Source organism: Rhizobium laguerreae, assembly GCF_002008165.1.
GTDB lineage: Bacteria > Pseudomonadota > Alphaproteobacteria > Rhizobiales > Rhizobiaceae > Rhizobium > Rhizobium laguerreae.
In genome coordinates, this window is the sequence record NZ_MRDM01000031.1 from 1 (window position 1) to 56612 (window position 56612).

At 61.3% G+C, this 56612-nt stretch carries 50 protein-coding genes and 7 pseudogenes (1 of these 57 running past the window's edge); 33 read left to right on the forward strand and 24 right to left on the reverse strand.

Annotation, left to right across the window (positions count from 1 at the left end; translation table 11 throughout):
* Positions 1-63: 63 nt before the first annotated feature.
* Positions 64-149 (reverse strand): annotated as a pseudogene (locus BS630_RS36910) (integrase core domain-containing protein); the annotation flags it as partial.
* Between the two features lie 235 nt (positions 150-384).
* On the opposite strand from BS630_RS36910, the gene BS630_RS32540 reads away from it, so the two are divergent.
* Complete coding sequence (locus tag BS630_RS32540) at positions 385-2346, forward strand: elongation factor G (RefSeq protein ID WP_077980758.1); 1962 nt, start codon at positions 385-387, stop codon at positions 2344-2346.
* A gap of 449 nt (positions 2347-2795) precedes the next feature.
* Here the strand turns inward: BS630_RS32540 and BS630_RS32550 are convergent, their stop codons facing one another.
* From BS630_RS32550 to BS630_RS32565, 4 genes are all read right to left on the reverse strand, one after another.
* Entirely contained in the window at positions 2796-4355 is a 1560-nt protein-coding gene (locus BS630_RS32550; RefSeq protein ID WP_077980760.1) for a gamma-glutamyltransferase family protein, read from the reverse strand.
* 72 nt (positions 4356-4427) lie between these two features.
* Entirely contained in the window at positions 4428-5909 is a 1482-nt protein-coding gene (locus BS630_RS32555) for an FGGY-family carbohydrate kinase (RefSeq protein ID WP_077980761.1), read from the reverse strand.
* A gap of 15 nt (positions 5910-5924) precedes the next feature.
* Positions 5925-6725, reverse strand: a complete 801-nt coding sequence (locus BS630_RS32560; RefSeq protein WP_077980762.1) for a BtpA/SgcQ family protein — start codon at positions 6723-6725, stop codon at positions 5925-5927.
* A 70-nt stretch (positions 6726-6795) separates the two neighbouring features.
* Positions 6796-7647, reverse strand: a complete 852-nt coding sequence (locus BS630_RS32565; protein ID WP_018071845.1) for a DeoR/GlpR family DNA-binding transcription regulator — start codon at positions 7645-7647, stop codon at positions 6796-6798.
* A 164-nt stretch (positions 7648-7811) separates the two neighbouring features.
* On the opposite strand from BS630_RS32565, the gene BS630_RS32570 reads away from it, so the two are divergent.
* Both BS630_RS32570 and BS630_RS32575 read left to right on the forward strand, forming a co-directional pair.
* The gene (locus tag BS630_RS32570; protein WP_077980763.1) at positions 7812-8597 is read left to right on the forward strand and encodes an SDR family NAD(P)-dependent oxidoreductase; all 786 of its coding nucleotides are present in this window, start codon (positions 7812-7814) and stop codon (positions 8595-8597) included.
* A 46-nt stretch (positions 8598-8643) separates the two neighbouring features.
* A complete protein-coding gene (locus BS630_RS32575; protein WP_077980764.1) occupies positions 8644-9792 on the forward strand; it encodes an ABC transporter ATP-binding protein in 1149 nt (382 codons plus the stop codon).
* A gap of 12 nt (positions 9793-9804) precedes the next feature.
* Here BS630_RS32575 and BS630_RS32580 read toward each other — a convergent pair whose 3' ends face one another.
* The 3 genes from BS630_RS32580 to BS630_RS32590 form a co-directional block, all read right to left on the reverse strand.
* A complete protein-coding gene (locus tag BS630_RS32580) occupies positions 9805-10623 on the reverse strand; it encodes a carbohydrate ABC transporter permease (protein WP_077980765.1) in 819 nt (272 codons plus the stop codon).
* Positions 10620-11561 carry a carbohydrate ABC transporter permease gene (locus tag BS630_RS32585; protein ID WP_077980766.1) on the reverse strand — a complete coding sequence of 314 codons (942 nt, stop codon included), beginning with the start codon at positions 11559-11561 and terminating at the stop codon, positions 10620-10622. The genes BS630_RS32580 and BS630_RS32585 overlap by 4 nt, the downstream gene beginning before the upstream one ends.
* A gap of 148 nt (positions 11562-11709) precedes the next feature.
* Positions 11710-12996: an ABC transporter substrate-binding protein gene (locus BS630_RS32590; RefSeq protein WP_077980767.1), complete on the reverse strand. Its 1287-nt coding sequence runs from the start codon at positions 12994-12996 to the stop codon at positions 11710-11712.
* A gap of 218 nt (positions 12997-13214) precedes the next feature.
* Between BS630_RS32590 and BS630_RS32595 the strand changes: the two genes are divergently transcribed.
* Genes BS630_RS32595 through BS630_RS32615 form a run of 5 tightly spaced genes read left to right on the forward strand, consistent with a single transcriptional unit; the run spans position 13215 to position 19544 of the window.
* Positions 13215-14666 carry an NAD(P)-binding domain-containing protein gene (locus BS630_RS32595; RefSeq protein WP_077980768.1) on the forward strand — a complete coding sequence of 484 codons (1452 nt, stop codon included), beginning with the start codon at positions 13215-13217 and terminating at the stop codon, positions 14664-14666.
* The gene (locus BS630_RS32600; protein WP_077980769.1) at positions 14663-15700 is read left to right on the forward strand and encodes a questin oxidase family protein; all 1038 of its coding nucleotides are present in this window, start codon (positions 14663-14665) and stop codon (positions 15698-15700) included. Before BS630_RS32595 ends, BS630_RS32600 begins: the two co-directional genes overlap by 4 nt.
* Before the next feature lie 18 nt (positions 15701-15718).
* Positions 15719-16915, forward strand: coding sequence for an amidohydrolase (locus BS630_RS32605; RefSeq protein ID WP_077980770.1), 1197 nt, complete (start codon positions 15719-15721; stop codon positions 16913-16915).
* Between the two features lie 37 nt (positions 16916-16952).
* Positions 16953-18302: an 8-oxoguanine deaminase gene (locus BS630_RS32610; protein WP_077980771.1), complete on the forward strand. Its 1350-nt coding sequence runs from the start codon at positions 16953-16955 to the stop codon at positions 18300-18302.
* Positions 18303-18311: 9 nt separating this feature from the next.
* Positions 18312-19544 carry an amidohydrolase family protein gene (locus tag BS630_RS32615; RefSeq protein WP_077980772.1) on the forward strand — a complete coding sequence of 411 codons (1233 nt, stop codon included), beginning with the start codon at positions 18312-18314 and terminating at the stop codon, positions 19542-19544.
* Positions 19545-20033: 489 nt separating this feature from the next.
* Here BS630_RS32615 and BS630_RS32620 read toward each other — a convergent pair whose 3' ends face one another.
* The 6 genes and pseudogenes from BS630_RS32620 to BS630_RS37725 all read right to left on the reverse strand — a co-directional run bounded on the left by BS630_RS32620 (position 20034) and on the right by BS630_RS37725 (position 23487).
* Positions 20034-20399 carry a GtrA family protein gene (locus BS630_RS32620; RefSeq protein ID WP_077980773.1) on the reverse strand — a complete coding sequence of 122 codons (366 nt, stop codon included), beginning with the start codon at positions 20397-20399 and terminating at the stop codon, positions 20034-20036.
* On the reverse strand, positions 20396-21100 hold the full coding sequence (locus tag BS630_RS32625) for an HAD family hydrolase (RefSeq protein WP_077980774.1): 705 nt from the start codon (positions 21098-21100) through the stop codon (positions 20396-20398). Before BS630_RS32625 ends, BS630_RS32620 begins: the two co-directional genes overlap by 4 nt.
* Positions 21097-22083 (reverse strand): UbiA family prenyltransferase, encoded by a 987-nt coding sequence (locus BS630_RS32630; protein WP_077980965.1) that lies wholly within the window; start codon positions 22081-22083, stop codon positions 21097-21099. Before BS630_RS32630 ends, BS630_RS32625 begins: the two co-directional genes overlap by 4 nt.
* Before the next feature lie 29 nt (positions 22084-22112).
* Positions 22113-22298: a hypothetical protein gene (locus tag BS630_RS32635; RefSeq protein WP_231285909.1), complete on the reverse strand. Its 186-nt coding sequence runs from the start codon at positions 22296-22298 to the stop codon at positions 22113-22115.
* A 65-nt stretch (positions 22299-22363) separates the two neighbouring features.
* Positions 22364-22507, reverse strand: a pseudogene (locus BS630_RS32640) (DUF1173 family protein); the annotation flags it as partial.
* Positions 22508-23112: 605 nt separating this feature from the next.
* Positions 23113-23487 carry a hypothetical protein gene (locus BS630_RS37725; RefSeq protein ID WP_183594596.1) on the reverse strand — a complete coding sequence of 125 codons (375 nt, stop codon included), beginning with the start codon at positions 23485-23487 and terminating at the stop codon, positions 23113-23115.
* Positions 23488-23748: 261 nt separating this feature from the next.
* Between BS630_RS37725 and BS630_RS32655 the strand changes: the two genes are divergently transcribed.
* From BS630_RS32655 to BS630_RS32670, 4 genes and pseudogenes are all read left to right on the forward strand, one after another.
* Positions 23749-24786, forward strand: coding sequence for a DUF7146 domain-containing protein (locus BS630_RS32655; RefSeq protein WP_077980776.1), 1038 nt, complete (start codon positions 23749-23751; stop codon positions 24784-24786).
* Positions 24787-25108: 322 nt separating this feature from the next.
* Positions 25109-26048: pseudogene (locus tag BS630_RS32660) on the forward strand (DUF2493 domain-containing protein).
* Between the two features lie 126 nt (positions 26049-26174).
* Positions 26175-26441, forward strand: coding sequence for a type II toxin-antitoxin system Phd/YefM family antitoxin (locus BS630_RS32665; protein WP_077980777.1), 267 nt, complete (start codon positions 26175-26177; stop codon positions 26439-26441).
* A complete protein-coding gene (locus tag BS630_RS32670; protein ID WP_077980778.1) occupies positions 26438-26854 on the forward strand; it encodes a type II toxin-antitoxin system VapC family toxin in 417 nt (138 codons plus the stop codon). Before BS630_RS32665 ends, BS630_RS32670 begins: the two co-directional genes overlap by 4 nt.
* 77 nt (positions 26855-26931) lie before the next feature.
* Here BS630_RS32670 and BS630_RS32675 read toward each other — a convergent pair whose 3' ends face one another.
* Positions 26932-27207: a WGR domain-containing protein gene (locus tag BS630_RS32675; RefSeq protein ID WP_077980779.1), complete on the reverse strand. Its 276-nt coding sequence runs from the start codon at positions 27205-27207 to the stop codon at positions 26932-26934.
* 624 nt (positions 27208-27831) lie between these two features.
* Here BS630_RS32675 and BS630_RS32680 point away from each other — a divergent pair.
* From BS630_RS32680 to BS630_RS32700, 5 genes and pseudogenes are all read left to right on the forward strand, one after another.
* Entirely contained in the window at positions 27832-28155 is a 324-nt protein-coding gene (locus tag BS630_RS32680; RefSeq protein ID WP_017958412.1) for a DUF736 domain-containing protein, read from the forward strand.
* Between the two features lie 408 nt (positions 28156-28563).
* Positions 28564-28731 carry a hypothetical protein gene (locus BS630_RS37555; protein WP_167383850.1) on the forward strand — a complete coding sequence of 56 codons (168 nt, stop codon included), beginning with the start codon at positions 28564-28566 and terminating at the stop codon, positions 28729-28731.
* A gap of 324 nt (positions 28732-29055) precedes the next feature.
* Positions 29056-29532, forward strand: coding sequence for a hypothetical protein (locus BS630_RS32690; RefSeq protein ID WP_077980780.1), 477 nt, complete (start codon positions 29056-29058; stop codon positions 29530-29532).
* Positions 29533-29670: 138 nt separating this feature from the next.
* The gene (locus BS630_RS32695) at positions 29671-29940 is read left to right on the forward strand and encodes a type II toxin-antitoxin system prevent-host-death family antitoxin (protein WP_017958416.1); all 270 of its coding nucleotides are present in this window, start codon (positions 29671-29673) and stop codon (positions 29938-29940) included.
* Positions 29941-29956: 16 nt separating this feature from the next.
* Positions 29957-30249: pseudogene (locus tag BS630_RS32700) on the forward strand (hypothetical protein).
* 203 nt (positions 30250-30452) lie between these two features.
* Here the strand turns inward: BS630_RS32700 and BS630_RS32705 are convergent.
* Positions 30453-31376, reverse strand: a pseudogene (locus BS630_RS32705) (type IV secretory system conjugative DNA transfer family protein); the annotation flags it as partial.
* A 21-nt stretch (positions 31377-31397) separates the two neighbouring features.
* On the reverse strand, positions 31398-31685 hold the full coding sequence (locus tag BS630_RS32710) for a TraC family protein (protein WP_077980781.1): 288 nt from the start codon (positions 31683-31685) through the stop codon (positions 31398-31400).
* A gap of 213 nt (positions 31686-31898) precedes the next feature.
* Between BS630_RS32710 and traA the strand changes: the two genes are divergently transcribed.
* The 6 genes and pseudogenes from traA to BS630_RS32740 all read left to right on the forward strand — a co-directional run bounded on the left by traA (position 31899) and on the right by BS630_RS32740 (position 40226).
* The gene (gene traA, locus BS630_RS32715) at positions 31899-36530 is read left to right on the forward strand and encodes a Ti-type conjugative transfer relaxase TraA (protein ID WP_077980782.1); all 4632 of its coding nucleotides are present in this window, start codon (positions 31899-31901) and stop codon (positions 36528-36530) included.
* Positions 36531-36661: 131 nt separating this feature from the next.
* A pseudogene (locus BS630_RS32720) lies at positions 36662-37060 on the forward strand (4-hydroxythreonine-4-phosphate dehydrogenase PdxA); the annotation flags it as partial.
* Positions 37059-37316, forward strand: a pseudogene (locus BS630_RS32725) (thiamine pyrophosphate-dependent enzyme); the annotation flags it as partial. The pseudogenes BS630_RS32720 and BS630_RS32725, both read left to right, overlap by 2 nt.
* Positions 37313-38089: a 3-oxoacyl-ACP reductase FabG gene (fabG, locus tag BS630_RS32730; RefSeq protein ID WP_077980783.1), complete on the forward strand. Its 777-nt coding sequence runs from the start codon at positions 37313-37315 to the stop codon at positions 38087-38089. The pseudogene BS630_RS32725 and the gene fabG, both read left to right, overlap by 4 nt.
* A 34-nt stretch (positions 38090-38123) precedes the next feature.
* A complete protein-coding gene (locus BS630_RS32735; RefSeq protein WP_077980784.1) occupies positions 38124-38795 on the forward strand; it encodes a winged helix-turn-helix transcriptional regulator in 672 nt (223 codons plus the stop codon).
* 561 nt (positions 38796-39356) lie between these two features.
* Positions 39357-40226, forward strand: a complete 870-nt coding sequence (locus tag BS630_RS32740; protein WP_077980785.1) for an alpha/beta hydrolase — start codon at positions 39357-39359, stop codon at positions 40224-40226.
* A 141-nt stretch (positions 40227-40367) separates the two neighbouring features.
* On the opposite strand, the gene fhuB is transcribed toward BS630_RS32740, so the two are convergent.
* From fhuB to BS630_RS32775, 7 genes are all read right to left on the reverse strand, one after another.
* Positions 40368-42338, reverse strand: a complete 1971-nt coding sequence (gene fhuB, locus BS630_RS32745) for a Fe(3+)-hydroxamate ABC transporter permease FhuB (protein WP_077980786.1) — start codon at positions 42336-42338, stop codon at positions 40368-40370.
* Positions 42338-43216, reverse strand: coding sequence for an iron-siderophore ABC transporter substrate-binding protein (locus BS630_RS32750; RefSeq protein ID WP_077980787.1), 879 nt, complete (start codon positions 43214-43216; stop codon positions 42338-42340). Before BS630_RS32750 ends, fhuB begins: the two co-directional genes overlap by 1 nt.
* Positions 43217-43229: 13 nt before the next feature.
* The gene (locus BS630_RS32755) at positions 43230-44024 is read right to left on the reverse strand and encodes an ABC transporter ATP-binding protein (protein WP_077980788.1); all 795 of its coding nucleotides are present in this window, start codon (positions 44022-44024) and stop codon (positions 43230-43232) included.
* Between the two features lie 496 nt (positions 44025-44520).
* Positions 44521-44814, reverse strand: coding sequence for a type II toxin-antitoxin system RelE/ParE family toxin (locus BS630_RS32760; RefSeq protein WP_077980789.1), 294 nt, complete (start codon positions 44812-44814; stop codon positions 44521-44523).
* Complete coding sequence (locus tag BS630_RS32765) at positions 44811-45053, reverse strand: type II toxin-antitoxin system ParD family antitoxin (RefSeq protein ID WP_183594594.1); 243 nt, start codon at positions 45051-45053, stop codon at positions 44811-44813. The genes BS630_RS32760 and BS630_RS32765 overlap by 4 nt, the downstream gene beginning before the upstream one ends.
* A gap of 165 nt (positions 45054-45218) precedes the next feature.
* Entirely contained in the window at positions 45219-46121 is a 903-nt protein-coding gene (locus tag BS630_RS32770; protein WP_077980791.1) for an MBL fold metallo-hydrolase, read from the reverse strand.
* Between the two features lie 104 nt (positions 46122-46225).
* Positions 46226-46858: a DsbA family protein gene (locus tag BS630_RS32775; RefSeq protein WP_077980792.1), complete on the reverse strand. Its 633-nt coding sequence runs from the start codon at positions 46856-46858 to the stop codon at positions 46226-46228.
* A gap of 114 nt (positions 46859-46972) precedes the next feature.
* Between BS630_RS32775 and BS630_RS32780 the strand changes: the two genes are divergently transcribed.
* The 10 genes from BS630_RS32780 to BS630_RS32825 all read left to right on the forward strand — a co-directional run.
* Complete coding sequence (locus BS630_RS32780; RefSeq protein WP_077980793.1) at positions 46973-47866, forward strand: LysR family transcriptional regulator; 894 nt, start codon at positions 46973-46975, stop codon at positions 47864-47866.
* Between the two features lie 171 nt (positions 47867-48037).
* Positions 48038-48304, forward strand: a complete 267-nt coding sequence (locus BS630_RS32785; RefSeq protein ID WP_027668792.1) for an acylphosphatase — start codon at positions 48038-48040, stop codon at positions 48302-48304.
* A gap of 155 nt (positions 48305-48459) precedes the next feature.
* The gene (locus BS630_RS32790) at positions 48460-49113 is read left to right on the forward strand and encodes a Rieske 2Fe-2S domain-containing protein (RefSeq protein WP_077980794.1); all 654 of its coding nucleotides are present in this window, start codon (positions 48460-48462) and stop codon (positions 49111-49113) included.
* Complete coding sequence (locus tag BS630_RS32795; protein WP_077980795.1) at positions 49110-49955, forward strand: aromatic ring-hydroxylating oxygenase subunit alpha; 846 nt, start codon at positions 49110-49112, stop codon at positions 49953-49955. Before BS630_RS32790 ends, BS630_RS32795 begins: the two co-directional genes overlap by 4 nt.
* Positions 49952-50611, forward strand: a complete 660-nt coding sequence (locus BS630_RS32800) for a glutathione S-transferase family protein (RefSeq protein ID WP_077980796.1) — start codon at positions 49952-49954, stop codon at positions 50609-50611. The genes BS630_RS32795 and BS630_RS32800 overlap by 4 nt, the downstream gene beginning before the upstream one ends.
* 1 nt (position 50612) lies before the next feature.
* Positions 50613-51992 carry an amidohydrolase gene (locus BS630_RS32805; RefSeq protein WP_077980797.1) on the forward strand — a complete coding sequence of 460 codons (1380 nt, stop codon included), beginning with the start codon at positions 50613-50615 and terminating at the stop codon, positions 51990-51992.
* 26 nt (positions 51993-52018) lie between these two features.
* Positions 52019-53116 carry a BMP family ABC transporter substrate-binding protein gene (locus BS630_RS32810; protein ID WP_017958144.1) on the forward strand — a complete coding sequence of 366 codons (1098 nt, stop codon included), beginning with the start codon at positions 52019-52021 and terminating at the stop codon, positions 53114-53116.
* A 3-nt stretch (positions 53117-53119) separates the two neighbouring features.
* Entirely contained in the window at positions 53120-54643 is a 1524-nt protein-coding gene (locus BS630_RS32815) for an ABC transporter ATP-binding protein (protein WP_077980798.1), read from the forward strand.
* The gene (locus BS630_RS32820; protein WP_077980799.1) at positions 54640-55740 is read left to right on the forward strand and encodes an ABC transporter permease; all 1101 of its coding nucleotides are present in this window, start codon (positions 54640-54642) and stop codon (positions 55738-55740) included. The genes BS630_RS32815 and BS630_RS32820 overlap by 4 nt, the downstream gene beginning before the upstream one ends.
* Positions 55737-56612, forward strand: the 5' portion of a protein-coding gene (locus BS630_RS32825) for an ABC transporter permease (protein WP_077980800.1). Its footprint extends 36 nt past the window's final position; only the first 876 of its 912 coding nucleotides appear in the window; it begins with the start codon at positions 55737-55739; its stop codon lies off the right edge, out of view. The genes BS630_RS32820 and BS630_RS32825 overlap by 4 nt, the downstream gene beginning before the upstream one ends.

Sequence of the window (56612 nt, forward strand, 5' to 3'; positions counted from 1 at the left end):
AGGATCGCATCCAGATCAGGAAAACTTATTCCCTTCAACAACATAGAAAGATGGGCGTTATGAAACAGGATTGTAGTCTCTACGCCAATCCTCCCTCTTTTGCGGGCATCCGCAAGGGTCAGGAACCAGTGCTGGTTCAGGCATTCGGCTCCTGCTGCTTGGCGATCGCCCGTTCGGCCGCGGCTGCAAACAATGGCAGTGGTTCGTCGCGCATAGACGTCGATATCGCAAATTCGTCAATGCGTTCTCTGCACCTGAATGGACCAGCCTCAAATGCAAGTCCAGATCAAGCGTTGTGACACTGAACACCTCTGGCGCCTTGCAGCAGTTCAGGGCATCCTATGATGGCTGAAAATTGTGTTTATGGCAGTTGGAGGAAGGCTGATGCGCTGCTTCACCGTGCTTGGACCCTCGCAGACCGGAAAATCGACAATCGTGGAAAAGCTCGGCTCCCTGGAGGGAACGCCGAGAAAATCCAGCTCACCTTATGGATTGAACCTCACAGAATTCACCTTCGGAAACGAGGCGTGGTGTGCACTGGATGCGCCAGGACCCAACGAAGCGTTGGCGCATGCGCAGCACGCGCTTCTTGCCAGCGACGCCTGCATACTGTGCGTTTCATCGGCACCCGCGGAGGCTGTGCTCGCCGCGCCCTATCTGCGGATAGTCGAAGCCTCGGGGACGCCTTGCATCCTCTTCGTCAACCGGATGGACGAACCGCGAGGGCGGTTGAGGGACGTGATCGCCGCGCTTCAAGACTACGCCAACCACACGCTTTTGCTTCGCCAGATCCCGATCCGCGAGGGGGACAGGGTCATTGGCAGTTGCGATCTGATTTCGGAACGGGCGTGGCGATACCGGGAAGGCCAGACTTCGGCGCTGATCGCAATCCCCGAAAGCGCCGCCGAACGCGAGCACGAAGCGCGCAGCGAGCTCCTGGAACACCTGTCCGAATTCGATGACTGGCTTCTCGAGGAACTGATCGAAGATCGCGAGCCACCCAGTGATGCCCTCTATGCCATTTCATCACGGGTTCTAAGAGAAAACAGAATTATCCCGGTCCTGATCGGTGCTGCAATTCACGGCAACGGCATGACGAGGCTGATGAAGGCGCTACGCCACGAGGCGCCGCCGGTAGGGGTTCTTCGGCAGCGTCTCGCTCACACGGGAACTGTCGATGAAGTCAAGCTGGTGGCCTTGAGCTTCCATGCCTATCATCGCCAGAATGTCGGCAAGACGGTGCTCGTGCGCGCACTTGGCGAGGGACTGCGGCAAGGCGCATCACTTGGTGGCTCCAGCCTCGGCGCCGTACAAAATCTCGCAAACGGGCGGTCTAATTTGGCGGTTCTGCCTGCGCCGGGGGATGTCTTCGCGACGGTCAAGTCCGACCATCTGCCCGTCCCTTCGCTGTTGACCTCCGGCGCGGTGGTCGCCCCGCCTGAGTGGACGGAACCACCCACGCCGATGCTTGAAAGGATCCTAATTCCGGGCAGTGAGCGCGATGAAAACAAACTTTCCGAAACGCTGGCGAAACTTTCCGAGACGGATCGCGGTCTGGAAGTCTTGCAGGAGGAAGGCACGGGCGCTCAACTCGTCCGCGCCCAGGGGCCGGTACATCTGCGTGATCTCTGCCGAACGCTGTCCGATGTCTTTCATATCTCCGTGACAGACCGAACGCCCAGCCCAGTCTACCGCGAGACGATCACGAAACCATTGGAGGTTCATTACCGCCATCGCAAACAGACCGGCGGTGCCGGGCAATTCGCGGATGTGAAGTTGAGCATTCACCCCAACGAGCGCGGCCAGGGCTTCACCTTTGGCGAAACCATCAAAGGCGGCGCCGTTCCGCGCAATTACATCCCTGCCGTCGAAGCGGGCGCGCGCGAAGCGATGGAGAAAGGACCGCTAGGCTTCGAAGTCATCGATGTCGGCGTAACGCTGTTGGATGGTCAGCACCATACCGTCGACAGTTCGGAACACGCCTTCCGGACAGCGTCGAAAATGGGGGTGCGACAGGCGCTTTCCGAAGGATCGACGGTGTTGATGCAGCCGGTCTTCCGCGGCGAGTTCCACATCCCGGCGGTCTTTTCAGGCAGCCTTGTCCAGATCGTCTCCGCTCTCAACGGTCAGGTTCTCGGCTTCGACCGTGATGAAACCGCCAAGGGATGGGACATCTTCCGGGCGCTCGTTCCGGGTGGCGCACTTAACGATCTGGCACGGGCGCTGCGCTCGGCGACGCAGGGCATCGGTTATTTTTCCAAGACCTTCGATCACTTCGAGGAACTATACGGCAAGGAAGCGGACGCCATTGTGAGGGCAAACGAGAAACCAGGCACCGCACACTGAAAACGTTCGCGCCACTTCATGCTCGTTCACAGAGCCGGGCTCACGCCGCCCTTACGTGCCTGGAACGTTTGCAGTTGTAGTAGCACAGGCCCGCGGTTGGGGCTTGCTTCGGGGATGAGCGAGGTCGATTGTGCCGAGATCACAACGGCGGTGGCCGACAACATATTCGGACCGTCTATCCAGTGACCACCGGCGTCTCTCACGAAGATCGCCTGCAAGTACCCGGATATCCCCCAGCGGTCCATTCCCCCTGAAGCGCTAAGGCCTCCCACTGGAATCCTCGGCGACTTTCGAATCCGCAGCGGAATGATACCCAGTGCGGAGAACGTCGCCGATCTGCTGGGAGCACGATGCTCGGGAACTGTCATCAGCGGTCCGTCTGATCAATTAATAGCTTTTTCCCGCTTCCTTGCGTTTGAACGCGTCTCGCCGACGCATAACCCCATAACTCATGCCGCCGGAGGAGACCCGATCGCCAATCCGTCGCCACGTGGATCATGCGCGCCGGTCGCCATGCCGTCCTCGTCGATAGCGATCACACCTGCCTGCCCTGCAAGCGGGCTCTGCGCCTCGATCGGTGACAGTGCGTGGCCTCGTGCGGCCAGTTCGGCAAACACCGCTTCGCCGGCATCGCTTTCCAGCTTGAGGCTGTCACGGCTGTCGGAAAAGGTCTTGCCGAGAAGAAAGCGTGGACCGGCCAGCGCTGCTGCTGGTTCCTCGTCGAAGTCGATCAGCCGGGTCAGCAATATTGCCAGCGTCTGCGGCTGGCCGTCGGCGCCCTGCGTGCCGTAGAGCAGCGCAGGCTTGCCGTTGCGCAGGCCGAGGCCGGGATTCAAAGTATAGAAAGGCCGTTTGCCGGGTGCGATGGCATTGACTTGCTTGGGATCGGACGAAAAGGCCGCCCCGCGGTTCTGCCAGAGAATACCCGTATCGCCGACCACTACGCCGCTGCCCCAGTCGAAATAAGTGCTCTGCAAGACGCTGACGCTGCCGCCCTCTGCGTCGGTTGCTGCGAAGAACACGGTGTCGCCGCTGCGAAAGGGCGCCGGCCATTCGAGCGCTCGTGCTGGATCAATGGAGGCTGCCGCCTGCGCAAGATGCTGCGTGCTCAGCCATTCCTCCACCGGCTGCGGCACGACATCGGGATCAGCAATGCCGCCGCGGTCGAGGAAGGCGCGTTTGACGGCTTCGACGCAGAGATGGAGATGATCGGCGCTGCCGGCCTTTTGGGCGGCAAGATTGAAATGGGCGAGAATGCCCATGATCGCCAGCGTCGACAGACCCTGTGTCGGCGGCGGTGGCGCAAGCAGTTCGAAGCCGCGATAGGAGAGGCTGATCGGCGCGACCTCGCGCGTTCGGGTCGCCTTGAGATCGTCGGCAGTCAGCGGAGAACCCGCCGCCTGCAGGCCCGCAGCAATCCTCGTGCCGAGTTCGCCCTCGTAGAATGAACGCGGCCCGTCACGGGCAATCAGCGAAAGCGATAGCGCCAAATTCTCCTGTCGAAACAGACTGCCTGTTTCCGGCGCCGCGCCATCCGGCATGAAGAGCGCGGCAAAACCCGGCCAGCCGGCCGCCTCCGCCTGCCGGAAGGCAAGCCAGAAGCTCTGCGAGCGCGTAATAGGAAAGCCCTCTTCCGCGTGGCGGATCGCATTGGCAAGCAAGACGGAAAAATCGATCTTTCCGCCCCAGTGCCGCGCGGAATAGTCATGAGCGTGCCGCCACGCATCGACGGCGCAGGCCGAGGTCAGCGCCGAAAGCGGCCCGCGCAGCGGAATGCTGCCGCCGAAATCCGGCAATTTCCGCGCCGCCTGGCCGATGCCAAGAAAACATGTTTTCCGCCCGCTGCGATCAGCAACGATCCAGACGGAATCGCCGCCAAGCCCGCAGAAATGCGGGTAGACGACGGCAACGGTGCTGCCGATGGCGATCGCAGCCTCAAGCGCATTGCCGCCGGCTCGCAGGATCGCCGCGCCTGCCTCGCTCGCCAGCGTATGCGGGCTTGTTACCATGCCGCCGCGCCCGGCTGCCTGTCTCGTGGAATCCCGGTCTGCCGGTGTCGTCACGCTCAAATCTCGCTGGGTCTATGGCCTGTAAAGCGCACGATAGGTCCGATAACCTCGATCATAAACCGCTGCATTGTCGGGATTGGGGACGATTCTGTCACCTTGGCCGACAAAGGCGGTCACACCGGACCAATCCTCGGTCAGTCCGGCACCGATCGCCGCGGCCCAGGCGACACCGAGGCAGGAGCCGGGATGGCCAGTGAGACCCTGCAGTGGCTGCTGCAGCACGTCGGAAACGATCTGCATCCAGATACGGCTCTGCGATCCTCCGTCGGAAACGATGAAACGCGTCGTCGGATGGCCGATGTCGTTCAGCACGTCGCTATGATGGCGCAGCGCATAGGCGTAGGCTTCCAGCATCGCCCGCCAGAGATGGCCGATATGATGCGACAGCGTCAGCCCGTCAATCAGGCCGCGCGCACCGGCATCATGGATCGGCGTCTTCTCGCCGAGGAAGTAAGGCAGGATCGTCAGCCCGTCCGCGCCGGGCGCGCATGCCGCCGCCAGCCGATCGAGATAGTGGTGCACGGAAATTCCCTCGGTCTTTGCCGCGATCTGCTCGCGTCCGGCGAAGGTGCTGATGAACCAGTTGAGCCCCGAGCCGCCGGTCGACATGCAGCCGTTCGGCATATAGAGCCCCGGAACCAGATGATAATCGAGAAACATGCGCGGATCGGGCCGCACGACATCCGTTGCCGTCAGGATATCGACGGCACCCCCGAATTTCAGCAGCACGTCGCCCGCCTTGTTGATCCCCGCGCCGAAGGCCGAGGCGATCATGTCGGCTGCTCCGCCGATAACAGGCGTTCCGGGTGCGAGCCCCGTCGCCTTGGACGCCTCATCGGTCACATGGCCAAGCACCTCATGCGAAGCGGCCTTCCTCGGAATAGCGTCCCGCCGGACCCTCGCAAGCTCGATCAGTTCGTCGTCGAGCCTGTCGGTGTTGATATCGACGAAGCCAGCTTCCAGCGCCCAGTTCTGCTCGATCGCCTTTTCTCCGGTCAGTTTCCAGTTGATGAAATCATAGGAACCCATGACCGTGGCAATGCGCTGGAAGACCGCGGGCTCATGCCGGGCGATCCAGCGCAGCTTCGCCGTCACCAGCTGCTGGTTGATGCCGTTTCCCGCCTTCGCGAGAAAATCCGCCTCATTCCACTCGGCCCTAAGTTCCTCGACCTGCTCACCGCAGCGCCCGTCGCTCTGCTGGATGCTCGGCCTCAGCACGTAGCCGGCGTCATCGAGCAACACGACGGCCGGCAGCATGCCGGTTACGCCGACGGCCGAGATTTGCCTAGCCTCGATCCCGCTCGTTGCAATCAGTTCCCTGGTGATCTCACAGACATTCGCCCACCATTCCGCCGGGTCTTCCTCGGCCCAGCCGTGCTGCGGCGAATGAAGCGTCGACGGTCGTGAGGTGAGCCCGAGCACGCGGTTCGGCAGCTCGATCAAGATACCGATGGTGGAGGTGGTGCCGATATCGAGGCCGAGCGTGATGGACATGGCGGTTCCTCTCGTTCAGCGCAGCGCCTCGACGATCTCCATGAAGCGCTTTACCCGGTCGCCGTCGACTGGGTTCCAGGTATTGCCGTCCACCTTGAAATGCGTGCCGATGATGACGCCGCTGGCAACGCTCAATATGTCGCGCACATTGTCCTTGTTGACGCCGGTATTAGCAAAGACAGGGACATCCTTGACCGTCTCGCAGACACGCCTGAGGTCCGATTGATCGACCGCCTGTCCGGTCAGTGGTCCCGACACCAGGATGGCATCGGCGAGCGACGAGAACACGGCACTCTTCGCCCTGAGTTCAATCGATCGCTGGTCCAGCGAATGGGCAAATTCCGCGTTAATGTTGAAGAGCATCTTCATCTCGTCGCGGCCGAGGCTATGTCGCAGCCGTGCCGCCTTGGCGCAATCCGGCTGCCAGATGCCCATGTCGGAAGCGAAGACGCCGGTGAAGATCTCGCGAACGAAGCTCGCGCCCGTCACTGCGCCGATAGCAACGCTTGCCGAGGGATCCCAGAGATAGTTGACGCCGAACGGCACGGTCAATTGCGGTTTCACCCGCTCGACGATCGCGGTCATCGCCGCCAGCCCTTCCGGCGGCGCCTGGAAGACGTAAGGCCGGTCGTTCTCGTTGCCGAACATGATGGCGTCGACGCCGCCTGCCTGCAGCTTCTCGATGTCGGAAAGCACGTCGTCGACGAGCTTGTTCACACCGGCGGCGGCGTCATAGGCGGGCGAGCCGGGCAGGGCTCCGATATGCGCCATCGCGATGACCGCCTTCTTCTTGACGCCAAAAAAGTCGAAGACCATGCGGGAACTCCCTGAAGCGAAATCGAGTGGAACAGTCATCCGCCGGGGGACGGATGCGGGAACGGGCAAATCAAAGCAGCGGCTGCTCCTCGGGCGCGATGCGCACATCGACCCCAGCGGCGGCGAGCGCATCGGCAAGATCGGCCGGCGGCATGGCATCGGTGATCAGCATGTCGAATTGCTGCAGCGGCGCGATATGCACCAGCGACATACGCTTGAACTTGGTGGAATCGCAAAGCACCACCTTCTGCGTGGCGCGGCGCAGATAGACCCGCTTCATGTCGGTGTCCTCGAAGGAATAGTCGTAAATTCCCTGCGCCGTAATCCCGGACACGCCGACGAAGGCGATGTCGAACCAGAGTTCCTCGAATTGCGAAACGGCCGATTGGCTGCTAATCGCCATTTCCTCGCCACGCATGCGCCCGCCAGGCAGGTAGACCTCGCCAAAGCCGGTGCCGAGTTGCATGGCGTTGCGCACGCCGTTGGTGAAGATCTTCGTATGCGGCTGGTTGAGCAGCAGACCGGACAGCAGATAGGTCGTGGTGCCGACGTCGAGTGCCAGGGTGCGTGCTCCGGCGGCAACGCCTGCCGCAGCCATCGCAATGGTCCGCTTCGCGGCGGCATTGCGCGTCAGCCGGGATTCGAAAGTCGGCTCCTCGCGGTCGACAGCCTCATTGGCGATCGGCTCGAAGGCCTTGCCGCTGCGCACCGCGCCGCCATGGGTGCGCACCAGTCTGCCATCCTTTTCGAGTTCGATCAGGTCGCGGCGGACGGTCATTTCGGAAACGGCAAGCTGGGAGGCGACATCGCTGACGGAAACCGCGCCTTTGCGGGCCAGTGTCTCCAGGATGCGCGCATGCCGCACCTGGGCCAGAACCTTCGGTTTTTCCGCTGCGGCGACCATCTGCTGTTCCGCGTCCATGATACCGTTCTCATCCTCCCGCCGTCGCAACTCGTGGCTACGATTGTCTGATTGTTGCTCCCTATGTATCGAATGACTCGAACAAATTCAAACATAAATTTTTCTTGTTGTGTATGATTTTGTTGTTATATGATCGGTGATGTTTCCAGTCGATGAGGGCGAACATGCAGTCTCCGAGCTTTCCAGAACTATCCGGTAAGCGTGCGATCGTAACCGGCGGGGCGACTGGGATAGGGCGCGCGATCGCGACCGCGCTCTCCCGCCAGTCGATCCAGGTGGCGATCTGCGACATCAACCTGGCCGCCGCCGAACAGACGGCGGCCGAGATCGGCAACGGCGCCACTGCCTATGCGATCGACGTTCGCAAGCGCACCTCCGTCGAGGCGACCTTTTCCGAGGTGGTCGAGAGGATAGGCGGTTACGAGATCCTCTGCGCCAATGCTGGTGTCTCCACGATGCAGCATGCGCTGGAACTGACCGACGAGGAGTGGGACTATAATTTCGACGTCAACATTCGCGGCATCTTCCTGACCAACCAGATTGCCGCCCGGCGCTTTACGAGCACCGGCACCGGCGTCATCGTCAACACCGCCTCGCTTGCCGCAAAGATCGGCGCACCGTTGCTGGCCCATTATTCTGCCAGCAAGTTTGCCGTGCTCGGCTGGACACAGGCGCTCGCCCGCGAGCTCGCAGCTTCAGGCGTTCGCGTCAACGCCGTCTGCCCCGGTTTCGTCAAGACCGGCATGCAGGAGCGCGAGATCGCCTGGGAGGCGAGCCTGCGCGGCGTCACGCCCGAACGCGTCGTTGCGGACTATATCGCCCAGACGCCGCTCGGCCGGCTGGAAACGCCTGAAGACGTGGCCGATGTCGTCGTTTTCCTCTGCTCGAATTCGGCCCGCTTCATGACCGGGCAGGGCGTCAACGTCACCGGCGGCGTCTACACGACCTGACCCGTCCAGGACCTGCAACAGGCCTCCCGTTCAGCAAGGAAAGAGCATGGCTGAAATCGTCTTCGACCAGATCAGCAAGAGCTATGGCGATGGCTATGCGGCGATCCGCAACCTGGACATGACCATCCGCGACGGCGAATTCCTGGTCCTTGTCGGCCCCTCCGGCTGCGGCAAGTCGACGGCGTTGCGTATGATCGCCGGCCTTGAGGAGATCACCGATGGCCGCCTGACGATCAACGGCGCCATCGTCAACGACCTTGCCCCGCGCGATCGCGATATTGCCATGGTCTTCCAGTCCTACGCGCTTTACCCACATCTGACGGTGGCCGAGAATATCGGCTTCGGCCTTCGTGTCCGTGGCCTCGACAAGGCCGACATCGCCCGCAAGGTGCAGGAGACGGCAAAGCTCCTGGAGCTCGAGGACTATCTCGCCCGCAAGCCCGCCCAACTCTCCGGCGGCCAGCGCCAGCGCGTGGCCATGGGCCGGGCGCTCGCCCGCAGCCCTCAGGCCTTCCTGATGGACGAGCCGCTTTCCAACCTCGATGCTCGCCTGCGCGGCCAGATGCGCGCCGAAATCGCCCGCATGCAGAAGATGTCGGGCATTACTACGGTCTATGTCACCCACGATCAGGTCGAAGCCATGACCATGGGCGATCGCGTCGCCGTCATGAAAAGCGGCGTCCTGCAGCAGCTCGGCACGCCGCGCAACCTTTATGATCAGCCGGCCAATCTGTTCGTCGCGAGCTTCATCGGCTCGCCGGCGATGAACCTACTGGCGGCCGATCTCTTCGCGACGGAGAACGGCCCAGAGGCCCGCTTCGGCCAGGCCTCCATCCTTTTTTCGGGCGAGGTGCTCGCCGAGCGGCCGCGCATCGCCTCCGCCGTCGGTCGCGCCGTCGTGCTCGGCATCCGACCGGAAGCATTCCAGCCGGTCGACGCAGGCGGTCTCACTGGAGCCGTTGCGTTCGTCGAGGATCTCGGCGCCAACCTGCTCGTCCACGTCGATGTCGAAGCTGCCGACCGGTTGAAGTCGCTCTCGGCCGAAGAGGACGATGTGGCGCTGTCCGCCCCGCGCCTGCGCGTCATCATTGACGCTACCCGCCGCGTCAAGATCGGCGAGCGCCTGTCGCTTGCCGCCGACCCCGCCCGCGTCCACGTCTTCGATGCCGTGACCGAAGCGGCGATCCGCGCCTGAGGTGGTGTCTCTTTAGTGAATGCCTTTTGTCAGGCCCTGCACGAAATAACGGTTGAGGAAGAGCACGATCAGTACGATCGGGATCGTCGAAAAATGCGCCAGTGCGCCGAGCGTGCCCCAGGTGATGTCCTTCGTGCCGTAGGCTGAAAGCAGCGCCACTGAGATCGGCTTGGAATCGAGCCGGGTGAGGAACATCGGATAAAGGAAGTCGTTCCAGGAAAACATCAAGCAGAACAGCGTGGAGGCGACGACGCCTGAGCGCACCGCCGGCAGCGCCACGCGCCAGAAGGAGCCGAACAGCGTACAGCCATCCGTTAGCGCCGCCTCCTCCAGTTCCTTCGGCAGGCTGCGGAAATAGGAAAACATCATCCAGGTGACGAAGGCCGAATTCAGCATCGCGTTGATGAGCACGACGGCGACCCAGCTGCCGAGCAGCCCGACATCGCGCATCATCAGATAGAAGGGGATCAGCGCCGCCACTGCCGGCACCATGCGGATCGCCATGAAGAAATAGGCAACGGCAATGGCATAGCGGCTGGTCGAGCGTGCCAGCGCATAGCCTGCCGGTACGCCGAGAAGCAGCGACAGGATCACCGAACCGCCGGCGATCAGCAGGCTCGACGATACGAGGCTCCAGACGTCGAACAGGCGGAAGACCGTCGCGAACTGCTCGAGGGTCGGTGTAAAAGTCAGTTTTGGTGGGATCGAGAAGATGTCGCGCGACGGCTTGTAGGCGGTCGATGCCAGCCACAGGAAGGGCAGCAGGAAAAAGCCGAGCATGACAAGGATGAAGGCGCGCTCGCCGATGCGGCTCAAGTTGCGTGTGCTCATCGCCCGTTCGCCTTTCTGTCCGCCTTACGGATCAACAGGATGAAGCCTGCCGCGATTACGGCGATGCAGATCAGTGTCAGGTTGGAGATCGCCGAGGCGCGGCCGATATTGAAGAATTCCAGACCCTGCTTCACCGCATGCAGCATCAGCGTGTTGGTCGCATTGCCTGGCCCGCCGCCCGTCGTCACATAAACGCTGTCGAAGATGCGGAAAGCATCGATGGTGCGCAGCGTCAGCGCCAGCAGGATCGAAGGCAACATCAGCGGAATGACGATGATTCTCAGCCGCTGCAGCGCCGTTGCCCCATCGACTTCCGATGCCTCGAGAATATCACCCGGCAGCGCTTTCAGGCCAGCAAGCAGGATTAGCGCCACCAGCGGCGTCCATTCCCATATGTCCACGAAAATAAGGGTCGCCAGAGCCGAACTCGGATTGGCAAAAAGCCCACGCGGATCGGAAAGCCCGAACTCGGCGAGGTAATAGCCGATGAGCCCGTAATCGGCGAGCAGCAGCGCCCGGAAGATCAGTCCGACCACCAGCGGCGTGATCGTCACCGGTATCAGGATCAGCGCCAGGCAGATCCGGTTAAAGCGGTCATCGCGCCAGAGCGCCAGCGCAATGGCAAAGCCGAGCAGCAGTTCGACAGTCACAGCGCCGACCGTGAAGATGACGGTATTGACGAAGGCCCCGCGCGTCACCGGGTCGGAGAGAAGGTCGATATAGTTGCCGAGGCCGACGAAATGCGTCCGTGCAGGCTTCAGCAAATTATATTCGTAAAGGCTGAACCAGATGCCCTGCGCCAGCGGCCAGACGCCGATGACGAGTGCGTAGATGACGGCCGGCAGTGTCATCAGGATGAAGAACAGCCGCCTGCGCTCCAGATAGGAAACGCTCAAGGCCGGGGAGGGCTTCAGCGCGGAAGTGAAGGATAGGGTCACGTCATGTCCATCGGGTTCCGGTTCGATGCACGCTACCGGGATCGAACCCGGGGGCTCTCCCGATCATGAGGCTTGCGGCGCATCGGAGCAATGGTCTGGAAACGGCAGGGCCGCGACATAGCGGCCCCCGGGGGGGACCGTTTTGTTCTCAGAAGAGCTTTGCCGCGGCTTCCTGAGCGGCGTCGAGCGCCTTCTTGGGATCGGCATTGCCGACCAGCACGTCGTTGACGGCAGTGCCGAGCAGGTCCTGAATCTCCGGATATTGCGGGATGCGCGGACGATATTCGCCATCGCCATGCTCGAAGGTTTCGGCGATGACGGGCAGGAAGGGGAACTTCTTCAGCAGATCGGGATCGGTCATCTCGCTCTTGCGCAGGAAGCTGCCTGCGCCCATCATGTTGAATTCCTTGTGCACCGGCGGACTGACCAGCCACTTGATGAAGGCCCAAGCGGCTTCCTTCTGCGTGTCCTTGATGCCGGCGTTGATCGCCATGCCCCAGCCTCCGATCCCATAGACCTTCGGCAGACCGGCGCCGCGAGGCGCCGTCGTGATCGCCACCTTGTCGACGATCTTGGAAATCGAAGGATCATAATAGCCGGGCGCACCGACCGACCATGTCTGCATGGTCGCGGCAATACCCTGGCGGAAGCTTTCCTCGCGTCCGCCCCAGTCATAATTAACGGCGCCGGGAGGTGCCGCTTTCATGAAGAGGTCCTTATAGACGATCAGGCTCTTGATATTGGCTTCGGAATTCAGCGCCGGCTTGCCGTCGGAGCCGAGGATCGAACCGCCCATCTCGGTATTGTACTGCATCCAATCCTGGGCGACCGCCGGGCCCTTCTGGCCGTTGGCGACGAAGCCGTAGATCTTCTTGCTGGGGTCGGTCAGTTTGTAGGCGGCCTCGACCATTTCCTCCATCGTCGTCGGCGCCTTCAGGCCGGCGGCGTCGAAGAGATCCTTGCGATAGGCAAGCACGTTTGCATAACCGGCAAAGGGAAAGGCGACCTGCTTGTCTCCCCAGTGGCCAAGCGCGTTGAGAAGCGTCGGATAGATGTCGTCGAGCTTCAGTTCGGCGGCGTCGCGCTTCATCCACTCGGTGAGATCGACGGTGTATTTGTTTTCGGCATATTGGCCCGCCCAGACGATATCCATCGTCACCAGGTCGTAGCCGCCGGTGCCGCCGACGAAATCGGTCGTGGTCTTGGTCAGCAGCGAGCCGTAGTCGAGAATGTCGACCTTGACGGTGGCGCCCGTCTCCTCGGTGAACTTAGGGGCGATGGCAGCCAGAACAGCGGCGAACTGGTCGTTCTGCGAGGCAAGCGTAAGCGTGATGCCCTCGTATTTCTTGTCGGCGCCGATGGCGGAGCCCACAAATGCGACCGAGACGAGGCCCGCGATCGCCAATTTCCGTGTGAGACTGTTGAGCGATTTCATGTTTGCTCCCCTTTTTTGATTGGCTTGAGGCACTATACATCAAACAAAATCGCACTCAAGCGCACTTGACAAAAAACCACAAACATTAAAAATCACAAATTAGAACATATTCGCGCATAAATGTCCATATTTTGTGCGCGTTGCATAAAAAATAGCAGGAAGTTGATCATTCCCTGCGCGTCTATACTGTCCTGTCCAACGCGGCGAGCTGCACATTCATGAAGACCACACCGGATGAGCGCCTGAGAGAGTTGGAACGCCGCGCCCATGATGAAATGGCGCGCATTGAGGCGCTCTGTGCCGGCTGGCCGACGCTGGGCGATGAAGACCGCGACGACCTGCATTCCGTTGTGATCTGCGGCGCTGGCCTCTCCGGTCTGTCGATCGCCTTCGCCTTGAAGCGGCGCGGTATCAGGTCCGTTCATGTGATCGATCAGAGCGAGGAGGGCCGCGAAGGCCCCTGGATCACCTGCGCCCGCATGCAGACCCTGCGTTCGCCGAAATATCTCTCAGGCCCGGATCTCGGCATCCCGAGCTTGACGCTGCGTTCCTGGTACGAGGCGCTGAATGGCGCCGACGCCTGGGAAGCGCTCGACAAGATCGGCCGCGAGGATTGGATGGCCTATCTCATCTGGTTTCGAAGGACCGTCGGCATCGACGTCGAAAACGACACGACGCTTTCCTCGATCAATCAGGCGGAAGGCGGACTTGCTCTCACGCTGTCAAAGGGTGACGGCACCAGCCGCACGGTCACCTGCCGCCAGCTGGTGATGGCGACCGGCATCGACGGCTGCGGCGGCCCGCGCATACCCACAATGGTCAAGGCGCTGCCGAAATCCATCTGGACGCACAGCAATGAGCCGATACCGATCGATTTCCTCAAGGGCAGGGATGTCGCGATCCTTGGCGGCGGCACGTCGAGCTTCGACTGGGCGGTGGCGGCTCTCGAAACCGGCGCCCGAGAGGTGACGATGTTTGCGCGGAGCACCGAGATGCCGCGCACCGAGGTTCTCGCCTGGACAAATTTCCCCGGCTTTCTCGGCCATTTCGCCGACCTGCCGGATCTGGAGCGCTGGCGGTTCGCCCACCTCTACTTCAATTTCAAGGTGCCGCCGACCCAGGAGCAATATGACCGGGCCCGCCGCCACCCCGGTTTCACCATGCAGCTCGGCTGTGGCGTCTGCGAATTCTCGATGGACGGCGGCAGGATCAGGCTGGCGACCGCAAATGGTAACCACTATGCCGATCATCTCCTGCTCGGCACCGGTTACGAGATCAATTTCGCGCTCAGGCCCGAGCTTACCGGCCTCGTCGACACCGCAGCGGTTTGGAAGGACCGTTTCGAGCCGCCGCAGGGGGAGGAGAACGCCATGCTTGCCGACTATCCCTATCTCGGGCCCGGTTTCGAACTCACGCCCAGGTATGCCGAAGCCGGCTGGGTCTCGCGCATCCATATGTTCAATGCCGGCGCGCTGGCGAGCCTTGGCCCGATCAGCAATGGCGTCACCGGTCTCAAATACGGCGTGCCACGCATCGTCAGCGCCTTGGTGAAAGCGCTGTTCATCGAGGACTCCAGCCGGTATCTTGAGGCATTGGCCGCCTATGACGAACCGCATTTCGATCCTGGCATAGACGAGGACGTCACGACATCAAGGGAGGTTTTGGCATGAGACAGGCTGCCGCCGTTCAATTTTCGGGATTGGAGGCCGTCCTTTTGCGGGCACGCGAGGATAGCGTCGAATTTCCCTATCTGTTGGCCAACCACGTTCCGATGGTGCTGATCGCGCTCGACCGCCTCGGCGCCTCGGCGGAGCGGTTGGAACAATGGTACGAGCAGTATCGCGAGAGCCATGCACTTCCGCTGATGCCGCCGCCGGTTGCCCCGATTATCAGGGCGGCCTGGGCCGAGGCGCTTGGCGATCGTACGCGCGAGGCGGATTACCGTGCCTTCTTCATCGCCGAAACCCGCCGGCTCGGCATCGATGCCGTCATCCGTACCTATCTGCCCGCCATGGTGAACGGCCTTGCCGGCAGCGCCACGCATCCGCTGATGCGCCTTGCCTATGGTGTGCTCAAGAGGGACGACCAGGAGGTTGGCACTGCGCTCGGCTATTGGGCGGCCTGCTATCTGCCGCTGCCATCCGCGACCGGTGCCGTGCCCGATACGGATGATCCGGGGAGCGTGCTTGCCGATGTCGGCAATATTGAAGGCATCCGCGATTATGAGCCAGAAACCGATCTGCTCTGGCATAATATCCGCGCCGTCGCAGCACTTCCGGGCTTCCGCCCTGTCATCGACCGCCTGGCTTTCAGCCCCGATACCCCGCGCCGTATGGCCGCGACCTCGCTTGCCCTCTTCGCCGGAACCATGGATTTCTCCGCACTCCATTCCGTCACCGGCATGCACTGGCTGCGCCTCGTCTCTCCGCACCTCGAAAACGCCGAGCCTTTCTACCGCGCCTTCTGGCAGGTGATCGCCTCGCTGGTGCCGAAGATCGGTTTTCCGGCGCTCCCCACCACTGAGACGCTGGAAGAAATGCGCAGACGACAGGCGCCCGCCTGGGCGGAGATTAAGCGCGCCGCGATTGCTTCGGACGATGAACACGATGTCAGCCTGGTTTTTTCCGCCCTGCAGGAAGAAGAGGTATGGAAGGATCCGCTCTATCGCGTCGTCGCGGCGCGCCGGGTCGGGCTGATTGCATAGCGGATGATGGAAGAATTAATGACGCCGAGCCTCGTAGTCGAAAACGCCAGGACAGAAGCCGGCGAGATCGTCTCGATTATTCTGAACAATGACCGGATCGCCTCGATCGGCCCGAATGCGGCCGCCGGCATCGACCCCGCAGTGCCGCGTTTCGATGCTGCCGGCGGCCTTCTCTGCCTTCCCTTCGTCGACGGCCATATTCATCTCGACAAGACGCTGATTGGCTTGCCATTCATACCGCATATTCCGGGCGATACGGTCGCCAAGCGCATCGGGGCGGAAAAATCCCTGCGGCGCACGGTGGCGCTGCCGATCGAAGCCCGCGGCGGCGCCCTGCTGGAGAAGCTCGCAGCCTACGGCACACTTTCCGTTCGCAGCCACGTCGACATCGATACCGAAGTCGGCCTGAAAGGCCTCGAGGCCGTGCTCTCGCTGAAGCAGAGCCATGGTCATCTCGTCGATATCCAGACCGTTGCCTTCCCGCAATCCGGCGTGTTGCGCAATCCCGGCACGGCCGAGCTGCTCGATGCTGCCATCGCCGCCGGCGCCGATCTCGTCGGCGGCCTCGATCCCGCCGGCATCGACAACGATGTGACCGGCCATCTCGATGCGATCTTTTCCGTCGCCGGCAAATACGGCGTCGGGCTCGATATCCATCTGCATGATGGCGGTGCACTCGGCGCCTTCGAACTTCGCCAGATCGCCGATCGCACGGCAGCACTCGGCCTCGAAGGCAAGGTGGTCGTCAGCCACGCTTTCTGCCTCGGCGAGTTGGACGATGCCGAATTCGGCCGCACTGCCGCCGCACTCGCCAGATCGGGCGTGGCGATCATGACCAGTGCGCCAGGAGCCGTGCCGATGCCACCAGTCAAGCGGCTTGCCGCCGCCGGCGTCCGGCTCTTCTGCGCCAACGACAATATCCGCGACGCCTGGTCGCCTTTCGGCAATGGCGACATGCTGGAGCGTGTCGGCATCCTTTGCGATCGCCAGGATTTCCGTTCGGATGAGGATCTGGCAGCAGCCTTCCGCCTGGCGACGCAGGCGCCGGCCGAAATCCTCGGCCATCCCGTCGAGGCGCTTCAGGCCGGTTCGCGTGCCGATTTTGTCATCCTGCCTGCCGCGTCGCTGGCAGAAGCCGTCGCTGCCCGTCCCCTCGATCGCATCGTGTTTCGCGGCGGCACCATTATCGCCCGCGGGGGCCGGCTCGTCGTCTGATTTTTACATCAATGTATGGCGCATGGGAGCACCGCAGATGAAGGGCCGACTTTGGATCCAATCGCCGCTCGCCATCATGGCAGAAGGCGCCGAAGGGGGCATCGTCATCGAGAATGGCCGCATCGTCGAACTTGTCGCGGCTGGACGGCAGCCTTCGACCCCCGTCGATGCACGCTTCGACGCCGGCCGGCATGTCGTCATTCCCGGTCTCGTCAACACCCATCACCATATGTTCCAGACGCTGACGCGCGCCCATCCGGCCGCGATCAACAGGTCGCTCTGGCCATGGATCCGCGCGCTCTATCCGATCTGGGCAAGATACATGACGCCCGAAGCCTTCCGTCTTGCCGTCCGTCTCGCGCTGACCGAGCTCCTCCTCTCCGGCTGCACCACCACCTCCGACCACCACTATCTCTATGCCGCCGGTCTCGAAGACGCGATGGATGTCGAAGCCGAGGAGGCGGCTCGCCTCGGCATGCGCATCACGCTGACGCGGGGCAGTCTCAATATCAAGGACCAGCAGGGCGTGATTTCGCCCGCCAATGTCGTGCAGGATGACGACGTGATCCTTGCCGACAGCGAGCGTGTGCTCCGGCGCTATCATGACCGATCCGAAGGGGCGATGACGCAGGTGGCGCTTGCGCCCTGCGCGCCCTTCGACGTCACGCTGGAACTGATGCGCGAAACGGCGGCGCTGGCGGAACGCTACGATTGCCGTCTTCATACCCATCTGGTCGAGACCAGGGCGGAAGCAGAATTCTGCCGCAGCAAATTCGCCTGCACGCCGGTAGAATATCTCGACCGCTGCAACTGGCTGGGTGCCCGCACTTGGCTCGCCCACGGCATTCATTTCGACGATGCCGAGATCGTCGAACTCGGCCGGCACGGCGTCGGCATCTGCCATTGCCCGACCTCCAACATGGTGCTTGCATCAGGCATGTGCCGCACCTGCGAGCTGGAAGCCGCAGGAGTGCCAGTCGGCCTTGGCGTCGATGGCTCGGCTTCCAATGACAATTCCAACCTGATGGAAAGCGTACGTCATGCCCTGATGCTGAACCGCCTGACCTATGGCGCCGAAGCCGTTACCCATCTCGACGCGCTGCGTTGGGGAACCGCTGGCTCGGCAAGGCTGCTCGGTCGCGACGACATCGGGATCATCGCGCTGGGCCGCGAGGCAGATCTGGCCTTCTACAAGCTCGACGAATTGCGTTTCTCCGGTGCCGGCGATCCGCTGGCAGCCCTCGTGCTCTGCGGCGCCACCACGGCTGATCGCGTCATGACCGCAGGCGAATGGCGCGTCACCGACGGCATGCCGAAGGGTGTCGATATCGAGGCGCTGATTGCCGATCACAACCGCGTCGCCCGCAATTTTCTTCTGTCGGTCTGAGGAGGCCCCATGGCGATCGATTTCGTCATCCGCAATGCCCGTATGGCCGGCTTGACCGAGCCGACCGACATCGCATTCGAGGCAGGCCGCGTTGCGGCAATCGCACCTCGCTTCGTCTGCGACGCGCCGCACCATGATGCCGGAGGGAAATTCGCCTGCGCCGGCCTGATCGAGACCCATATCCACCTCGACAAGGCCGGCATCATCAGCCGCTGCAATCTCTGCACCGGGACACTCGCGGAGGCAGTCAGCGAGACCTCGAGGGCCAAGGCGGCCTTCACCGAAGAAGATGTCTATGCCCGCGCTGCCGCGGTCATCGAAAAGGCGATCGTCAACGGCACCACCCACCTGCGCACCTTCGTTGAGATCGACCCGCGCGCCGGCTTCCGCTCCTTTGAGGCGATCAGAAAATTGAAGGCCGACTATACCAGCCTCATCGACATCGAAATCTGCGCATTCGCGCAGGAAGGTCTGACGAACGATCCCGGCACGGAGGGCATGCTCGAACAGGCGCTGAAGGCGGGGGCCGATCTGGTGGGGGGTTGCCCCTATACCGATCCGGAGCCTGCCGAACACATCCGCCGCATCTTCGATCTCGCCGTGCGCCACGACGTCGCCGTCGATTTCCATCTCGATTTCGACCTCGACCCCGCAGGCTCGAATCTCCCTGTCGTCATCGCCGAGACCGTCGCGCGCCGGTACCAAGGGCGCGTCTCGGTCGGCCATGTCACCAAGCTCTCTGCTTTGCCGCCGGAAGAACTGGAGCCGATCGGCCGCCGTCTCGCCGAGGCCGGCATCGCATTGACCGTCCTACCGGCCACCGATCTCTTCCTGACCGGTCGGAGTTCGACCCATCTCGTCCCGCGCGGCGTGACACCCGCTCACCGGTTGGCAGGGCTCGGCGTCGTCACGACCATCTCCACCAACAATGTCCTGAATCCGTTCACGCCCTTCGGCGACGTCAACCTGATGCGCATGGCCAATCTCTACGCCAACGTCGCCCAGATCGGCACCGCCGATGGCTTCGACTGTGTCTTCGCCATGATCACGACACAGGCTGCCACCCTCCTGGGAAGAAAGGCTTACGGCATTGCGATCGGCAGCGCGGCAGATATCGTCCTCTTCGACGCCCCCTCGGCTGCCGATGCCGTCGCGACAATCGCGCCGGCGAGCGCCGGGTGGAAAAATGGTCGCCGGAGCTTCCTTCGCCCGCGGCCACGGCTTTTCCTGGACCCAGGCTAGGCACCACATACGCTTTGCGCTAGGCGGGCAGTCTCCTCCAGCAGCCGTCGAGACCTGCCTGCAACTTCCGCAGATTGATTGGGCCCTATCGGCAGCGGTCCGGCGGTTGATGCATTCCTTAATGTCGCCTTTCCAGTAGGGCCGGCCGCCCTCATCCCAACGAGCGATGGCGCCGACCAATGCGACCGTGCCCGACCTCGAAGCGATTGCTGATCAAATGCATGGTCGTCGGTTCAGATCCCCTCAACTGCCCGGACCTCGAATGACGAGCTCTGAATCCTGCTTCCATCAAGAGCTGCAACATCTCTGCTTTCTCTCCGCAGCGGACATTAGGCACATATTGATTATACGCTGCTGGCGGACGCTTATCTCAGGCATGGTTCATATCGCGCCGCTCTCGAACAAGCCTTCCAACAAGGCTCCGCTGAACCTCTCTTATTCTGGGCACAGTCCAAAGGCGGAAAGATATGGTGCCGCCGCGCGCTGGCTCTACCTGAACACCCAGAGAAGGTTTATTAGGAAATTGAAGACGAAGGCCGTGCCGATGCCGAAAAGCTTTGCCCACAAGGGCGGGAGCCCGACCTGCTGCACGAGGATCAACGTCACGCAGACATTGATCGAGAGGCCGAGCAGCGCGCCGGTCAGGAACAGTGAAGCGCCCTTGCGGCTTATTGCCTGATTGAAGACATAGCGGCTGGTGACGCTGTAGTTGACGGCGGCCGCAATCAGCCAGCTTAATGTCGCCGAAAGGCCGAGGGGCACGCCAAACGCCAACAGGCCACGAAACACCGCGAGGTCGACGATCGCAGCCAGACCTCCGGTGAACACATAGCGGATAGCCTTTGACAAGATCATCCGGACGCTTCCTCTGCCCGCAGCGCTGCGAACACCGGGTCCGAATAGGTCGAAAAGGTCAGCCAGCCCTCCCGCGCCCCGTCGGAGCGAATGAGCGGCAGGACACCGGCGCGGCGCGCCGCAAGGCCATCCCGCTCGGGCCTGTCGCCTATCAGAACGGTTTGCGCGGGGCCGACACCGGCGCGCTGCATCAGCATCTGCAGGCCGCGCGGATGAGGTTTCAGGATGCCGACACCGGGGTCGCTTGCGGCCAATACGTAGTCGGCCGACAATGTCATCCTCTGCAGCTTCTCGTCGGCAGGATAATCAGAATAGATCCCGATCGCCTTGTTCTGCCGTCTGAGCCCGGCAAACAATTCCACCAGCCCATCATACCTGCAGGATGCGATATAGGCGAGCGGACGGCGCCCGATCCATTCGCTGACGACAGCCTCGATCTTTTCGGCTGGCTGGCCGGTTCGCGCGACGATTCGCGCCATCAGGCTCGTCTGAAAATCGTCGATCTCCTCCTCGCCGATAGCTTCACGGAGGAAACGATATGCGCGTAGCACACGCAGATTGATCAGGCTGCCTCTCGCCACCGCATCAGCAAGCAACTCGCCGGCCATCCGAAGGCGCAGCCTCCGCTGGTTGTATAGCGTTCCGTCGACGTCGAAGACGACAAATCGGATAGTGCCCCAGTCGACATTGCTCGCGATCATTGGACGGTGATGTAGTGCTGCTCGGTCAGAGTCACGAGAAGCGGAATGTCGACGAATGTGGTGAAGATGAAGGCCGCCAGCAGGGCCGCGACGATCGCGATCAGGCCGGGCTCGCGGAACAGCTTTTCCGGTTTCTGCGCCGTAGAGCCCGGTTTCGTCGCCATCACGAAATAGGCCGTGAATAGGGCAACGACGAAGGGCAGGACGAGCATGTACTCGATGCGATACTTGACCAGGAAGACGGACAGAAAGGCAATCGAAAACAGTGAATAGGCAATGCAGGAGGCGGTCAGCGAGACCTGCGTATACTGGGCGAAACTCGCCCGGTAGCGCGACAGCAGATCCTTGCCATGCGACGCGACAATCTCGTCATATTCCGACAAGCGCTTTGCCGCCATAAGGAACGCGCCGCCGAACCAGTATGCCAGAATGATCGATCCCGGCGGGAGGCTCGTTGGGTCGATCATCGACCAGCCGATCACCAGGCGGATCGGATTATTGATCGATTCTGAGATGACGTCGAGATAGACCTTGTCCTTGCTTCTGATCGGATCGAGATTGTAGACGATTCCCTGAATTGCAAACAGGCAGGCGACGAAGAACAGAAGCTTGCTCGAGAGGATGGCGCAGCCGAGGCCGACGATGAGCAACACGGTCCATTCGAGCTGAACCAGCCTGCCGTTCATCGCGCTTTGCACGGCGGACCGCTGCGATTTCGTCGGATGATGTCGGTCAAACTCGCGGTCGAACCACTCGTTAATGCAGTAGTTCGCGGATGCGATGCAGAGCGCGGTCACAAATCCGAGCAGGATTGAGGACGCCAGGTCGTCGGTTCTGACCCCCCGCAGAAGATAGGCGAGGACGATGCCGGGAACGATGAAGACATGCTTCGTACTGTGATCGAGCCGTGCAATGGCGATATAGTCGCGCAAGCCCGCTCGGCCTGATGCGGTCACCCTGCGGTCACCCAAGCTTGTGTTCATGCCGGACGCCTCCTTCATCCTCAGACGGTCTATTTCCGATCACCGTCCAACAGATACACATCATAGGTTTCGAAATAATTCGCAGGGCCGAATTCGGCGAGCAGCGTCGTCGTCGACAGGAAATCGTCGATCTGCTGGCGCGAGGCATGGAAGGTCCAGTTGTAATCCTTCCGATAAATCTGCTCCGGATCTATTCTCTTCAGCTTGTGCTGCATCAGGATTACCACTGGAGACCTGGGCGCGCAGGTCCTGGCTGGTTTTCAGCGTCTCTCCAAGATCCGACCCGAGCGATGTACATCGGAACCGGCGGTTCCTTGCACCTACAAAGTGGCCTGAGCTTCTGTTCATAAGCACGTTCGAGCTGCGATTGAAACTCTGGAGCGGTTTCGTCCAACGGCTCGTTGCCGATCAAAAGTCGTCGCACATCGTCCCTCGCTTCGGTCACCGAAGGCTGATCAAGCCGTATAGGACGTAGCACAAACTCGCTGAATAATACTAGCGTAAATTAATTAGTATAATAGGCTGGGGGCGGTGCCTGTGACAATGCGAACGAGTTTCGCAGCCAATCGGTTCAAGGGCCAAATGCAGATCCAACTCGGCATTGCGCCGATCCAGTTCTCGTTGATCGTTTGCGACTCAAGACGGATATGCGGGGGCTTCTGGTCTTCAGACATTCGTTCCTCTCAGTGCCGCCAACGAGAAGCTGAACGGAAAGGACGAGTCGTCAATACCGCGACGACGGAGGCAACTCCGGAGAGCCGCCCCTAATTTTACTTTGCTGCCTTCGAGACCTTGTCTCTTCGAGGATTTCCCGCGGCTGCATCCACGAATTACTGCGGGGGGTCAGACTTCGGTCCGATTGAAGACAGCAATCTCTCTGCTAATTTTCGTTCCGCTGAGAATGCAAAACTCGGCATGAAAAGGGTGTCTGCCCCTGATCCGGAGCACCCTTTTCAAACTCTTCTTTTAGGAGTCCGACCTTGCCCCTCGGCACCGGATCGTTCGCGGGGCGGCGAACCTCCCAATTGATCATAGGTTGCAAGTATTCGGTCGGAGCACCATGCGTGCGATGGTGTTACCGGATCCATCAAATCTAAGCGGACCGTCATCAAAGTCGAAGCTTGTGATCTGCTTGGCCTCTCCGGAAATGTGAATCCTCAAACCGTCAGGATTTGACCAGCCCATGGTCGGCTCTTCATCGCCACTTTCCTCATCGTTGTAGTCATCGAGCTCAAGGTCCTCGACGCACCGATCGCCCACACATATTGATGTGCTGCAAAGCGACGGTTCACAGTCGCCATTGTCTTCCAGGTCTGTATCTCCCAGGAGATCCAAGAGCGCGATCAATCGCTCGATGTAGGCTTCAACGGCTTCACGACGCAGCTGTTGAACGACCTGGCTCATGCAGATGCCCTCCTGGCTACTTCCGCCACAAAGGTAACGAAGCGGGCGAGCTGGCGAGGCTAATACGCTTCCGTTTCTGCCTCCTGAAAATTGGAACTATTCGACATGATAATTGGAGGTCAGGAACCTGTCGGTTGCAGGAGGAATCGGCGGTAGGCTTGGCGGAAGAGCGAGAGAGCGGCTGGGAAGGCTTGACCTGGCAGCGCTTGGAGAGCGCCTGGGCAGGTCGGTTCGTTCTCACTCTTGCTAGGATTTTCTGCGATGTTATCCGCCTCCGAGCTGGCGGACCGTCTCGCGCGCGACGCCGAGGCGGTCTGCCGCCACTACCTCTCCGCCGGCCGCCGGGCCGGCAATTACTGGATTGTTGGCGATGTCGCCAACAGCAAAGGCCGATCGCTTTACGTCTACCTCTTCGGCCCTCGTGCCGGCAGATGGACGGACGCGGCGACCGGACAATATGGCGATCTGCTCGATCTCGTTCGGGAAACCTGCGGTCTTGTAGACTTTCGCGATGTTGCCGATGAAGCACGGCATTTCCTGAGCCTTCCGCAATCCGAACCGGCGACGTCCCGCGGGGGCGGCGCCCCCGACTATCCGCCGGTCGAGAAACCGGCGGCGGAACGCGCGAGGCGCCTGTTCGCCATGACGCAGCCGTTGGCAGGCACCCTTGCAGATGCCTATCTGCGCGAGCGGGGCATCCTGCAGGCATCGACGCATGCGGCGCTTGGCTTCCATCCGTCCTGCTACTATCGGGATCTGGGGTCCTCCCGAACGACCAGCTATCCAGCCCTGATTGCGGCCGTCACTGACCCGGCAGGGCAGATCACCGGCGTGCATCGCACTTGGCTGGATCCTGGCGGCGAGGGAAAGGCCAAGGTCGAGGACCCCCGACGCGCGCTTGGCGGTCTTCTCGGCAACGCCGTGCGCCTTCGTTTTCCGATCAACGGACCCGTGCCGATCATGGCGGCAGGCGAAGGTCTCGAAACCATGCTTTCGCTATCTCATGTGATGCCCGGCTTGCCTATGGCGGCCGCGCTCACTGCCAACCACCTCGCGGCTTTCTCACCGCCGGCCGGGTGTCTGCGCCTCTACATCGCCGGTGACGCCGATGCAGCCGGGCGACACGGGATCGAGAGATTGAGCAGCCGTGCGCAGGCGCTCGGGATCCTGCCGCTGGTGCTTGCCCCGGAGCTCGGCGACTTCAACGAGGATCTGCGCTGGCTCGGCCCGGAGCGGCTGATTGGGAGCCTGCAGGCGCAGCTCGTTCCGGAAGATGCTATGGCCCATCTGCCCATGTGAGGCTGGCAGAGACAGTGGGGAGGGGTGGCGTTCGTCACAACTGGCAAGGTCGTTCCATGAGGCACTTCCTCCAGCTGGGCGCGCCCGCGGGCCTGTGGAGAGGCGACCTTTACCACGCGGCGGCCGGGCCTTCAGCGGGTCAGTCAGGTTTCTTCCCCGCGCCGGCTTCGCCGGCGCTCCTCGCGGTTCAAGAAACCTTCCTTCTGCCGCCCGGCGCTGCGCTGGGCCGCAGCGCTTCGCGCCGCGGTTCCGGCCCGTCTTCGCGTGAGCGGGGTTCGCCGTCAGGCCGCGAGAGGCGCCGCCGCAACCGACGGAGACTATCATGAACCTGACACTTCCCATCGACGACGCCTTCGAGCCCCACCATGCCTCCTCCCCGACCGACCGCTTCATTTACGAAATGCAGATCTACGGCCACCGGCCCTTCCAGGACGAACCCGATCCACGGCCGCTCCCGGAAGAGCCGGTTGTTCAGTCGGCGTTGACCGCAATCTTCGACGCCCTGTTCGAGATGCTTGGCCACACGCGGCTCGAGCCTGATCTCGAAAACCTGCTCTGGTCGATGGTCAACCTCTTCCACCGGGCCGGCGAGCGCATCCAGCGCGAGCTGCAACGCAACGAGGACGCACAACGCATCGGACAGCGGGAGCAGGACGGCTCGGAGGTCAAGAGCGTCGAGCTCGAGCGCCTGCTCGCCGAGGGCATCACGTTTCGAACGCCGCAACGCCTTCGAGTTCATGCGCGACTACGCGGCCGACCTCTTCGAGGCTCAGACCGGATCGGCATGGCGGCCGCGCACCGGCTCCAAGGTCAGCCACGCCAACATGACTGCGGCGATGATCGACTCCAAGGACTTCCTCTCCGCACGCCGCCGCGCCGAGACCGAGGTGCTGATCCCGAGCGGGACCAAGATCGCCTTCTCCGGCGGCATGGATTACAACGATCATGAACGCATCTGGGCGAAGCTTGACCAGGCGCACCTAAGGCATCCCGATATGATCCTGCTCCACGGCGGTTCGCCGAAGGGCGCCGAGCGCATCGCCGCCTGCTGGGCCGAAGCTCGCAAGGTGACGCAGATCACCTTCAAGCCGAACTGGACGAAGCACGCCAAGGCCGCTCCTTTTCGCCGTAACGACGAGATGCTCTCGGTCATGCCGGCCGGCGTCATCATCTTCCCGGGCTCAGGTATCACCGGTAATCTCGCCGACAAGGCACGTCGCCTCGGCGTCCCGGTCTGGCAGGCTGCGGAGAATGGCGCGTGAGCGCCATTTCCTCCATGCGGGGAAAAACCTGATGGTAATGAGATCGCGCGTTATCGCGGAGAAAAACAGGGAACTTGCATTTCGATGCATTTGTGTACACAATTCTGGGGAACATGGAGCCTTTCAATGTCTGAACCTCGGCCGAACGCATCTTCTCCCCGCCGTGTGGGCGTGCGGGAGTTTCGTGGCAATCTGACATCCTTCCTGAAGCAGGTTCAGGACGGACAGAGGTTCGTTCTGATGTCCCATCACAAGGTTGTTGCCGAAATCGGCCCTCCGTCAGTTGACATGGCAGTGCGCAAGCCCGGCGCTTTGCGTGGAAAGATCAGCGTTCCCGACGATTTCGACAGCTTGCCCGCAGACGTTCTGAAGGCGATGGAAGAGGGGACGTGAGGCTTCTGCTCGATACACATGCGTTGTTATGGTGGCTCAATGACGACGAAAGGTTGAGCAGTCATATCCGCAGCCTCATTGCGGATCCTGAAAACGATGTACGCGTAAGTGTCGTTTCCCTTTGGGAAATCACCGTGAAATTGCGGATCGGGAAGCTCGATGCAGACATAGACGAGATCCTAGAGGTCCTGCCAGATCAGGGATTTGATAGGCTCGATATTGCCGACGCACATCTGATCGCACTTGGAAAGCTTCCGCTCCATCATCGAGATCCCTTCGACCATCTCCTTATGGCGCAGGCGGTCGCGGAGGGCGCGCATTTCGTTTCGGAGGACCAGAATGTGCCGCTTTACGGTATTGAATTCTTGACCTGTTCGGATCCCTCAACTTCGCTGGACCCACCTGGGCAATAGTTTTGTGGCGCCCGCCTCAAACGTGAATAGATCCCTTGCGCGGCAGCGCGCGCCACCTGCCGAGTGATCATGTCGGGTCACGGACGGCAGACGCAGCCTCTGGCCGGCCTGTAACCCTTCCGGCGCTTCCGGCGTGCAAGATCGAGAAAATGCGCCACAGCTTCCTGTTCGGTCCCGAACACGTCGGTCCTCTCACCGCCACACTTCCCGATCCGCCCCCAGCTTCGCACGACCGCGGTTTCGCCAAACAAGGTAGGCTCGATTGCAAGCGTGTAATAGCGCGCCATGTTGCGGCTGGCATCGATGCGTTGGCAATGGAGGTGGAACGACATTCGGCTCATGCCGGGAATCATTTCCGCCGGGACCGATCCTGTCCAACGAGAGATTTGAATCCTTTACAGCCGATGGATTCCGTTTTGTGATGTGTTGGCACGTCACGGGCCTGCGAAGAACGCTCGACGAAGCCGGCCTCGGTCGCTTGAGACTGCCCGTGTGCCGACGGTTGGGTGTTCGGCGGATGTCGGATCCGTCAACCGGGCGACGGGGCGAGTCCGCGAAGGATCACGTGTTGGACCCCCGAGCGAGCAGCTTCACCCGGCATGTCCGCTCGGTCTGCAGTTGCCAATGCGATCACCGCGTCGGCCACGCCGAGCGACAATGTATGATGGGTGGTGGGCGGGCGCATCTCGATTGCGGCGGTTGGAAGCGGCAAGGTCTTTGCGCAGAATGGCGGCGAGGCACTCCGAGTGGCTGTGCCACTCTCACGCAGCGCCGGACCGGGCGGCCGTAGTGGTTTGTCCCGACCTTCGGTCGCACGAGGCCATTTCCGTTCTCCATGTCGCCTTTCTAAGGGACCGGCCGCCATCAGCGTCAACCCGCAAGGGGTTCCCTGCGCTGCGCTCCGGTGACGCCTGCGGCTCGGCCCCTTCTTCGGGCGCCATCGGGAATGGTCCCGAGCAACTGAAGGAGACAATACCATGGCCACCACGATCGCAACCCTGACGCAGAAGACCGACGGCAGCCTCGAGGGCATCTTCGCCACCATCCGGGTCAACGCCCCGATCGCCATCGTCCCGAACGCCAACAAGGCGAGCGATGAAGCCCCCGACTACCGCATCATCCACCGCAAGACCGGCTTCGAGATCGGCGCGGGCTGGAACCGCATCGCCCGCCTGACTGGCGAGGAATACCTCTCCGTGAAGCTGGAGGCTCCGGAGATCGGCGTGATCTTCGGCAACCTCGCCCCCGCTCCCGGCGGCGAGCCGAACCGTAAGGTCATCCTCTGGAACAACCCGGCCTGAGCCGCACAGCAGCCGGCCCCGGCAACGGGGCCGGCTCTCACCGGCTAGGGTTCGTTCGGTGCCCACCGCTGCCATCTCACGGTGATGTGGCTGCTGGAGATGGTTCAGAGGTACCTTTCCAGCAAGGTTTGATGTCATCAAGCCGGCAACGGGCATCGAGCCCCTTGCCGGCTTTTCCGGTGCCATACGGAGAGGGAGGGTCTGCTCAGTCCGTCCGAGGGTGCCATGGCGGCATGAAGGCCTCAAGGACGAGCGGTGCCCCCAATTTTGTCTGCGCTCCGGGTCCCCTCCACTGTGACAAAATCGGCTCCCCCACTCGCCGGCTCCGCCGATTGCTTCGCAATCCTTGACCCCTGCATCCCTCCATGGCCGCGGGCGGCGTCTTTCACAAACGTCAAGGAGACGACAATGACCACTTGCATCGACGAAGTCATCGCGCTGCTGCAGGCCGAGCTGCGAAACGCTGATCCAACCGAGCGTCGCCAGATCGAGAACGAACTCGAACTGGCTCTGGCCGAACGCGAGGTGATCTGGGCCGAGCAGGAAGGCAGCATCGAGGCTGAGCCCCCGTTCTGACGGAGGCTATCCCGTGTTCGTGAGCCTGGCCGGCCGGATCGACCGGCCGCCAGGCTATCAAGGGTTTCACCCCTCGACACTCCCCGCCGGCTGACGCCGGAAACGGTCGCGTCCCCTTTGGGGCCGCGGGTCTCTTCTCTCTCTGACGTCCTATTTTACTCCAGCAAATCCGGCGTCAAGGACGGCGCGGTCTCCCCCAATTTTTCCGGGCGCTGCGCTCTGGAAAAATCGGTTCCCCCGCTTGCGAGCCGCGTTCCGCGGTCCTTGACCCCTCTTTGCAACAGAGTGGCCGATCTCCGTCATCAACATGAAGGAGATCACATTATGACATCCGACCAGAACCTCATGCTTTACGCCAAGCTTGCCGGTTTCCGGCTCGTCGTCCTCGCAAATCGCTTCGGATGCGACACCGATTTCTCGCGAGAACTTCACGATCGGCTGATTGAAGGGCTCGAGGCGGCAGTCGCTCGCATCCGCGTCATCATGGAATTGGAACGAACCCTTATCGTCGGAGATGACGAATTCATTGCCTATCAGCTGCAGGGCGAGAACGAGATTTTTGGGCGCTTCACCATCAACCTGCTTGATGATCTCGACATCGATCTCGACACATGTGAATACCGCATCAACAGCCGTGGCTGGACCAACGCGGTTGCGGCGGATGACGGTGGGGTCGAGGTCAACTTTCCGACATTGGTCCGGTTGACCGACGATGAACTCGGCACACTGGCGCCGATCGTAAAGCAAATCACGCAGAAAACTGGAATTCCGGTTCATGCGGTGCGCGCCGTTCAATGCTAGCGGTAAAAGCGCTCGGATGCAGAGAGAGGCGGCTGATGCCGCCGCCTCCTACTGGCGATGCTTACATTGTGAGCAAAGTTGCAGCATTGCTGTAAATATTGTATATCACAATAAATACAGCAAAAAAAGGAAATCCATATGTCAAAATCAAGCGGTTCCTATTCAACCAGCGATCTATCGCGTAAATCTGGCGACATCATCGCCGAGGCTCTCCGCCATCCAGTGACCATCACCCAGCGGAATAAACCCCGGCTGGTTCTCCTGAATATCGAAGACTACCAGCGGCTGATGAAGCAATCGAACCAGCGCACCGTCGGGATCATCGAAACGATGCCCGATGAACTGTTTGCCGAGTTCGAAAACGCCGTCGAGGCCTACGCCAGCGAGGACGAGGCAGGACGCTCATGAACTACGAGCTGTGAGAATGCCGCGGCGGGACGGTGATCTGGTTCTCTTCTTTCCCGTCACCACCAAACAACCGGAGGCGTCGCGGTTTGCTGTGGAAGTGCCAGCGATCGAAAAGGGCCGCGCCGGTCTCGATGCCGATCGCAGGCTTTGGATCATCTTCGATGAGTTCAATACCGACATCGTTGGAAACTCATTCTATCTTGAGCCCGAGCCCCAACCGGCCGCTTCAGCAAGGCCTTCTTCCTGCCGCTGCTGCGCGAATTCATCAGTCGCCGCAAGTCGGCCACGGAGGTCAGCCGATTCCGCTGACCTTTGGCTCGTGATAGCCTCGTTACCGCTTGGCCTGCTGCAGCTATCACAAATAGTCTCCGCCGCTCCGCGCGTCGAAAGTTTCGATCTTGTCTTGCCCGTTGGGGCTGATCCGGCCGGATACGCATGGGCGATACCTTCCGCTATCGTCGGCGGTATCGATAAAGGCGCCAGCAAGGACGAGGTGCAGGATCAACCGTCACTCACGGCACCGGTTTGACGAAGCGGTTCGCCTTGGCTGCCGCATTCATGTCCTTCCGCCGGAAGTAGATCGCCCGTCCGCAGCGGATCGGGCGATGGCCCTGCACGATGATGATCTGCTCGTCCTTGCGCATCGACTGGGTGATTTCGTGCGGCATGATCAGCGGCCGGCGCTGGAAATTGACGCTCTCGGATTTACGCGTACCGCCATTTTTCGTGTCCCAGCCGATATTGCGCGAACGCCCTTGAACCTCGACGGTCATTTCCCCGCATTGGGCAGAAACATTTCGCGCCGTATCGAGCGCCTTGATCGCGGCGTAGGAGACAAAGGCGCAGCCATCGATCCATGACGTCGCGCCATCCTTGCCGAAGTGCCGCTCCAGCTGTCCGACCGATTGATAGAGCAGCATCATGCTGATGCCGTACTTACGACCGCGATCGCGCGCCTCTTCCAGCACCCGAATATAGCCGAGCAGGTCGACCTCATCGAGCATGAAGAGCGCTCGGCGGCTGAAGCGGCCATCGGCCTGGACCATGGCGTTGATCAGAGAGCCGATGATGACGCGCCCGATGCCCGGATAGGAGCGCAGGATCGACGCCGGGATATTGAGGAATACGTCCGTCCCGCCAGCGATGATATCGCTCGACCTGAAGGTATTGCCGCAGACGAGCGCGGCGTAACTATCCAACGAGAGCCATTGCGTGTCCTTCGACGCCGTCGAATAGACACCCGAGAAGGTCTGTTCGGTCATGTTGGTGAAGACGCCGAGCGTTTCGCGGATGAAGGCAGATTCCGAGTGTTCTTGAATATCGCGCAGCATGGCGAGCACCGACGGCTCCGGCTCGGAAACGATCTGGCGCAGGCTACGCAGGTTGCGCCGGCCGGCATATTCCGGCGACAACATGACGTGGGCGAGCAGGCCGGTTCGCGCGCTTGCCTCTTCCGGTCAGCCGTCATGTGAAACCTCCGACGGCGCTCCAGTCCCACTATCTGATGGTCGACGTGTTTGAGGAGGCGCGCCACCAGGCCCCTTCTTTTCCTGTTTGCGAAATCGCGCAGCGATCTCTTCGAAAATCCGGTCGATCTCCTCGTCGGCGATCTCCGTTTCCGCCAGCCCGGACTTCATCGCCGCACGGGCAAACCGCTCGGCGGATTTAACGATCAAACTTCTCCTGCGTTCTCTGAGCTTCTCGATCTGGGCATCGAGATCAGAAATCGATGATTTGACGGCCATCGTGGGTTTCTCCTTTCCTGAAAATACCGCTCCTTATACTGACTAGAATAAGATAGTTAAACAGGCTATTTTGCACCAGCCCGAAAATGTCGGGGCTGGAATTCCGGCTGATGGCCGTCTTCCGGAAAAGCGGTATCGGCCCTGCGGTCCGATCGGTTTGAGGGCGCAATATACGTCGCTGTCGCGACGTGCCCGGATGATGTGGAGACGTCAGTGGCGATCATGTTCGTCAGAGCGCAGGTGATCAGCAGAGGGACGGGGCGCAGCATCGTCTCGGCCGCGGCCTATCGCCACCGCGCCCGGATGATGGACGAGCAGGCCGGTACGTCCTTCAGCTATCGAGGCGGGAGGGCCGAACTGGTGCATGAGGAGCTGGCTCTGCCGACGCAGATACCGGAATGGCTGCGCACGGCAATCGATGGCCGCACCGTTGCAGCGGCGAGTGAGGCGCTGTGGAATGCGGTCGATGCTTTCGAGAAACGGGCGGACGCGCAGCTGGCGCGTGAGCTGATCATCGCCTTGCCGGAGGAACTGACGCGGGCCGAGAATATCGCGCTGGTGCGTGAGTTCGTCCGCGACAATCTCACCTCGAAGGGCATGGTCGCGGACTGGGTCTATCACGACAAGGACGGCAATCCGCATATCCATCTGATGACGGCGCTAAGACCGCTGACGCAGGAGGGGTTTGGACGCAAGAAGGTGGCAGTCACCGGTGAAGACGGCGCGCCGTTGCGCGTCGTCACGCCGGACCGCCCAAAGGGCAGGATCGTCTACAAGCTCTGGACTGGCGACAAGGAAACCATGAAGGCCTGGAAGATCGCCTGGGCGGAAACGGCCAACCGGCACCTGGCGCTTGCAGGCCATGAGATCCGGATCGACGGCCGCTCCTATGCCGAACAGGGTCTCGATGGCATCGCGCAAAAACATCTCGGGCCGGAAAAGGCAGCACTCTCCCGCAGGGGTGCTACGATGTACTTCGCGCCGGCCGACCTTGCCCGGCGGCAGGAAATGGCCGACCGGCTGCTCGCCGAACCGGAGTTTCTGTTGAAGCGGCTCGGCAATGAACGCTCCACCTTCGATGAGCGCGATATCGCCAAGGCGCTGCATCGATATGTCGACGATCCTTCGGACTTCGCTAATATCCGCGCGGGGCTGATGGCGTCGGACGACCTGGTCATCTTGAAGCCGCAGGAGGTCGATCCTGAAACGGGCAAGGTAGCGGAACCCGCTGTCTTCACCACGCGCGAGATACTGCGCATCGAGTATGACATGGCGCGGTCGGCGCAGGTGTTGTCGGAGCACAAAGGTTTTGCCGTTCCGTCACGGTATATCGCGGCCGCCGTCAAAAGCGTCGAAGCTGGCGATCTCGACAAACCCTTCAAGCTCGATGCGGAACAGGTCAATGCCATCCGTCATGTCACCGGTGACAGCGGCATCGCGGCCGTGGTCGGCCTTGCCGGTGCCGGCAAGTCGACACTGCTTGCCGCGGCACGCGTCGCTTGGGAGAGCGGTGGCCGCCGGGTCATCGGCGCGGCCCTTGCGGGGAAGGCTGCGGAGGGACTGGAAGACAGCTCCGGCATCAGGTCGCGAACACTCGCCTCCTGGGAACTCATCTGGGCCAATGGGCGCGACACGCTTCACCGCGGCGATGTAGTGGTTGTCGACGAGGCCGGCATGGTGTCGTCGCAGCAGATGGCCCGCGTGCTGAAGCTCGTGGAACAGGCGGGGGCGAAAGTCGTCCTGGTCGGCGACGCGATGCAGCTGCAGCCGATCCAGGCGGGTGCGGCGTTCCGGGCGATCACTGAGCGGATCGGTTTTGCCGAACTTGCCGGCGTGCGCCGTCAGCGGGAAGACTGGGCGCGCGAGGCATCGCGGCTTTTTGCGCGCGGCGAGACGGAGAAAGGTCTCGATGCCTATGCGCAGCAGGGTCGCCTTGTCGAGGCGGAAACGCGTGACGAAATCATCGGGCGCATTGTTGACGACTGGACGGCGGCGCGCCGACAGGCGATCCAGGCTTCAAGCACGGCCGGCAGTGATGGTCGTCTTCGCGGTAACGAGCTTCTTGTACTCGCCCATACCAATCAAGACGTGAAGCGTCTGAACGAAGCGCTGCGATCGGTGATGACAGGAGAGGGCGCACTCGGTGAGGGCCGCTCTTTCCGGACCGAACGTGGTGCGCGCGAGTTCGCCGCCGGCGACCGCATCATCTTCCTGGAGAATGCCCGCTTCCTCGAGCCACGTGCGCGCCGTCTTGGTCCGCAATATGTGAAGAACGGCATGCTCGGCACCGTCGTTTCCACCGGCGACAAACGTGGCGAGGTTTTGCTGTCGGTCCGTCTCGACAATGGCCGTGACGTCGTCATCAGTGAGGACAGCTACCGCAATGTCGACCATGGCTACGCCGCGACCATTCACAAATCACAAGGTGCCACCGTCGAGAGAACCTTCGTACTCGCCACCGGCATGATGGACCAGCATCTGACCTATGTGTCGATGACCCGACATCGCGACCGCGCTGACCTCTATGCCGCGAAGGAAGATTTTGAAGCGAGGCCGGAATGGGGAAGGAAGCCGCATGTCGATCATGCCGCCGGAGTGACCGGTGAGCTCGTGGAAACCGGACAAGCCAAGTTCCGGCCGAATGACGAGGATGCCGACGACAGTCCTTATGCCGACGTGAAGACGGATGACGGAAGCGTCCATCGTCTCTGGGGTGTGAGCTTGCCGAAGGCACTCGAAGAGGGCGGTGTCTCCGAAGGCGACACGGTCACCCTGCGCAAGGACGGTGTCGAGAAGGTCAAGGTTCAGGTTCCGATCGTCGATGAGCAAACTGGGCAGAAGCGGTTCGAGGAAAGAGAAGTCGATCGCAATGTCTGGACCGCCAAGCGGATTGAAACCGCCGCAGAACGCCAGGAACGGATCGAGCGGGAAAGCCATCGGCCGGATGTGTTCAAGCAGCTCGTCGAACGTCTGTCGCGCTCCGGCGCCAAGACGACGACACTCGATTTTGAAAGCGAGGCCGGTTATCGCGCCTATGCCGACGACTTCGCGCGACGCCGTGGTCTCGATCATCTTTCGCTTGCCGCAGCCGGGGTGGAGGAAAGCCTTTCCCGGCGGTGGGCCGGGATCGCCGAGAGGCGCGAGCAACTGGCGAAGCTCTGGGAGCGGGCGAGCATGGCGCTCGGCTTCACGATCGAGCGGGAACGGCGGGTCGCCTATAGCGAGGAACGGGCAGAACCCACACCCGTCTTGGAGGCAGACGTTGTGAGTGGCCGATATCTGATCCCGCCCGCCACAGGCTTCACCAGGAGCGTGGAGGAAGACGCGCGGCTGGCTCAGCTTGCGTCGCCGGCCGGGAAGGAACGGGAGGCGATCCTGCGGCCGCTATTGGAGAAGATCTATCGTGACCCGGATGCGGCGCTTGTCGTCCTGAACGCGCTTTCATCGGATGCAAGTATCGAACCTCGCAGGCTTGTTGACGATCTTGCCGCGACACCCGACCGGCTTGGCCGCCTGCGTGGTTCCGATCTGATCGTCGACGGTCGTGCGGCACGCGACGAGCGCAGCAACGCGACCGCGGCATTGCTGGAACTGATACCGTTGGCCCGCGCGCATGCCACCGAGTTCCGCCGGAATGCTGAGCGGTTTGGTTTCCGTGAGCAACAACGCCGCGCTCACATGTCCCTGCCGATCCCGGCTCTTTCCAGGCAAGCGATGGCGCGTCTCGTGGAGATCGAGGCGGTGCGCAGTCAGGGTGGTGACGACGCCTACAAGACCGCCTTTGCGTTCGCCACAGAAGACCGCTCGCTCGTGCAGGAAGTCAAGGCCGTCAGCGAGGCGCTCACGGCCCGCTTCGGCTGGAGCGCCTTCACATCCAGAGCCGATACGGTTGCCGAACGCAACATGGTCGAGCGTATGCCGGAGGACCTCACAAGCGTCAGAGGCGAGGAGTTGACCCAGCTGTTTAAAGCCGTGAAGCGCTTTGCCGACGAGCAGCATCTCGTCGAGCGGCGGGATCGCTCGAAGATCGTCGCTGGCGCCAGCGTCGATCCCGAGAAGGAGAATGTCCCCATGCTCGCCGCAGTCACCGAGTTCAAGACCCCTGTCGACGAGGAGGCGCGATCTCGTGTGCTCTCAGGTCCTCTCTATCGCCAGCAGCGAGCAGCGCTGGCGGCCGTGGCAGGCGCGATCTGGCGCGATCCGGCCGGCGCCGTCGGCAAGCTCGAAGAGCTGCTCCAGAAAGGTTTTGCTGCCGATCGCATCGCCGCTGCGGTGACCAACGATCCGGCCGCCTACGGCGCGTTACGCGGTTCCGATCGCCTGATGGACCGGATGCTGGCCACCGGCCGGGAGCGGAAAGAGGCGGTGCAGGCCATGCCTGAAGCCGCCGCCCGCCTGCGCGCGCTCGGTTCGACCTACGTCAATGTGTTCGCTGCCGAACGCCAGGTTGTTGGCGAGGAGCGACGGCGCATGGCAGTCGCCATTCCCGGCCTGTCGAAGCCGGCGGAAGACGTGCTCATGCGACTGACAGCAGAGGCGAAGAACAACGGTCGCAAGCGGAATGCATCGGCCGTTTCTCTCGATCCGACTATTCGCCAGGAGTTCGCCGCAGTCAGCCGGGCGCTCGACGAGCGCTTTGGTCGCAATGCCATCCTCCGAGAGGAGAAGGATCTCGTCAACGGTGTGCCACCAGCACAGCGCAATGCCTTCGAGGCGATGCGAGAAAAGCTGAAGGTTCTGCAACAAGCAGTCCGCTGGGAAAGCAGTGAGCAGATCATCTCAGAACGGCGTCAGCGGGCTGTCGGCCGTGGGCGCGGCATTGAACTCCGAGACGCACTAAAGTGAACAGGAGAGCACTTACGATTGCAATCGTCATCGTGAGCCGGGCGCACGGAGTCGCAATCCCGTGCCGTAGTCCGATGATGCGGAACAGCGGTCGCGGAACCTCTGATCAAGCTACGGTTTATCAAAGGGATCGTTTGGTTCCCGCCGCTGCAGCCGGTGAGGACAGGATCGTCGTCGACGAAGTCGCGCTCGGCGCCGCCCTTCCCGAGATCGGCAAGGTCAGTCCCGTCGCCGGCGATGCCTCAATGCGATATATCACCCGCGCCGTCGATCTCGCCATGTCTGGCCAAGCCGATGTCATCGTCACCGCGCCCATCAAAAAGGAAGCGATGAACCTCGCCGGCCATCCCCATTGCGGCGAAAACGGCCTGTTCGGCACCGAAGACATGGAATTCCTGGCGCCCGCCGTCGAGCAGGCGCAGGCAAAGGGCATCGACGTCGTCGGCCCGATCTCGGCCGATACGGTGTTTGCCCGCGCCTATAACGGCGCCTTCGATCTTGTCATCGCCCAGTATCACGATCAGGGCCATCCTTGGATTCCAACGTGATGCCGAAACTGTCAAGTTCGGCAGCTTCACGACGGCCTGCAGCTTTGCGGATGTCGATCATCGGAAGATTGCGGAAGCTTGCGGTTGCCCTGCAGTCCGCATCTCAAATCCCGCCGATCTTCCTCGATACCTTGAGCGCGGTCTCTCCGGAGAAAGTCCCCTTCTGATTGAGGTCATGACAGAGGCGGGCGCCCATCCACCGCTGTCGCTGTTTGCTGAAATGGATCACGCGGCATGAGCGCTGACCGCGGCCCGCATGTAGCGGTTATCAGCGGTGGCACCACTGGGATCGGTCTTGCCACCGCATTTCGTCTGCTCAAGGCCGGTCATCGGGTTGCCGTCTTCAGCCATGGCGAGGCAAGCGTCATGGCCGCAGGCGCCGCGCTTGCTGAGGCTTTCGGACCAGAGCGCTCGCTTGCGAGAAGGGTTGATCTCCGCGAACCGTCGGCAATCAGTTCCTTTTTTGGCGAAGTCGCCCGTGACCTGGGCGCACCTGGGATTCTCGTCTGCAACGCCGGGATCTCGCCGAAAGGTCCAGACGGTCCTCTTAACGTCTCTGACCTTACTCTTGAGGAGTGGAATGACGTGCTGGCCGTCAACGTGACCGGGACGATGTTGTGTTGCCGCGCTGTTCTGCCTGGCATGAAGAAAAGCGGTTCTGGACGAATAATATTGGTTGGATCTCTTGCCGGTCGGACAAGACCACGGATCGCCGGCGCGAGCTATGCGGCGTCCAAAGCCGCACTGTCGGGATTGTCTCGCGTGCTGGTCTCTCAATATGGTCCCTATGGCATAACATCGAATGTTGTCGCGCCAGGCCGCATCCTCACGCCACTGACCGGCTCTCCCGAAAGCAAGATCAACGTCGACGCGCTCGCTCGTATTCCGGCCGGTCGCCTCGGTATGCCGACGGATGTCGCCGCCGTGATCGCTTTCCTAGTGTCGGAGGATGCCGGGTTCGTCAATGGAGCCATTATAGATGTCAACGGTGGCGAGTTCGCGCCGAGCTGAGCTCGGTTCACAGGCGAGGAAAAAGGCAATCGACATGGCTCCCGTCATTCTGGTTTGCTCGCAGAACGCCGAGCTCTATCTGCTCCTCGCGCACATACTGCATGGCGAGGGTTTCAAGGCTCGTCTTGCCGCAAGTGACGCCGATGTGGCGGACGCTTGCACGTCAGCAGAGCTTTCCGCGGTCGTCTTAGATTGTGCGGGGTGGCCGAGTGATGTTGCGCCCCTTTGTGCTCTCTTGAAAGATTCACGGCTTCCAGTGGCGGCACTTATCGGCGACGGCACACGTGCCCAGCACCTGCAATTGATCAAGGCCGGCTCCGACGAAGGCATCGCACGTCCTTTGTCGCCTTCAAAACTCCTCGCCTTTCTCCACGGCACAGGCCCGCAGTCTGAGGCTTCGACTCTGCGCAACTTTGCTGGTGCCGCCGAGATTGTCTTCGGCCCGCACGCCGTCGTGGTTTCAGGCAAGAGAATAGCGCTTGCGCCTATGGAGATGAGAATCCTCAGGTTTCTATTAGAAAGGCAGGGGCAGATCAGTACCCGCGAGCAACTCATTGAGGCCGTTTGGCGCGATCCACACGCTGTAGAAAGTCGGACGGTTGACGTGCATATCGGCCGGCTGCGAAAAGCGTTTGCAGGACTGCGTAATCTGGGGATTCGTACCGTGTACGGCGCAGGTTACGCTCTCGAATACCATTATCATTGATATCCGCATATCCTAGCCTCTAACGGGTTCACGGCGACGTAGGCGCCCGGATCTCTCCGGGGCTAAACAGGCGCGCTCCTAAAAGGGTCAGCGATAAAGGAAGTGCCGCCGGTGGCGTCCACATGGATGATCGGCACCAATCTCCATACTTGGCAGGTTGTCGTGCAGGAAAAAAGCCCGGCCGCGCATAAGGCCACGACGCTTGAGAAAGTGGGTGCTCTGACGTGTGGTTCACGTTACCGCCTCGGGGTTGCAAACCCAAGAAAGTTACGAAACAGACGTCGGCTTAGCAGTGTTCGGAGATGATTGAATTGAAGGCCTGCGAATTCATCTGTTGGATCGAAATGCAGCTCGATAGCTCCGGTCTTCAAATCATGCCTGGGATTAGGTTAGATCAGCCTCTGTAAACGTCCGAACCGTAATTGCCATGATGCGCTTTCGCGGAAGCCAGGATATCAGCAAAGAGTTGCACCGACCTTGGAAAGCTTCGAAACCTGCCGGTGAACAGCACCGCTATCAATTTCCCTTACCCGATCCTCCCAACCATCAGAAAACTTTCTCATGACCAATCCTATCAGCGTCTATTCGATGCCCGGAACTTGTTTTTTTGATCTGGCTCCTGCTGCGGGCGGCGAGCCCTATCGCATATTCCTTTCCATTCCGGCGGAGAGACCGCCGGCGAAAGGATGGCCGCTTCTCGTCATGACCGACGGCAACGCCACTTTCCCCTTCGCGGTCGCCAGCTTGGTCACGCAGGCACCTTACCCCACCGGAACGAATGTCGCTTGGGGGGTGATCGCCGCGATCGGCTACCCCTCCGACGAGCCCTATGATCCGCTCCGCCGGTCTTGGGACCTGGGGCCTCCGCCGGTCAAATCCTATCCGCCGTTCGTTGAGGGCGGTCCGCCGGTTGTCATCGGAGGGACCGGCAAACTGCTGGATTTCATCGAGAACGAGCTTATCCCGCGGATTGCGGAGATGGTGATCTTGGATCCGATGCGCCGATCGCTTTTCGGACATTCCTTCGGCGGCCTCTTTACTCTCTATGCCCTGTTCGAGCGCCCCGGTCTGTTTGCCAATTGGATTGCGGCCAGCCCAACCATCTATTGGGAGAACAGCGAAATCCTCAAGAACGAGGCGCAACGGCAAGACGCGCCGGGGAATGCACCCTTCCTGCATTTGTCCGCTGGGGAATACGAAGGCGATGAGCTGGCACCCTTCCAGTACCGGAACGAGGATGCCACTGCACGCCTGGAGAAGAGGAAGACGGAACGGACCGTCCTCCTGGCGCGGGAGATGGCGGAGCGATTAAACGGCACTGCCGATGGATTGCGTACCGGATTCGAGCTTTATGCCGGTGAGACCCACATGTCCGTTCTTGCGGCGGCCGTGAATCGTGCGGTTGCCATCGCATTCGCCGTCCAGAGTTGACCGACATGTGACGCTCTCCGACGTTAATCGTCCGGCCGGCCGTTCTCCCCACCCGTATGGCCCACCTCGGAGCAAGAGGCAGGGCCAGCGAATGAGGCAAGGCCATAGTGAGATCGTTGATGGTGTTGCGTGGGCAACCCCTCAGCTGGCACTGCGCTTCCGCATCATCAGCATCAAGAACGGCGCTCCGATGAGCGCGGAAACGAGACCGGCCGGGATCTGATAGGGCGATACGATCGTGCGGCCGACGAAATCAGCCGCGACCATCAGCCCCCCTCCGATCAGCGCGGCGCCGACCATTTGCGGCAGCGCGCGCGCCAATCCCGCCTCCCGCGCAAGGTGAGGTCCCATAAGGCCGATGAATGACAACGGGCCAACCGTGAGCGTCGCGGCAGCCGTCAACAATCCTGCGAGGCCAAAAAGCGCAAATCGCGATTTCGCCAATGGAATACCGACCGCCGCCGAAGGCGACGGCCCAAGCGGAAGGATGTCAAGCCAGCGGCGAGCGGCGAGCGAGACAGCGATCAGCACGGCGCCGAGCGCCGCCTCCATTGCGGCGGTCGACCCCTCGATAAGATAGGTGGACCCGCTCATCCACCGCATCAGCAGAACTGCTCTCGGATCTCCCGTCGAGCTCAACACGCCGACGACGGCATCGACCATCGCGCTTAAGGCAATGCCCGCCAGCAGGACTCGTTCAGGCGCGAAGGCCGATCGCCGGGAGCTGGCGAAGATCATAGCAAGCACACTGATCGCACCGGCCACGGCAAATGCAAATTGACCTGAAAATCCTGGAGCGACGGCAAAGAGGGCAATCGCAACGCCGAAGGTCGCGCCGGCACTGATTCCCAGAACTTCGGGACTTGCCATTTCGTTTCCGGTCAGCCGCTGAAGGATCGAGCCCGCGACCGCAAGCATCGCGCCCGATACCAGGGCGGCGAGGATTTTAGGTATTCTGATCGCAAGGACATCGACCGAAAATTCGCCGGAAGCGAGAGCCCAGCCGCCATTGACGTCGCGTCCGAGAAAAGCGCTGACCATCAACAGGACGAGCAGGCCGGCGGCCGCGATGATGACCGGTCGGGTTCCATCCCATCGACGTGGCCGTCTGAACGCCGGCGATTGCTGTAGTCTATGACGGATCTTCAGCCGCGGCAGGAGCGCGAGAAGCAGCGGCGAACCGAAGATGGCTGTCACTGCCCCCGTCGGCAAGAAATCACCAAGTCCGCCGGCGACGAGTTGCAGGATGGAGTCGGCGAAGAACAGCAGTCCGGCGCCGATCAGCGGAGACCAGAGGATGAGCTGCGCGGGACGCCGTGCTCCGGACAATCGCGCAATCGTCGGCGCGACCAGTCCAATGAAACCAATGACCCCAACGGCGCTCGTGACAAATGCAGCAAGCGCGACGGCGAGGGCGACTACAACGAAACGCAGGCGGACCAATCTGACGCCGAGTGCCGTGGAGCTGCTTTCGCCAAGATCGAGCAGCGAAAGCGGTCTCATCACGAAAGCGCTGCCGATGGCGATGACAGCCAACTTCCAAAGAAGCGACAGGGGAATGACCCAGCTTTGCTGTGCCAGCGAGCCGGCGCCCCAGATGAACAGGCTCGAGAGGTAGCGCTGGTTCAAATAGGTCAGGATGGCAGCGAGGCCGCCGCACCAAAGACTGAGAACCAGCCCCGACAGAACAAGCGAATAAGGCGAAAAACCGCGGCGCGCGCCCAGGCTGACGACGATCGCAGCAGCGGTCGCGCTGCCGATCAGAGCGACAAGATCGCGGCCGGCGCCAAGCAAGTCGGGGAGAAACAGCGATGTTACCACCAGCGCCAGGTTTGCTCCGGCCGACACGCCAAGAGTGGTAGGATCGGCGAGCGGGTTTCGCAAAACCTGCTGAAACAGCGCCCCGGACAAGGCAAGCGCGGCTCCGGCAATCAGCGCCGTCGCAAGACGGGGAAGCGTCGAATAGGTGAACACCATTCGCGTGACATCGTAATCCGGTCGAGCGATTTCTGACAGCGCAGGAGCGGCAAGAAACCACGATGCCACGCCTCCACCGCACATCAGGAGGAGGAAGACAATTGCTGGCCCGATATTGTCGCGGCGGGAAACCATCAAGCTTCCTTTTCCAGAAGATCTGTCAAGAGGCCTGCGAAACGCATGGCCTCGTTCACCATCCCGAACATCAGGGCTGGCGGCAGAATCGACAGATGGCCTGGACGCGCAAACGCAAGCCTGTTCCACAGCGGGCTCTGACCGAGTTTCGGAAGAACGTCTGGAGGAATCGGGTCAAAGGCGATCAGACGCGCGTCCGGATCGGTGACCTTGGAGAGATCTTCAATCCCGATCGTTTCAAAGCCCCAATAATTCGACTCTCTGGTCCAGGCATTCCGGACACCGATGCGCTCGAGCACATTGTGGAACAGTCCAGGACTCGAGTAGATGCGGGCATGGCGGGCATCCATGAAATTCACCAGGGCGACTGGCGGCAGGTTCTTGCCCACCAGGCGACTGCGGCATTGCGCAAAGAAGACCTCGGCTCGCGCCAGGAACTGCTCTGCTTCATTCTCACGGCCAAGCTCAACGGCCAATTTACGCGTCGCCCCGATGGCCGCGGTAAGAATAGGTCCGATGCCCGGCGTAAAGATTTCCAGCCGAACGACTTTCGCCACCGACTGAAGCTTGGGCAACAGCTCATCCAGGTAGGGTGTGGTTAAGATAATGTCGGGCTTCAGCGTGACGAGAATTTCAAAATTGACCTCGAACGAACTGCCGATATCGACGACGGATTTTGGCATCGGCGGCTCGACAACCCATCTGTCCCAATCGGCGAGGTCTGAAATCCCGACCGGAGGCAATCCGAGGGATAAAAGAGTGGACGCAAGACCGTAGTCGAGGCTGACGATCCTTGGGCCCATCGACTGTGCAAACAGCGGAGCGGGAATGAGCGAGGCCCCGGCAAATTGCAAAAAGAACCGCCGCGAAACCCCCATTGAACGGCCGGCCTCAGCAAACATAGGCCAGCGGATAGGGCAGGTTGGGCGCGGAGATCACATCCATGTCGATCCCATAGATCTCCTGTAGCGTGTTCGGCGCGAGGATCGCGTTCGGTGTTCCGCTGGCAACCACGCGACCGCATTTCAACGCATGGATCCGATCGCAGAAGCGAGCGGCCATGTTGATGTCGTGGAGAACGATGACGACACTCCTTCCACTTTCATGCGCCAAGCGTCGCACAAGTGAGAGCACCTCGACCTGATGAGCAACGTCGAGTGCCGCAGTCGGTTCGTCGAGCAACAGGCAGCGAGCATCCTGAGCGATCAGCATCGCAATCCAGGCACGTTGCCGCTCGCCGCCCGATAGCGTTCCCATGATACGGTCGGCGAACGTCTCGATATGCGTGGCTCGAAGGGCGTCCTCGACTTTCTCTTCATCGTTTTGGGTGAACCGGCCGAGCGCTCCGTGCCACGGATAACGACCGCATCCTACAAGCTCGCGGACCGTCATTTCCGATCCGGTCGTGACGTCCTGGGGCAGATATGCGACCGAACGCGCAAAGGCGCGTTCGCTATACATCCTCAGATCCTGGTTTCCGTAAGAGATCGATCCAGTGCTCGGCACAAGCTGGCGAGCCAGCATTTTGAGAAGACTGGATTTGCCGGAGCCGTTGTGGCCGACCAGCGCGATAACTTCTCCTGCCGGAAATTTAAGACTGACGTCGCAGAGAATTTCGTTCCGCTCTATCAAAAGACCTATATTTTCGGCGACAAAAGTTTCAGCCGTTCGAGGCGGATCTTGCATCGGGAGTATAGCCACGTGACATCCTTTAACCGGGTGATAGGTCGGTACTAAAGATGAGAGCAGCAATCAACTATTTTCGTTAGCCCTCCGCCTAGGTCCTCGTCATCTCGTGCGGCGACTCCGGCTTTAGGCCAGCAGCGCGGCTTCGGTGCCTCCTGCGTTATAGCGGCTGAGGGAACGAAGAAAGCCTTGAATCCTCCCATGCGTGTATCGTTCTGAAGAAATTTTTGAGATTATCGTTATTAGCAGTCTTTTGCTGGATTTCTTGCGATGAGCTCGTCGGAGGTTAAGCAATCACAGATTGTGTAAAATGGCATAAGCTGAATTATGGAACTTCTCTATTCGGCGTGTTGAAGTCAAGCGCTGTCGAGCTTCCATTTACACCGCATCTGATGTCATTCACGGCCTTGCTTCTCTTCGGGATCGGGTCTTGCCCCTCCCATGAACTCATTCGAACTTGAGACACACCAAATCTCACAGCTCCATCCGAGGTGCGCTAAATTGAATCACTTGCCCAATCTTCATGCGCGTGGCGAATTCGTATTACAAAAATTGTCTCATCATTTTCGATCCGATAGACGATTAGATGCGCTTTGAAGGGATGAATTCTAACGGGCGGATCAATCTCATCCCGTTTGCGCGCGATGCGTGGATTGACAGCTATCAGATCAAATAATGCGAAAAGTTCATCGTGGTATCGCTTTGCTTGGTCTGCCCCGAACATACGGACACCTTGCTCGGCGATCGCAATAATGTCCTCTTCCGCTTCGGCAGAAAGCTTAAAACTCATGACTTGCTGGCACGAGCCATCGCCTCAGCAAAGAGTTCATCCTTTGATCGGACGCCGACACCGCTTTGGAGCCCGGCCTCGACGAAGCTTTGCATGGCGGCGATCTTGTCGTTTCGCGTTTGGTCGCGTCGGATCAGGTCGCGCACGTAGTCGCTAGCATTCGAATATCGCCCGGTCTTGGCCTGGGCCTCCACCCAATCCTTCATCGGGCCCGGAAGAGATACGTTCATCGTGGCCATTGATAACCTCCATTTGAAGGCAATATAACCGAATTTGGCAAAGTTTGTCAAAGACACGAACGCCTTGATGAGATGCGGACCTGACGACTGCATCACCACTTTTGCGGCCTTCCTGGAGGTGAAGGGCCCTCCCAGGCCCTTCGGATCAGTTTGAAGATCGGCCGTTCAGCCCCACTTCATTTCTCCCTTGGCAACTTTGGAGCCTATGTCGAGCGCAACACCCATGCCAAGACCGGGGAAGCGGGCTTCCATGGCGGCCTTCAGCGCGGCGGAATCGGCTGCCTTGGCGAGTTCTTCCTCGAAAGCGAGCAGATAACTGTTCGTGTGTTCGACGGCAGACAGATCGGTTGCCGCTTCCGGCGTCATGTGGCCGGGAACGACAATCGTCGGCTTGCGGGCGCTGATCTTGTCAAGGGTGGCCACCCAAGCGGCACGCTGCTCCGATGCCTGGGTGTCGGCCGTCCACACATGAACGCCCGAGAAGATCATGACGCCCCCGAAAACAGCATTCAGCGACGGCACGAACAGGTACCGGCGATTGCTTAACCCTGCCTCGGCCGCGACAATCTCGACGGTTTCGCTATCAACTGTGAGGCTTGGAGCGTCGAAGGCTTCCGGCATGACGATGTCTGCAAGGGTCTGCGGGCCGTTCTCCTTGAGCTGCGGCCCCCAAACGGCAAGCTTTTTCTCGACGTTGCCCTTGATCGCTGCAATCGTGTCGGAGGCGGCCAGTACTTTTGCGCCGGGAAAGGCTTCGAGGACCGGCTTGAGGCTGAAGTAATAGTCCGGATCGGACTGGCTGACATAAATCGCGGTCAGCGTCTTGCCCGTGGCCTTGATGGCTTCCGCCAGCGTACGACCGTCGGGATAGCTGAACCCGCCGTCGATCAGCAACGCTTCGCTGGGGCCGGTCAGCAGCACCGGAGCACGAAAGAAGCCATTCTGACCGGCGGGGAAGTGCTTCCAGGCCAGCTTTGACCCGGCTGCGTTGCCGAGACCGGCAGGCGCAAAAACGGCAACGGCGCCGGCTGCGAGGGTGGTTTTCATGACTTCTCTCCTTGAATACATGGTTGTCTCCGATGATCGTCAGTTTCGATTTTCTGCTGCCCTGAGTGTTGCCCCCCGGCAGGCTTTGTCGGTAGTTCATGGAACGGTCTGCTGAAAATGAACGATCATGCCGCCTGAAGCTCGGCAGCAAGTCGGTCAAAGCCGCCGAATAGGGCATCGCTGCGCAGCACGCGGCGCTTGTCGCCGTCGCTGACCAAAAGCGCGGGGACACCATCCATCCGGAATGCAGCCATGAGTTGGCGGGACTTCCCGATCCCGTTGCGGTAGGCATCGAGCAGGGCCTCGTCCGGAGCCCGGACACGAGCGGCGGCATCGGGAAACCCGGCCTGATCGAGAACGTCGGCCACGACAGCGATCTCCGAGGTGTTGCGGCCGTCAACATAGCGAGCGCTTTGAAGTGCCTTCAGGGCATCACCTCCCCTGTCGAGTTGCGTCACCCCGACGGCTATGATCCCAAGCGTCGCAGGGGCGGAGTCGAACATACCGTCTGCGCGCCCGAGAACCTGATCGCGATAGAGCTGGCTGAAGACCTGCCCCGTGAGCCGGTTGATCCGCTGGTCATTATGCCAGGCATAGGCTGCGAAGCGTTCATCCAGCGGACGGGCGCCTTCGCCCGCGAAAAGCCCGCTGGGCGCAAGCTCGACGGTGAGGTTGTCGAGCATGACCAATTTGTCGAGCCCGGGCCCCGCACCATAGCACCAGCCGCAAAGCGGATCGTAGAGATAGGTAAGATGCATATCGGACCATCCTTGAAGCGACGGACAACAGATAGTGCACTTCTATTGAGTGATAAATATTGTTAAATGTGACAGAATGTATGTCAAAAACTTACAATCAAATGGAAGAAGGCTATGGAGGCTGTCAACCTCAACCGGCTGGCCTATTTTGCAGCCGTCGTCGATACCGGCTCGTTCACGAAAGCTGCCGAGCGCCTCGCGATCACGAAGACGGTCGTCAGCCAGCAGGTTGCGCGGCTGGAAGCTGAGTTGAAAACTAGCTTGCTGCTCCGGACAACACGACGCGTCGAGCCGACTGAGGCCGGCAGGCTTCTCTACGCACGCTGCGTCATGATCTTCCGCGAAGCCGGGGACGCCGTCGATGAAATCACCCGCGCAAATGCCGAGCCGACAGGCATGCTACGCATTGCTGCGCCCAATGATTATGGTGCGAGCACGATCGCTCCCATTGCTGCGGCCTTTATCCGGAAGTACCCCGCCTGCAGGGTCGAGCTTCTGCTCGCTGATACGAAGATGGATCTTATTGCCAATCAGATCGACCTGTCGATCCGCGTTGGATGGCTCGATGACTCCAGTCACCAAGCGAGACGGATCGGTTCGTTCCGGCAGTTTCTTGTGGCGTCCCCCAGCTTCTTCGCCACGCTCAGTTTGAACAGTCCAGAGGATGCGGTGGGCCAGCCGTTTATCGCCAACCTGGCCCTCAAGGAGCCGGTGGTCTGGAGGTTTATCCAGGGCGATTTCGATCGGCGGACTGTGCAGATGCAACAGAGCCTCATGAGCAATTCGACGCCTGCGGTTCTCGCGGCCACGCTTGCTGGGGCAGGAATGTCCGTGCTTCCGGATTTTCTGGCTGGAGAGCATATAGAGGCTGGCCGACTGATAAGATTGTTGCCGGACTGGAGCCTGCCGGCCGGCGGAATTTATGTCGTCTATCCGGCAGCTCGGCTTCGTCCGCGCAAGGTCACGGCTTTTGTCGCAATGCTTACGGGCAGTCGCTCGCGCGACTAGGCTGCGCCATCACGCAGCCTGAGTTGCTCCGAAGCAGCCATACGGTGGCGGGGAATTGGTATGTTGCCGCAGGGATTTGCAAAGGAAATTCCGACGCCATATTCTCGCCTTGACGGCGACCCCTTCCCGAAGTTCATTCAAGCGCTTTGGTGTAGGAAAACAAGGGCGAGCATGGGACAAGATACAAGCTACCTGCTGGAGCGGATGACGATTGTCGGTGATCTGGGGGCTGCCTCCTTCGTTCCCTGGATCCGGCGCCACGCTGCCAAGCTTGGGCTCTCGCACACCATATCTCATACGAGTTCCATGCGGATCGAACTTGAGGTTGCCGGGCCGGAGGAGTTGATCGACATGATGGAGATGGGATGCTCTCTCGGGCCTATCGACGTGTGGGTCGAGAGGATAGATCGAACGGCGATCAGCGGCGAAAGGACCTAGTCCGGGCTCTCGCGTATTTCATCCGTGCATATTATTTACTCAATGTTGCCAATGCGAAATAATTATGCAAACCTAATAAGGTTGCGGCGGAATTGCCTCGGCGCCGATGCGGGACTTGATCGGCAAGCATTTGGTTTTGTGTGGGAATTCTAGTCATGCCTTCCGATACGACGGGCTTTTGGACGCCAGTCGCCCTTTCCCGGGATTTGCCGGCCGGAACCGTCATACCGGCATGGACGGCAGCCGGATCGATTGCTCTGTGGCGCAGCGCTTCTGGACGCATATCGGCATCGGCGGATCGCTGTCCACATCGCGGCATGCGCCTGTCTCACGGCTTCGTGCGTGGCGAGGCGCTTTCTTGCATCTATCACGGCTGGAGCTATGGCCAGGCCGGAAACTGTCTCCGCATTCCCGCCCATCCGGGGCTGACGCCCCCGGAAACCATCCGTGTCGCCACCCATGATGTCGAGGAAGCGGACAGTGTGATCTGGGTGGCCGTGGGCACGCCCGTATCGAAGCCGCCGAGGCTCGAGGGCCTCATTCCCCTGCGCTCGCTGACAGCGTTCGCCGGCTTCGCCGCGATCAAGGTGGCGGCCGGCAGCAAGGCGAGCCCTGATGGTCTTGTCGAGATCGATGCATCCAGCGGGACCATCTGTCTGCTATTATCCGCCCAAGAAGACGGACGGACGCTGATCCATGTGCTGCTGAAGGGTGATGCCGGCCTTCCTGCGGGCATCGGCGCTTCACGGGCCGCCGAAAGCCTGCGGCGTCGGGCTGAGGATCTTCAGAAAAAGGAGATCGCGCAATGACCATGCAGGCGATGATCGATGAATGGTATCCGGTCGGGCTTTTCAGCCAGCTAGATGGCGCCGGTCGCACCACTGCGCTGATGGGCGAGCCGATCGAGGTGGCGCGCGATGGCGACGGCAAAGCGAAGGTGACGGCCGGAGACGGCCATGTTCTGCCGGTGCGCGTGCGTTACGGCCATGTCTGGTCCTCCCTCGGCGCGCCGAAGAAAGAACTTTTCCCCATTCCCGAGGCCGATCAACCCGGCCGCCGCTTCGTCGATGTCGGCGTGGTGCGCGTGCGCTGCTCGCCGCTCCGCGCCGTCGAGAATTTCCTCGACATCGCCCATTTTCCCTTCGTCCACACCGACATTCTCGGCGCAGAGCCGCATACGGAAGTGCAGAACTACAAGGTCGAGATCCGCGAGCAAGAAGACGAGGTCTGGGCAACGCAGGTGAAATTCTATCAGCCGCAGGCCGCCAAGTCGGCAAGCGGCGGGATCACGACGGAATACATGTACCGCGTGCCGGCACCGACCTGCTCCGTGCTTTACAAGACCTGCCCGCCGCGCCCGAGCGAATGGGATGTCATCACGCTCTTCGTGCAGCCGCTGGCCGAGGACCTGTGCGACGTCTGGCCGTGGATGGCGCTTTTCGACGACGAGACCGCGATGACCGACCTCATTCATTTCCAGCAGACGATCTTTCTGCAGGACCGTTCGATCCTCGAAAACCAGATCCCGCGGCTGCTGCCGCTCGACCCCGGCATGGAAATCCCGACGCGTGCCGATCTGACATCGATCGCCTACCGGCGCTGGCTGAAGCGTCACAACTATACCTACGGCGCACAGCTGGTGGCGCAATGAAGCTCTACGACTATATTCTCTCGCCCAGTTGCTACAAGGTGCGCCTGATGGCGGCGCTGGCCGGCGTGAAACTTGAACTGCGCCCGGTGGATTTCCATCCCGGCGCCGAGCATCGCGGCGCCGAGCTGCTTGCACTCAATCCGGCAGGCTCCATTCCGATCCTGGAGGATGGCGACCTGATCCTGACCGAATCGTCGGCGATCCTCGTCTATCTCGCCGCCAAGGCCGCACCCGAATGGCTCGGCAGCGGCAAGGCGGAGGAAGCGGCGAAGGTGCAGCAATGGCTGTCGTTCTCCGGCCGGCTGACGGCAAGCCTCGGGGCAGCGCGGCTCCATGAAATGCTGCTACGGCCGGGCGATATCGGTGCGCTGCAGGCTCAGGGCATCGCCGCCCTTCGCGAACTTGAAGCCGGGCTTGTCGAGCAGGGTCTTCGCGGCATGTGTTTCCTCGCCGCCGACCGGCCGACAATTGCCGACATTGCCTGCTTTCCCTATGTGGCACTGGCGCCCGATGGGGGCGTCACGCTGGATGCTTATCCTGCGATCCGGCTCTGGTCCCGCGCGCTGCGCGCCCTCGACAAATTTATCGAAATGCCAGGCATTCACCGGCTGCACGAATTGAAGCCCGAACCTCAGATCGAATCGGGCGAGGCGTGAGATGGCTGGTTATCTCCTGAAGAACTGCGCAGCCGTGATCGTCGACGAGGGCAAGGGGCCGGTCGTCCACCGCAATGTCGATCTCCTGACCAGTGGTCCGGCGATCGTGGCGATCGGCGAAAATATAGGGGCAGACACGTTGCCTGCCGGCACGACCGTTCAGGATGCTGCCGGCTGGTTCGTCTATCCGGGCCTCGTCAACACCCATCATCACTTCTTCCAGTGCTTCGTGCGCAACCGCGCCGATCTCGATTGGACGAAGCTCTCGGTGATCGAGTGGCTGGACCGCATCTACCCGATCTTTTCGCAACTTAACGAGGAATGCTTTTACCACGCCTCCGTCACGGCGATGGCCGAGATGATCAAGCATGGCTGCACCACGGCCTTGGATCACCAATATAATTTCCCCCGGCACGCCGGAAAACGGTTGATCGACCGCCAGTTCGAGGCGGCCGAACTGCTCGGCATGCGCTTCCATGCCGGCCGCGGCGGCAACACCCTGCCGAAGTCGGAAGGCTCGACCATTCCCGACGAGATGCTGGAAACAACGGACGAATTCATCGCCGACTGCGCCCGGCTGATCGACACCTACCACGATATCAGCCCCTTCAGCATGCGGCAGGTCGTGGTGGCACCCTGTCAGCCGGTCAATTGCTACCGCGAGACTTTCGTGGAATCGGTGGCGCTGGCGCGTGATCGCGGCGTCATGATGCATACCCATGTCGGCGAAGGCGAAAGCCTGGTCATTCAGGCGCGCCATGGCATGCGCACGGTCGATTATTTGGAAGAACTTGGCTTTGCCGGACCCGACGCCTTCTATGCTCATTGCTGGGAGCTCAACCACGACGAACTCAGGAAGATGGCCGCCAGCGGCACCGGCGTCGCGCATTGCCCGGAACCGGTCTATCTGGTCGGCGCCGAGGTCACCGACATTCCCGCCATGGCCGCCTTCGGCTTGCGCGTCGGCCTCGGCTGTGATGGTGCTGCCTCCAACGACAATTCCAACCTGATGCACTGCCTGCACTCCGCCTACATGCTGCAATGCCTCGTCTCTTCCAGCCGTGCCCATCCCGTGCCGCCGCCGGTCGAATTCCTCGGCTACGGCACGACCGGCGGTGCCAGCCTGCTCGGCCGGCGCGATATCGGCCGGCTTGCGCCCGGCATGGCCGCCGACCTGTTTGCGATCGACACTCGGCGCATGGATTATGTCGGCACGCGCCACGATCCGCTGAGCCTGATTGCCCGCGTCGGCATCGGCATGGCGACTGACATGACGATGATCAATGGCCGCATCGTCTGGCAGAAGGGCGAATTTCCCGGGCTCGACGAAACCAAGCTGGCTGCCGATGCCGAGGCCGCACTATCCACCGTGGAATTCTAAAAAAACCAAAAGAGGGAACTGAGAACATGACCAAACTGACCCGCAGAAATCTGATGACGGCCGCTGCCGCCACCGGCCTCGCCGGCGCGCTCGGCAGCCGGCTTGCTTTCGCCGCCGACGAGCCGCTCGGCATCACGCTGGTAATCCCCTCGCCCGTCGGCGACGTTGGCTGGGGGCACGCACTTGCTGCCGGCCTCGAGCCGATCAAGGCCGCTTACGGCGACAAGGTGAAGGTCACCGTGCTTGAGAATATCGCGGAAGGTCCGGATGCCGACCGCATCATGAACAAGACCGTCGCCGACGGAAACAAGTTCCTGGTCGCCGGCTCTTTCGGTTATCAGAACGGCGCGCTGCAGATCGCCCGCCGCGATCCGAGCGTCACCGTTCTGCACGCCTCCGGCTTCCAGGTCGCTCCGAACTTCTCGCCTTTCGCCGCCAAATATTTCCAGGGCACCTATCTGCTCGGCATGGCTGCGGCAGCACTTTCCAAGACCGGCAAGCTCGGCTCTGTCTCGGCCTTTGCTATCCCCGAGCTCATTACCTCGATCAACGCCTTTACGCTCGGCGCCCAGGCCGTCAAACCCGATATCGAGGTCTCGGTGGTCTGGGTGAACTCATGGTTCGATCCGGCCAAGGAGCAGGAAGCCGCCAAGGCCCTGATCGCGCAGAAGTGCGACGTGATCTTCTCCAACGCCCAGGACACGCCGTCCGTCATCTCGGCTTGCGAGGAAGCCGGCGTTTACGCCTTCAACCTCAATTCCTCGATGAAGAAATATGCGCCCAAAACCTATCTCGGCTGCATCGCGACGGACTGGTCGCCGTTCTTCAAGGCTTCGGTCGATGCCCATCTCGCCGGCACGTTCAAGGGCGCCAATGCGTTCCTCGGCGTTGCCGACAAGGTCGTCGAAGTGGTCGACTGGAATCCTGATATTCCGGCTGACGTGATGACCAAGATCAAGGAGATCGAGGTAAAGATCGCCGACGGCAGCTTCTCGCCCTTCACCGGGCCGATCGCCAAGGCCGACGGCAGCGAAGCTGTCGCATCGGGTGCGACCATGGCCGACCCCGAGATCATCGCCATGAACTGGCACGTCAAGGGCGTGTCCACGCCGTTGCCGAAATAAGTCATGACCACCCCGCTCCTGTCGCTGCGCGGCATTTTGAAAAGTTACGGCCAGATCCATGCCAATCAGGCCATCGATCTGGACGTGGCGCCGCAATCGATTCATGCGATCCTCGGGGAGAACGGGGCGGGAAAATCGACGCTGATGAAACTGATCTACGGCGTCGAGCAACCGGACGGCGGAGAGGTCGTCTGGGAAGGAAACCCGTTGCGCCTCGCCTCCCCCGCCGAGGCGAGGCGCCACGGCATCGGCATGGTGTTCCAGCATTTCTCGCTGTTCGAGACCTTGACCGTCCTGGAGAATATTCGGCTGGTCGTGCCGGGCCGCAAGGCTGAGCTCAAGGAACGCATTCGGACGCTTGGACGGGAATTCGGCCTCGAAGTCGACCCGCTTGCTCATGTGCATGCGCTGTCCGTCGGCGAGCGGCAGCGGGTGGAGATCATCCGAAGCCTGATGACCAATCCGAAGCTGCTGATCCTCGACGAGCCGACCTCCGTCCTGCCGCCGCAACTGGTGGAGAGGCTCTTCGACACGCTGCGTCGCCTGCGCGACGGCGGCGTTTCCATCCTGTTGATCTCCCACAAGCTCGAAGAAATCCGGGCGATCTGCGACCGGGCGACGATCCTGCGCGGCGGACGCGTGACCGGGGATGTCGACCCGCGTCAACATGATGCCCATGACCTTGCCCGCATGATGATCGGCCATGACATGCCGGCTCCGATGGCGGCGCTGCCGCTGTCTGGTGGGGAAAAGCGGCTGGAGATCATCGGATTGGACTATCAGCCCGGCGATCCCTTTGCGGTGTCGCTCTCCGGCATCAGCCTCGAGGTGCGTGCCGGCGAAATCCTCGGGATCGCCGGAATTTCGGGCAACGGTCAAAGCGAGCTTGCCGCGTTGATTTCAGGCGAGACGGTGCTGGGGCGCGACCAGCGCGACCGGATCTTCATGATGGAGATGGATGTCGGCAGGCTCGATGCCGCCGCACGGCGGACGCTCGGATTTGCCTTCGTTCCGGAAGACCGGCTTGGACGCGGCGCCGTGCCCGAAATGTCGCTCGTCCTCAACAGCCTGCTGACGGCCCATCCGCTCAAGCTTTTGCGGCACGGTCTCGTCGACAGGGCGCGGGCGACGGCGTTCACCGGTGATTGCATCCGTCAGTATGATGTCCGCACTCCTGGCCCGGATGCGGAAGCCGGCACCCTGTCGGGCGGTAATCTGCAGAAGTTCATCGTTGGTCGCGAAATCATGCTGTCTCCCAAATTGCTTTTCCTGGCGCAGCCGACCTGGGGCGTCGATATCGGCGCCGCGTCCGCCATCCGCAGTCGTCTGGTCGCATTGCGCAATCAGGGCATGGCGATCCTCGTCATTTCTGAGGAGCTGGAAGAACTGTTCGAGCTCAGCGATGCCATCCAGGTGCTGCATCACGGCCGGCTCAGCCCGCCGCTCGCAACGCGAGACACGAAGCCCGAGGAGATCGGCCGATACATGATCGGGGCACAGGCCTCGCCCGAGAAAGTCCAGCAATGAGCGCTTGGTCCCTTGCTTTCGTTCCCACCCTGGTCCGCCGGGAGCGCGCTTCGCTTGCCGCGGCCCTGTGCGCGCCTGTCATTGCGCTGGCGGGAGCGATCGCACTTAATCTCGGCCTTTACGTTTTGATGGGCCGCGACCCTGTCGCGGTTGTCTATGCGATGCTTTTCGAGCCGTTCCTCTCCTGGGCGTCATTTTCGGAGGTGCTTTTAAAGGCAGGCCCGCTCCTCCTGATCGCGCAGGGGCTGGCGATCGGCTTTCGCGCCAAGGTCTTCAACATCGGCGCCGAAGGCCAGTTCATTCTTGGCGCGATCTTCGCCTCTGCCATTCCGGTCTGGTTTCCGCAAGCGACGGGCCAGTGGATCTGGCCGGCGATGCTGCTGCTCGGCGCCATCGGCGGCGCACTTTGGGCTTCTCTCACCGCCTTCTGGCGCGTGCGCCTCAACGCCAACGAGATTCTCGTTTCCCTGATGCTGAGCCTCGTTGCGGCGCAGCTGCTGAACTATCTGCTGCTCGGCCCCTGGAAGGATCCGAACGGCTTCAACTTCCCCCAGTCGGTGATGTTCCAGTACGATGCGATGGTACCGACCCTGATTGCCGGTACCCGCGTCAATGTTTCATTCCTCATCACGCTGGCTTTGTCGGTTGCGGCCTGGGTCTTCATGCAGAGGAGCTTCATCGGCTACAAGCTGCAGGTCGGTGGTCTGGCACCGCGGGCTGCCGGCTATGCCGGCTTCAAGGAAGGTTGGACGATCTGGCTTTCGCTGCTGATCGGCGGTTTTGCGGCCGGTCTTGCCGGGGCCGCCGAAGTCGCCGGCCCGCTCGGTCAGCTGCAGCGTTCGGTCGCGAGCGGTTATGGCTATGCGGCCATCATCGTCGCCTATCTCGGCGGCCTGCATCCGATCGGCATCGTGGTCTCGGCGCTGGTCATGGCGGTCATCTATATCGGTGGCGACAATGCCATGGTCTCGGCCAACCTGCCGATCGCCGCCGTTCGTGTCTTCCAGGGCAGTTTGCTGCTCGCCTACCTGATCGCCGTCGCCTTTGTGCGCTATCGCCTAGAATGGCGCCGCGCCGCTCACCGGAGCCCCTTATGAACGCCATCGAGTTCATTCTTGCCGGCATGCTGGCGGCTGCGACACCGTTTCTTCTGGCAGCCCTCGGCGAGCTGGTAGCCGAGCGCGCCGGCGTCCTTAACCTCGGGGTCGAGGGATTGATGGCTCTCGGTGCCGTGCTCGGCTTCATCGTCGTCTATCAGGGCGGCGGGCATCTCCTGGGTTTCGTCGTCGCCGGGCTCGGCAGTGCTGTGCTTTCGCTGCTCTTTGCCTTCGTCACGCTGGGATTCCGGGCAAACCAGGTGGCGGCGGGCCTTGCCATCGGCATTCTCGGGCAGGGTCTTTCCGCGCTTTTCGGTAAGACCTATGAAAGCCTCACGGTCAGGGGACTTCCGAAGCTCGCCCTTCCAGGGCTTTCGGAATTGCCGGCTATCGGTGGCCTTTTCGTCCAGGACATCGTCGTGTGGATTTCACTCGCCGCGACACTGGCCTTGTGGGCGATATTTGCCTACAGCAAGCTTGGCCTCATCGTCCGCGCCGTCGGCGAGAATCCCAAGGCCGCTCACGCCATCGGCTATTCGGTAATCTCAGTCCGCGTCCTCGCCATCGCCTTCGGCGGCGCGATGGCCGGCTTCGCCGGCGCCTATGCGTCGGTAGTCTATACACCACTCTGGGCCGACGGGATGATCGCCGGGCGCGGCTGGATCGCCATCGCCCTCGTCGTCTTCGGGACTTGGCTCACCGGCCGTATCTTCCTCGGCGCTTGCCTCTTCGGCGCAGTCTCGCTGATGGGGCTGGCAGCCCAGGCAACTGGACTGGACGTTCCCTCGCAGCTGCTCTCGAGCCTGCCATATCTCGTCACGATCATCGTGCTCGGCATCATCTCCGCTAGCCGCCGACTGCTCAAATTGAAC

Bases quoted from the DNA above. Each gene is read 5' to 3' on its own strand.
- BS630_RS32540 (WP_077980758.1), top strand. From the start codon at position 385: ATGCGCTGCTTCACCGTGCTTGGACCCTCGCAGACCGGAAAATCGACA.
- BS630_RS32550 (WP_077980760.1), bottom strand. From the start codon at position 4,355: ATGGTAACAAGCCCGCATACGCTGGCGAGCGAGGCAGGCGCGGCGATC.
- BS630_RS32555 (WP_077980761.1), bottom strand. From the start codon at position 5,909: ATGTCCATCACGCTCGGCCTCGATATCGGCACCACCTCCACCATCGGT.
- BS630_RS32560 (WP_077980762.1), bottom strand. From the start codon at position 6,725: ATGGTCTTCGACTTTTTTGGCGTCAAGAAGAAGGCGGTCATCGCGATG.
- BS630_RS32565 (WP_018071845.1), bottom strand. From the start codon at position 7,647: ATGGACGCGGAACAGCAGATGGTCGCCGCAGCGGAAAAACCGAAGGTT.
- BS630_RS32570 (WP_077980763.1), top strand. From the start codon at position 7,812: ATGCAGTCTCCGAGCTTTCCAGAACTATCCGGTAAGCGTGCGATCGTA.
- BS630_RS32575 (WP_077980764.1), top strand. From the start codon at position 8,644: ATGGCTGAAATCGTCTTCGACCAGATCAGCAAGAGCTATGGCGATGGC.
- BS630_RS32580 (WP_077980765.1), bottom strand. From the start codon at position 10,623: ATGAGCACACGCAACTTGAGCCGCATCGGCGAGCGCGCCTTCATCCTT.
- BS630_RS32590 (WP_077980767.1), bottom strand. From the start codon at position 12,996: ATGAAATCGCTCAACAGTCTCACACGGAAATTGGCGATCGCGGGCCTC.
- BS630_RS32595 (WP_077980768.1), top strand. From the start codon at position 13,215: ATGAAGACCACACCGGATGAGCGCCTGAGAGAGTTGGAACGCCGCGCC.
- BS630_RS32600 (WP_077980769.1), top strand. From the start codon at position 14,663: ATGAGACAGGCTGCCGCCGTTCAATTTTCGGGATTGGAGGCCGTCCTT.
- BS630_RS32605 (WP_077980770.1), top strand. From the start codon at position 15,719: ATGACGCCGAGCCTCGTAGTCGAAAACGCCAGGACAGAAGCCGGCGAG.
- BS630_RS32610 (WP_077980771.1), top strand. From the start codon at position 16,953: ATGAAGGGCCGACTTTGGATCCAATCGCCGCTCGCCATCATGGCAGAA.
- BS630_RS32615 (WP_077980772.1), top strand. From the start codon at position 18,312: ATGGCGATCGATTTCGTCATCCGCAATGCCCGTATGGCCGGCTTGACC.
- BS630_RS32620 (WP_077980773.1), bottom strand. From the start codon at position 20,399: ATGATCTTGTCAAAGGCTATCCGCTATGTGTTCACCGGAGGTCTGGCT.
- BS630_RS32625 (WP_077980774.1), bottom strand. From the start codon at position 21,100: ATGATCGCGAGCAATGTCGACTGGGGCACTATCCGATTTGTCGTCTTC.
- BS630_RS32630 (WP_077980965.1), bottom strand. From the start codon at position 22,083: ATGAACACAAGCTTGGGTGACCGCAGGGTGACCGCATCAGGCCGAGCG.
- BS630_RS32635 (WP_231285909.1), bottom strand. From the start codon at position 22,298: ATGCAGCACAAGCTGAAGAGAATAGATCCGGAGCAGATTTATCGGAAG.
- BS630_RS37725 (WP_183594596.1), bottom strand. From the start codon at position 23,487: ATGAGCCAGGTCGTTCAACAGCTGCGTCGTGAAGCCGTTGAAGCCTAC.
- BS630_RS32655 (WP_077980776.1), top strand. From the start codon at position 23,749: ATGTTATCCGCCTCCGAGCTGGCGGACCGTCTCGCGCGCGACGCCGAG.
- BS630_RS32665 (WP_077980777.1), top strand. From the start codon at position 26,175: ATGTCTGAACCTCGGCCGAACGCATCTTCTCCCCGCCGTGTGGGCGTG.
- BS630_RS32675 (WP_077980779.1), bottom strand. From the start codon at position 27,207: ATGATTCCCGGCATGAGCCGAATGTCGTTCCACCTCCATTGCCAACGC.
- BS630_RS32680 (WP_017958412.1), top strand. From the start codon at position 27,832: ATGGCCACCACGATCGCAACCCTGACGCAGAAGACCGACGGCAGCCTC.
- BS630_RS37555 (WP_167383850.1), top strand. From the start codon at position 28,564: ATGACCACTTGCATCGACGAAGTCATCGCGCTGCTGCAGGCCGAGCTG.
- BS630_RS32690 (WP_077980780.1), top strand. From the start codon at position 29,056: ATGACATCCGACCAGAACCTCATGCTTTACGCCAAGCTTGCCGGTTTC.
- BS630_RS32695 (WP_017958416.1), top strand. From the start codon at position 29,671: ATGTCAAAATCAAGCGGTTCCTATTCAACCAGCGATCTATCGCGTAAA.
- BS630_RS32710 (WP_077980781.1), bottom strand. From the start codon at position 31,685: ATGGCCGTCAAATCATCGATTTCTGATCTCGATGCCCAGATCGAGAAG.
- fabG (WP_077980783.1), top strand. From the start codon at position 37,313: ATGAGCGCTGACCGCGGCCCGCATGTAGCGGTTATCAGCGGTGGCACC.
- BS630_RS32735 (WP_077980784.1), top strand. From the start codon at position 38,124: ATGGCTCCCGTCATTCTGGTTTGCTCGCAGAACGCCGAGCTCTATCTG.
- BS630_RS32740 (WP_077980785.1), top strand. From the start codon at position 39,357: ATGACCAATCCTATCAGCGTCTATTCGATGCCCGGAACTTGTTTTTTT.
- fhuB (WP_077980786.1), bottom strand. From the start codon at position 42,338: ATGGTTTCCCGCCGCGACAATATCGGGCCAGCAATTGTCTTCCTCCTC.
- BS630_RS32750 (WP_077980787.1), bottom strand. From the start codon at position 43,216: ATGGGGGTTTCGCGGCGGTTCTTTTTGCAATTTGCCGGGGCCTCGCTC.
- BS630_RS32755 (WP_077980788.1), bottom strand. From the start codon at position 44,024: ATGCAAGATCCGCCTCGAACGGCTGAAACTTTTGTCGCCGAAAATATA.
- BS630_RS32760 (WP_077980789.1), bottom strand. From the start codon at position 44,814: ATGAGTTTTAAGCTTTCTGCCGAAGCGGAAGAGGACATTATTGCGATC.
- BS630_RS32765 (WP_183594594.1), bottom strand. From the start codon at position 45,053: ATGGCCACGATGAACGTATCTCTTCCGGGCCCGATGAAGGATTGGGTG.
- BS630_RS32770 (WP_077980791.1), bottom strand. From the start codon at position 46,121: ATGTATTCAAGGAGAGAAGTCATGAAAACCACCCTCGCAGCCGGCGCC.
- BS630_RS32775 (WP_077980792.1), bottom strand. From the start codon at position 46,858: ATGCATCTTACCTATCTCTACGATCCGCTTTGCGGCTGGTGCTATGGT.
- BS630_RS32780 (WP_077980793.1), top strand. From the start codon at position 46,973: ATGGAGGCTGTCAACCTCAACCGGCTGGCCTATTTTGCAGCCGTCGTC.
- BS630_RS32785 (WP_027668792.1), top strand. From the start codon at position 48,038: ATGGGACAAGATACAAGCTACCTGCTGGAGCGGATGACGATTGTCGGT.
- BS630_RS32790 (WP_077980794.1), top strand. From the start codon at position 48,460: ATGCCTTCCGATACGACGGGCTTTTGGACGCCAGTCGCCCTTTCCCGG.
- BS630_RS32795 (WP_077980795.1), top strand. From the start codon at position 49,110: ATGACCATGCAGGCGATGATCGATGAATGGTATCCGGTCGGGCTTTTC.
- BS630_RS32800 (WP_077980796.1), top strand. From the start codon at position 49,952: ATGAAGCTCTACGACTATATTCTCTCGCCCAGTTGCTACAAGGTGCGC.
- BS630_RS32805 (WP_077980797.1), top strand. From the start codon at position 50,613: ATGGCTGGTTATCTCCTGAAGAACTGCGCAGCCGTGATCGTCGACGAG.
- BS630_RS32810 (WP_017958144.1), top strand. From the start codon at position 52,019: ATGACCAAACTGACCCGCAGAAATCTGATGACGGCCGCTGCCGCCACC.
- BS630_RS32815 (WP_077980798.1), top strand. From the start codon at position 53,120: ATGACCACCCCGCTCCTGTCGCTGCGCGGCATTTTGAAAAGTTACGGC.
- BS630_RS32820 (WP_077980799.1), top strand. From the start codon at position 54,640: ATGAGCGCTTGGTCCCTTGCTTTCGTTCCCACCCTGGTCCGCCGGGAG.